The sequence below is a fragment of the Acinetobacter sp. YH12045 genome (assembly GCF_013419925.1).
In the GTDB taxonomy this organism is placed as follows: domain Bacteria; phylum Pseudomonadota; class Gammaproteobacteria; order Pseudomonadales; family Moraxellaceae; genus Acinetobacter; species Acinetobacter amyesii.
Genome location: NZ_VOZE01000001.1, coordinates 573,272 through 630,942 on the forward strand (window position 1 = coordinate 573,272; position 57,671 = coordinate 630,942).

Genomic DNA, 57,671 nt, shown 5'->3' on the forward strand with positions numbered 1-57,671 from the left:
AATCATCCAACGGTTCAAAGTTGCCTGCAGAAAAAACATCACAGCCGCTGACTTTTAACTGCGTCGGAACCGTAGGCGCTTTGAAGGTTAAGCTGCCATGTTCGGCCAAATGCGATGCACAAATGAATGCCTGTCCCCAAAGCGGTTCAACTAAACCGAAAGTTTGGCTTCGGTGTTCAATACATTCACCCACCGCATAAATACTCGGATCAAAAGTTTGCATGGTGTCATTCACCATGACACCGCGGCCGCAGCGCAGTCCTGCACTTTGCGCAAGCTCAATATTCGGACGAATACCCACCGCAAAAACCACAAGATCTGCATCTAAAACAGTACCGTCTTGCAAACGCAGCTGCTTCACATGACCATCTTCACCCATCAACTCTTGGGTATTTGCTGCGGTCATGATTTTTATACCTTTTTGTTCAATCGCATGATTGAGCATTGAGCTGGCTTTTTCATCTAACTGACGGTCCATAATACGATCCATCAAATGCAGTACTGTGACATTCATGCCACGCTGTTTCAGGCCATACGCAGCCTCTAGGCCAAGTAAACCGCCGCCAATCACCACTGCATTTTGCTTAGATTTACAGTAATCCAGCATGCGGTTTACATCATAAATATCACGGAAGCTGAGAACACCTTTTAAGTCAGTTCCCGGTATAGGCGGAATAAATGGCTTAGAACCTGTCGCTAAAATCAGACGGTCATAATCGATGACCAAGCCTTTTTCTGTGTATACCTGCTTGCGCGGACGGTCTATGCGTACCGCCGCATCACCTGCTACAAAACGGATATTTTTGTCTTTATACCAAGCATGTGAATGCAGCATGATATCTTCAATGGTTTTATCACCTGAAAGTACAGGTGAAAGCATAATTCGGTTGTAATTACCCCAAGGTTCTTCACCAATGACCGTAATTTCATAACGCTCTGGCGCCATATCCAGCAGATCTTCTAAGCAACGCATACCTGCTAAGCCATTGCCGACCAAAACAAGTTTCATCAACTCAGACGATGGCGCGTTATTGGTAATATAGGTTTTTTGAGCAGTTGGACTAATCAGCACACGGCCATTTTCAATTTTGCTTGGAAAAACCAAGAGTTTTTGGTCTTTATCTTCTAAGCAGCGTCCAGTAGCAAGGCTGAAATGCTGTTTATAAATGGGTGATGCCACAACACGCTCACCCTGCAAGTCACCAATAATACCGCGGGATATAACATAGGCTTGACTAAACGGATCTTGATTGCTCAGTGCATAAACCCGCTTTTCTTCACCGACACGGAATATCGCAATTTGCTGATTTTCAATCAGTGCGCCCACACCTGTATTTGGCGTAATATCTTCTAATGCACAAACATCAAACCAGTCTAAATCATTCATTTCTTTTAAAATTGTCATATTCTTCATCCTTTTTTAAACTTCTTTTAGTTCACCATCTTTTGTTTCCGCTTTAACGAGAAACCGAATAAGGATGTAAATCAAATAAAAGAAGTTTTAAATTCGTTATTCTCTTAAGCTTCAACCACTGGAATGCGTGTCGTATCGCGTTCAGCTTCTGTTTTGGGTCTGATTTGACCGCGAACGGATGCAAACTGAATATGCGGATCATTTTGCTGTTCTGCTTTTGCATTCACGAAAGTCACAAAGCGTTTACGTACTTCAGGATCTTCTACAGCAGTACGCCATTCATCTTGATATGTACCCACAACATGGCTCATACGGCGTTCAAGTTCAGCAGCTACGCCAAGCGAATCATTCACAACGACATCTTTCAGGTAATCTAAACCGCCTTCCATGTTGTCGCGCCATACAGAAGTACGCTGCAAACGGTCTGCTGTTTGAATGTAGAACATAAAGAAACGGTCAATGTATTTGATCAATGTTTGCGTATCTAAGTCTGATGCCAAAAGCTCTGCGTGACGCGGCTTCATACCGCCGTTGCCGCATACATAAAGGTTCCAGCCTTTTTCAGTCGCAATCACGCCAACATCTTTACTTTGCGCTTCAGCACATTCACGGGTACAGCCTGATACTGCCATTTTCAATTTATGCGGTGAACGCAGGCCTTTGTAGCGGTTTTCTAGGAAAATCGCCAAACCCACAGAGTCGTCTACGCCATAGCGGCACCAAGTACTGCCGACACATGATTTCACTGTACGCAATGATTTACCGTATGCATGACCAGACTCAAAACCTGCAGCAATCAATTTTTCCCAAATTTCAGGCAACTGATGCACTTGTGCACCAAACATATCGACACGCTGACCACCTGTCAGTTTGGTATATAGACCATATTCTTTCGCAATTTGACCTACGGCAATTAATCCATCCGGAGTAACTTCACCGCCTGCCATACGTGGCACGACTGAATAAGAGCCGTCTTTTTGTATGTTGCCTAGGTAGTAGTCATTACTGTCTTGCAAGCCCGCATGGCTTGGTTTAAGTACAAAGTCATTCCAGCATGACGCTAGGATATTGGCTGCCGTCGGTTTACAGATATCACAGCCTAAACCATGGCCATGCTGTTGAATCAGGTCATCAAAGGTTTTGATTTCGTTCACACGTACCAAGTGATAGAGCTCTTGGCGTGAATAAGCAAAGTGTTCACATAAATGGTTATTTACAGTTACACCTTGACGCTGAAGCTCCGATTTAAGTACTTGAGTGACTAATGGCGCACAGCCGCCGCAAGCTGTTGCAGCTTTAGTACATTTTTTCAATGCACCTAAAGAAGTCGATCCGTCAGCAATGGCTGAACAAATATCTGCTTTAGAGACGTTGTTACATGAACAAATCGTTGCGCTGTCTGGCAGCAGATCGACACCGCTTCCGCCCGATTTACCTGCAGATTGTGCATAGCCAGGCATGATTAGGCTTTCTGGGCTTTCTGGAACTTCTAAGCCATTCAGCATCATTTGCAGCAGGTCATTGTATTCTTTAGCACAGCCCACCAATACTGCACCTAGCAGCTTAGTTTTCTCTGCATTCACGACAATTTTTTTATAAACCTGAGCTGCTTCATCTGCATAGAAATAGCTTAAAGAATTTGGTGTCATTGCATGCGCATCGCCTACAGATGCAACATCAACTCCCATCAGTTTCAGCTTGGTGCTCATATCTGCACCAGCGAAAAGCGTGCAGTTTTGTTCCATCACATGCTTTGCTGCAATACGTGCCATGTCATAGCCCGGCGCAACTAGGCCATAAATTTTATTTTGCCAAAGCGCACATTCACCAATGGCATAAATGTCAGGGTTTGAAGTTTGGCAATAATCGTTAATTACAATACCGCCACGCTCACCAATGGCTAAACCACTTTGGCGCGCTAATTCATCGCGTGGGCGGATACCTGCAGAGAATAAGATGATGTCGGTTTCCAGTTCAGAACCATCACTAAACTTCATTACATGCTTCGCATTTGCACCGTCTTCAATGCAAGATGTTGCTTTTTGCGTATGGACTTTAACACCTAGATTTTCAATTTTCGAGCGTAAAACTTTACCGCCTAGATCATCAATCTGAACTGCCATTAAGCGTGGTGCAAATTCAACAACATGGGTTTCTAAGTTTAAATCACGCAGCGCTTTTGCTGCTTCTAAACCCAATAAACCGCCGCCGATCACCACACCTGTTTTAGCATTGAAGCTTGCGGCACGGATGGCATCCAAGTCTTCAATGGTACGGTACACAAAGCAGTTTTCACGCTCATTTCCTGGAATTGGCGGCACAAATGCATATGAACCTGTTGCGAGCACTAGCTTGTCAAAAGAAAGAATATCACCGTGATTGGTCGTGACCGTTTTATTGCACTGATCAATTTCAACTGCTTTGGTGCTCAGGCGTAAATCTATACCGTATGCATCAGCAAAGTCGCTGCGGCACAGGGTTAAGTCTTTCGCTGACTTGCCGCTGAAGTATTCAGTTAAGTGCACACGGTCGTAAGCTAGACGCGGCTCTTCAGCTAAAATGGTTAATTCAACATCATCACCTGCGTGTTCCAGTACAGATTCGATAAACTTGTGGCCAACCATGCCATGTCCAATCATGATGATTTTCATATTCTTTCTCCGCAATATTTTCTTTTGCACAGCCTAAGCCTCTATACGCTTAGGCTGCTATTTGTATTAGTTTTGAACTTCAGCTAGATTTCTTTCATTCACAGCTTGTTCAAATAAGCGCTGTTCTTTTTCTTTATGCTCTACAGAGAAGCGGATCATCAGTACACAGCTGGCTGCAATCACCACCAAACCGCCAAGCACCATTAGCGTGGTTTGAATATCCAACATGCCTTTAAGCAAGAATCCTGCAGCTACCGCACCAACGTTACCGCCTGCGCCGATAATGCCTGCCACGCCGCCTAAAGCATCACGGTCAATGAATGGCACCAAGGCATAGGTTGCGCCGCACGCCATATGGGTGAAGAGCGCAAAGACTGTCATGGCAAGAATGGCGAAGATTGGCGTGCTCATTTGCGAGAACAGTATTAAAAACAGTCCTTCTAGCAGAATCATCGCAAACAGAACTTTGGTACGGCCATCCAAGCCTTTGGTAGTCGCGACTTTGTCTGAAACAATGCCGCCGAGCGCGCGGGCAAACAGTGCCAATAGACCGAAGATCCCTGCTGCCATACCCGCTTCTTTTAATCCAAATTGGAAGTTGTCGACGTAATACAGCGCAATAATGTTGTGAATAAAGATTTCAATGCCAAAGCAAGCTGCATAAGCGCCAAATAAAATCCATACGCGATAGTTACGTGCAGCGTGCATGAGAATGGCTACACCGCCTTTTTTATCTGAACCGACTGCAACGCCTTGTTCACGCAGTTCTTTAAAGTTGCCTTGCGGGCAGTCTTGGGTAAATTTCCAATACAGCGCGCCTACGATCAACATCATCCCACCAGGAACGATTAACGCTATGCGCCAGCCCATCGCTTGCTCTACACCAAACATAACGAGTGCGCCAAGCAATAAAGGCATGAGGGCTTGAGTTGCACCGCCGCCGGCATTACCCCAGCCTGCTGTTGCCGCATTGGCTGTACCCACCACATTAGGCGCAAACATAATGCTAGTGTGGTATTGCGTGATGACAAAGCTTGCGCCGATCGCACCGATCAGCAAGCGGAAGAAAAGAAAAGATTCATAGCTATTCGCAGATGCAACCCCAAAGACTGGGATGCTGCCGACAATTAATAATGCTGTGTAGGTCTTACGCGGGCCATATTTATCACATAAAGGGCCGACAATCAGGCGGACTAAAATCGTGATTGCAACCGCGGCAATATTAATATTGGCAATTTGATCTTTAGTCAGGTGAAATTCGCCTGCAATCACTGGCATCAACGGCGCACAGGCAAACCATGCAAAGAAGCAAACAAAGAATGCGAGCCAACTCATGTGGAAGGCCCGCATTGCTGCTGAAGAAAAATTAAATAGACTTATTTTTGTGGCTTTTTTGGCATTTAAATTTGAAGACATAACCTTCTCCTGACTGAACTGAACGCATGAATTACTCGGTTATGTCGCTAACACATAACAGAGTCGATCAGAACGGACGTCGTTGGCCGTCTAACAAATTTTTAGAGTCTTCATTGACTCAACAAGTATTAAGCACGAGCCATGCCAAGTTTTTATTTTCGACTTCAATTCATCTTTACATTGCGGCTTTGAACGCCGACTTGTCAGAAATTAAGCGAATTAAGGTGAATAGATAGTCAATGTGCCTATAGAGATGCAGCTAAATGTTCAAGCGTGGTTCAGCCCTGCACAAGATCAGTGCATGGAAATGGTTCAATTTAAAAATGCGCACATAACTATGCTCAAACATAGAAGCAGATTTATATTTTGTATTGCCTTTAGATTTGGCATTTAATTTGCTTAGCAAGCTCAATACGTATCTGTTTGGCTCTGTCTGAGTGTTTGCATGCCAAAACTAAAAATAGCCCTGATTGATGATGATCAAGAACGCGCTGAATTTATTCAAGCCTCATTAATTCAGCATGACTTTGATGTGGTCGCCAGTTTTATGATTGATCATTTAAATATGTCATATCTGCAAAATATTCAGGCAGATGTGATTTTATTGGATATGGATCATCCGCATCGCGATGTCATTGAAAGCTGTGTCAGCCAATTTGACTTACCGACTGTTCTATTCACTAAAAATTCGAGTCTCGAAATTATCCGAAGCGCGATTGATGCGGGTGTGACAGCATATATTGTCGATGGTATTGACCCTGCACGTTTGAATAGCATTTTAGAAATTTCGATTGAACAATATAAAAAGCATAAAAAACTACTGAATGATTTGGCTGAAACCAAGTGCAAACTGGCCGATCGAAAAGATATTGAAAAAGCCAAAGTGCTTTTAATACAAATGCATGGTTTAACCGAAGATCAAGCATTTAATTTACTGAGAAAAAATGCCATGAGTCACCGTATGACAATGGGTGAAATGGCGCGTCGGCTGCTTGATGCGCAAGCGTTGTTACAGTCTCAATTTAAGGAATAAACCATGCAAAAGCTTGAAAAAACAGATATTCAATTGGGCTATATTCCTTTACTCGACTGTGTTGCTTTGCTCTGGGCAGAACATCAAGGATATTTTGCTGAACAAGGGTTAAATGTCACACTGACTCAAGAACCGTCTTGGGCAAGTTTACGCGACCGTCTAGCTTTTGGTTTTTTAGATGCTGCCCATTGCTTATCGGCCATGCTGCCTGCGTCTGTGACGGGTAAAGACCATCTCGGCATTCCCTTACAAACCTCTCTTACACTCAGTACTAATTGTGCTTATATTAGTTTGAGTCAAAAGCTGTGCTATGAATTAAATATCCATGCTTTGGATCTACCAAAAAATTCAGCAGAGAAAATTGCATCGGCGATAAAACAGAATCAAACGATTCAGTTGGCGCATGTTTTTCAGCATTCGATTCATCATTATATTCTAAGAGAATGGCTGGCACTTGCCGACACGGAACTCGCTCAAACGCAGACCTTTTCAACTCTTCCACCGCCTTATATAGTGGAAGCAATATCAACGCAACGAATTGATGGATTTTGTGTCGGAGAGCCGTGGAATACACAAGCTGAAATACAAGGCTATAGTCGTATTATCGTCAATAGCCAAGATATTATTGATCATATTCCAGATAAAGTTTTGGCTTTTACCCATGATTGGGCAGAAAAACATCCCAATACCTTAAACGCAATCCATCTTGCCATCCAAAAAGCCCAAAACGATCTGCTTCAACAAACGCATTTTTCTGAAATATTTTCTTTGTTAAAGCAATATCACATCATCCGTTTTGATTGTTCTGAGCAGATTCACGTCGAGGCCTTTCATCGGATCAAAAACATCATTCAAAATTTTGGTAAGACCCAAGCGCCACAAACTTCAGATTTTGAATGGATGATTCAAAAAATGCAGCAATATGATCAATTGAGTATTGAAGATGAAAAGGTTTTTGAAATAGCTCAGTCTTGTATTTATCAGGATGCTTTGGGCTGAAATGATTGATATTCCATAAGACCCTATCATCTGAATAGTGGATCTTGTGTTACATCGACCATGAAACCTTGACTTAGTTATGCATCTGCATCGATGGCGCGCAGATCGATATTTTCTTCAACAAAGACTTCACGAATGCAATCCAGTATCTTTGGAATGTAATTACTATGATCCATATTGCGCACCGACAAAGAGATTGGACTATAGGCTTCCAAATCTAAGATTGGGATATACATCAAATTTTTCATGCCAATATCACTGGCACTTTCAGGGATCAGAGAAATGCCCTCTCCCGACGCCACCAAGCCCAAAGCCATATGAATTTCACGCACTTCGGTTAAATGTTTAGGTACAAGTCCTAATTCGGTAAAAATGGATTGGATGAGGGTGGAAAAATTCGGTTTAGGTGTCGTAGGGTAGGCAAAAATTGGTTCATCTAAAATTTGAGAAAGATAAATGCCTTTGTCTTTAAATTCAGCCAAATGATGATTTTTATGTATAGCTAAACGTAGCGCTTCTTTTCTTAATAAAATACGTTTAATAGACGGATCTGTTAATCGCAGTCGTCCAAAACCAATATCGATTCGACCGGTTTTTAAGGCTTCAATCTGATCGCGTGTACCACATTCTATGAGTTCAACATGAATATCTGGGTTACGTTGTCGAAATAAATAAATAATTTGTGGCAATAATGCGTATAAAAGCGAACTGACATAACCAATGCGGACAGTTTTATCGACGGCATTAATCCGCTGTGCCATGGTTGTGGCCTGGGCGGTATGCGTCAATATCTGCACAGCATGCTCATAAAAGAACATACCTGCTTCTGTGGTTTTCACGGGTCTAGAACCACGCTCAAACAAGGTAATCCCCAGCTCTTCTTCAAGTTTTTGAATTTGGCGGCTCAAAGGTGGCTGAGCAATACATAATTTTTCTGCTGCCTTGGTAATACTTTGCTCTTCAACCACGGTGACAAAGTAACGTAAGTGCCTTAATTCCATTTATATACCTTTTAAGTATCTAAAAATACCAAAATCGCTCTAGTTAAAGATATTACATTAAATTAGGGTATATAAATAGTTGGATAGATAAGAAATACGCAAGATGTATAAGTCGATTGAAACCCTGCTCGTGGAAATCCCAACAATCCGTCCGCACAAGATGGCTGTTGCAACCATGCAAACGCAAACCCTTGTTTTGATTAAAATCACCACCGAAGATGGTTATATCGGTTGGGGTGAAGCGACGACGATTGGCGGTCTAGGCTATGGTGAAGAAAGCCCTGAAAGCATTCGAATCAATATTGAAACTTATTTTAGTCCTTTACTGAAAACTCTCACTGGTTTGAATGTTGCTCAAACCATGCAAGCCATTAAACGTAATATTAACGGCAATCGCTTTGCTAAATGTGCCATTCAAACGGCGCTACTCGATATTTTGGCACAGCGTTTAAATCTGCCTTTGAGTGAATTATTGGGCGGTCGTTTACGTGACAGCTTACCTGTTCTTTGGGTACTTGCATCTGGCAATACGGAAAAAGACATTGCCGAAGCACAAAAGATGATTGCGGCAAAACGACACAATATTTTCAAACTTAAAATCGGTTCACGCCCCGTTGAAGCTGATGTTGAGCATGTTTTAGCCATCAAAAAAGCGTTAGGTTCAGACATTTCTATCCGTGTGGATGTTAACCGTGCATGGTCTGAACTAGATGCCATTAAAGGCATTCAATTGTTACAAGATGGTGGTGTTGATCTGATTGAGCAGCCTTGCGCGATCGATAACATTGACGCGATGCGCCGTTTAACTCGTCGTTTTGATATAGCCATTATGGCAGATGAATCACTGATGGGCCCGCAAACGGCATATCAACTTGCGCGGCACAATTCTGCATCTGTTTTTGCAGTCAAAGTTGCACAGTCTGGCGGTTTAATCGAAGGCTGTGAGGTTTCTAAAATCGCCAAACTTGCGGGTATCGATTTATATGGTGGAACCATGCTTGAAGGCCCTGTGGGCACTATTGCATCGGCACATGCATTTTCTACATTTGACAATTTAGCTTATGGCACAGAGCTTTTTGGTCCATTACTGCTAACTGAAGAAATTTTAAAAACCCCGCTTCAATATCAAGATTTCGAACTCAAGATTCCGACCACAGCGGGTTTAGGGATTGAAATTGATGAAAACAAAATTGATGACTTACGTCGCAAATAACATTTAGCTAGGAGTGAGAAATGCTTTTCCAAGTACGCATGGATGTCAATATTCCATTAGATATGCCAGTCGAAAAAGCCAATGAAATTAAAGCTGTAGAAAAGGCTTATTCACAAGATCTACAACGTCAAGGCAAATGGCGTCATATCTGGCGCATTACTGGTCAATATTCAAATATCAGTATTTTTGATGTTGAAAGCAATGAAGAGTTACACAACATTTTACAAGGGCTTCCCCTTTACCCGTATATGAATATTGAAGTCATGGCTTTAAATCGTCATCCCTCTTCTGTTCGTAGTGATGACAGCTGATGCGATTGGATTCCAATTGTGTAATACATGATTGGAATCCATTGATTTGTATTTTTATTTAAGTTTGTAAATATTTGAAATAAAAGATTATCTGCCTTGTATGACTGAAGTGGTTAGTCAGGTAAATAGTTTTATCGTTCTTGATGAAGGATCGTAGCATGATTGATAAAAGTACCGCTTCCTTAACAGAAGCACTTTCTCAAATTAAGGATGGATCTACCATTATGATTGGCGGCTTCGGTACGGCTGGTCAGCCTGCTGAACTGATTGATGGATTGATAGAACTTGGCATCAAAGATCTCATCATCGTCAACAACAATGCAGGTAATGGTGACTATGGATTGGCTAAATTACTCAAAGCTGGTGCTGTCCGTAAGATGATCTGTTCTTTCCCTCGCCAATCCGACTCTTGGGTGTTCGATGAGCTATACCGTGCAGGAAAGATAGAACTTGAGCTTGTACCGCAAGGTAATTTGGCTTGCCGTATTCAAGCTGCAGGCATGGGTTTGGGTCCAATTTATACACCAACTGGTTTCGGTACGTTGCTGGCAGAAGGCAAACCTACACTCAATTATGAAGGCAAAGATTTTGTCCTCGAAAATCCAATTAAAGCTGATTTTGCTTTAATCAAAGCACATCAGGGCGACCGCTGGGGCAACTTGGTTTACAACAAATCAGCGCGTAACTTTGGCCCCATTATGGCCATGGCGGCAGATGTGACGATTGCTCAAGTCTCAGAAGTGGTTGAACTTGGTGCATTGGACCCAGAGCACATTATTACCCCTGGTATTTTTGTACAACATGTCGTGGCTGTTCAACCTGCACAGCTTGAGCAATCTGCATAAATCACGTGAGGAAAGAACCATGAGCTATACCAAATTAACCCGTGATCAAATTGCAGAACGTGTTGCACAGGATATTCCAGATGGTGCTTATGTCAATTTAGGCATTGGCTTACCCACTAAAATTTCAAATTATTTACCAACAGACAAAGATGTTTTTCTACATTCAGAAAATGGCCTTTTAGCTTTTGGTCCTCCTCCGGCTAAAGGCGAAGAAGACCCTGAATTAATTAATGCAGGAAAAGAGTTTGTTACTATGCAAACGGGCGGCTGCTTTTTTCACCATGGTGACTCTTTTGCCATGATGCGTGGCGGGCATTTAGATATTGCAGTATTAGGCGCTTTTCAGGTTGCCCAAAATGGTGACTTAGCAAATTGGCATACTGGTGCGCCAGATGCAATTCCTGCTGTAGGTGGTGCAATGGATTTGGCTGTTGGGGCGAAAAAAGTCTTTATTACTACAGACCATGTGACCAAAAAAGGTGAACCGAAAATTGTCGCTGAATTGTCATACCCTGCGACAGGCCTGCAATGTGTCGATCGTATTTACACAGATTTGTGCGTGATTGATGTAACAGTTGAAGGCATGAAAGTGATTGAAAAAGTTGAGGGTCTGAGCTTTGACGAATTACAGTCAATGACCGGTGCAAAGCTGATAGATACGACAGCATAAAGCAAAAAGTCCCTCCTTGATTAAAGGAGGGATTTAGGGAGGATTAATTTAAAAAATTAACTTCCTGTAAATCCCTCCCAACCTCCCGTTAAAAGGGAGGAGCTGAGTTTTTAGGATTTATAAAATGAAAAATGCCTATATTATTGATGCAATCCGCACCCCTTTCGGTCGCTATGCGGGCGGTTTGGCAGCAGTACGTACCGATGACCTAGGTGCCTTACCTATCAAGGCACTGATGCAGCGAAATCCAAGTATTGCTTGGGAGTCTGTTGATGACGTGATTTACGGCTGTGCGAACCAAGCCGGTGAAGATAACCGTAATGTTGCACGAATGTCGTCGCTACTCGCAGGTGTACCTTTTCAAGTTCCTGCTACAACTGTGAACCGACTTTGTGGTTCATCACTTGATGCAATTGCGATGGCAGCCCGTGCAATTAAAGCAAATGAAGCAGACTTAATTATTGCTGGCGGTGTTGAAAGTATGTCCCGTGCGCCCTTTGTTATGGGTAAATCGGAAAGTGCTTATGGACGCAGCCAAAAGATAGAAGACACCACCATGGGTTGGCGTTTTATCAATCCAATACTCAAACAAATGTATGGCGTGGAAACCATGCCTCAAACCGCTGAAAATGTGGCAGAACAATTCAATATTAACCGTGAAGATCAAGATGCTTTTGCCTTAGAAAGTCAGCGCCGTACAGCCGCTGCACAAGCCAATGGTTTTTTTGAGAAAGAAATCATCCCTGTCGTCACTCCTCAGCGTAAAGGCGACCCACTGATAGTCGATACAGATGAGCATCCACGCGCATCGACGACAGCAGAAGGTTTGGCAAAACTCAAACCTGTGGTGAAAGCAGATGGGACGGTAACTGCGGGCAATGCTTCAGGGATCAATGATGGTGCGGCTGCACTACTGATTGCTTCAGATGATGCTGTTAACAAATTTAAGTTAAAGCCACGAGCCAAAATTATTGCGGCAACGGTGGTGGGTGTTGAACCCAAAATCATGGGTTTTGGTCCTGCGCCTGCCATCAAAAAGCTATTAGCTCAAACAGGTCTAAGCCTTGAACAAATGGATGTAATCGAGCTGAATGAAGCTTTTGCGGCTCAAGCTTTAGCGGTTACCCGTGAACTTGGTTTGGAAGATGGTGCTAAACATGTCAATCCAAACGGTGGCGCTATTGCTTTGGGGCATCCTTTAGGTGCATCTGGAGCTCGTTTAGTGACGACTGCGTTAAATCAACTTGAGGCAATTTCAGGTCAATATGCCCTCTGTTCGATGTGCATTGGTGTCGGTCAAGGCATCGCTTTGATTATTGAACGTGTTTAATCCTCAATAAAAGTCCTCCTTCTTATAGGGGGATTTAGGGGATTTATAAAATTAAGGATTCAAAACATGCCTACATTTATATCCAATGATGCAACGATTAATTACGCAACTTTTGGTGACCACACACAACCTGCGATTGTCTTTTCTAACTCTTTAGGCACAAAGTTCAGCATGTGGCAGCCTCAGATAGAGGCGCTTCAGCAGGATTATTTTGTCATTTGTTATGATACACGTGGCCATGGTGCATCTTCTTCCCCCCAAGGGCCATATAGCCTTGATCAATTGGGTACAGATGTCATCCATTTATTGGATCATTTAAGTATTCAACAAGCCGCATTTTGTGGAATATCGATGGGTGGTTTAACAGGCCAATGGCTTGCAATACATCATCCTAAACGCTTTAACCATGTCATTATATGCAATACCGCTGCAAAAATTGGGCAAGAATCAGCTTGGAATGAACGTGCGCAGTTAGTCCGTCAACAAGGTCTGAAACCAATTGCAGAAACGGCAGCATCACGATGGTTTACAGAACCCTTTATCCAAAGTAACACTGCAACTGTACAATCTTTGAGTAACGACCTCGGAGCTGGCAGCCCAGAAGGTTATGCAAGTTGTTGTGAAGCTTTGGCTAAAGCGGATTTACGCAATGAAATCTCGTCTATTCACATCCCGGTATTGATTATTGCAGGTCAACAAGACCCCGTAACCACAGTTGCAGATGGTCAATTTATGCAAGAACACATTGCAAATAGCCAATTATTTGAAATTAATGCATCGCATATTTCAAACATTGAACAGCCAGATGCATTTAATCAGGCTTTGCAGAATTTTATACAGCAATAATAAGCAGCTGAACAAATTCAATGTAATGTTATTAAAATAGAGCCTTACCATTGTGCAGGGCTTTATTTCGTTTGAAGACTTATACTCTCGCCAATGGAGGTGGTATCGAGATCTTTCTGTGCAATTAGTAGACTTGAAAAATAGGCATATAAATGCTTATTGCCTGCAGCATTGCGGAAATTGGTTTGTGGATTCCAGAATTTTAAAGTTATAGCTTAAAGAAAAAATATCAAGGCGCAAAAGTATGGACATCTCTTTCATACGAAAAAATAAAGACCGTATTGCAGGCCCAAGCTTTAATGAATAATTATACTTTATCTAGAAAATTAACATTAAAAGCACTCCGTAAATGAATATTGATATTGAAAAAGACCGAAGTATTGGAGTCCTTCGGTCTAAACTTTTAACTCCACTCATTCCACATAGGCGTTTAAGCCCATATATTGAAGAATAGTTTGAAGAATAATCCCATGAAATTTTAAGCTGCAGGATGATTGAGTTGATCAATGATACCTTGTGCAGCCAATTCATTTAATTCAGCTTCAGTTTTAAATTGGGACAAAATTTCGATTGTGTGCTGCCCTAACTGCGGCGGTGCATGACGGTATTCTACAGGCGTATCAGATAATTTCATCGGTGATCCAATCACTTTAAAATCATGATTTAAAGCATGTGGAATATTCACCACCATTTGACGATGTTGAATTTGCGGTTCATTTAATGCGTCTTCTACAGAGTTGATTACACCCACAGGCACTTTTACCGCATGAATCGCATCAACCCAAACTTGAGCATCTTGAGTGAGAAAATAAGCACTCAATAATGGAATTAATTCTTCACGGTGCTTCACTCGATCTTGATTACGTAAATAGTTTGGCTCATCCAACAGTTCTGTATAGCCAATCGCAATACACAAATCTTTAAATTGCTTATCATTACCACAGGCAATAATAAATTCCTTATCTTTGGCTTTAAAGGTTTGATACGGCACAATATTCGGGTGATTATTTCCCATACGCTTGGGTGCTTTACCCGAGGTCAAATAGTTCATACCTTGATTGGCCAAAGCCGCCACCTGTACATCGAGTAATGACATATCAATATATTGACCACGTCCAGTATGTTGCCGTGCTAACAATGCCGCCTGAATTGCAATCGTTGAGTACAGTCCGGTCTGAATGTCGACCACAGCGACTCCCACCTTTTGTGCGCCACCACCGATTACATCATCAGATTCACCAGTAATACTCATCAGACCTGACATGCCTTGAATAATAAAGTCATAGCCTGGTTCTTCCGCACGTGGACCATCCTGACCAAAACCTGTAATTGAGCAATATACGATATTTGGATTTAGCGCACTGAGCGATGCATAATCCAAACCATATTTAGCAAGTGAACCTGCTTTGTAATTTTCAATCACCACATCTGCCGTTTTAGCAATTTCACGGACTAGGGCTTGGCCTTCTTCACTAGCAATATCAATGGCTACAGAATATTTATTGCGGTTCGCACATTGGTAATAACCTGATTCTTTCGTCGCTTGACCTTGCTGATTTGGCATCCAGGGTGGTCCCCACATGCGGGTATCATCCCCGACTTTAGGACGCTCAATTTTGATTACCTCTGCACCTAAATCAGCCAATATTTGACCGCACCAAGGACCTGCCAAAACACGGCTTAAGTCCAATACACGAATTCCTTTTAATGCACCCATAGTTCACTCCAGATGTGCCATAGTATTGAGCTATGGCACAGATATTTTTAATTATTTTACTGTTGCAGTTTTTGCAGATGCTTTTTGTTCTGCATCATCAACATATGTTTCTACACTTGCCAGTTTTTCTTTTTCCGCATCTGAAGAAAGTGATGCTTGCTGGGGATCATATTGACGTTCACGAATGAACAAGCCCGGAATAACACCTGCAATAAAGTACGCAGCACCCATTACAATAAAGGCCATGGTGAATGATCCGCCAGCGGCAATCATACCAATGGTTGCTGGTGCTATGGCTGCGCCTAAACGTCCCATATTGTAAGCACCACCAATGGCTGTTCCGCGTACATCCGTAGAGAAACTTTCTGCCATATAAGTTGCATTTACACCGTATGGAATACCGTATAAGAAACCGAAAGTTACGAGTAAATAGGCGATGTTGGTTGGTGTGTTATAGAAAATGATGATCGGTAAGAATGCTGCCGTAGCTACCGTACCAAACACAAAGGTAATACGACGTCCGAACTTGTCAGCGGCATAGCCTGCTAAAATTTTACCCAGAATCATGGCGGTATATGCGCCTACCATATAGCCTGTCATGGCTTTAAAGTTCATGCTGAGTTCGGTTTCTAGATACGTTGGCATCCAGTTGTTGACACCGTAGTAACCGAATTGTAGAAATGCAGCGGTCGACATCCAAAAGAAGAACATTTTACGATGATTGGTATGCCCAAAAATACGTTTATAAATACTTTCAGAAGGTGCGTTTTGCTTGACTGCAGCATGTTGCTGTACAGGTTCAAGCTTTAATTCACGGCATTTTAGCTGCTCAATTTTTGCTTCCTGCCAAGATTTTGGTTCAGGAACAAAACGCATAAAGATCAGGGCAAAAGCAGCAGGAATAATGGTGACATAAAATAGCATCCGCCAGCCGTGATCTGGAATAATGGCACCCGCCATCAGCGTTGCAACGATATACCCCACGGTTTGACCGGTTTGCAAAGTTCCAAGTACCGTTGTTCGATATTTGGTTGGCACATATTCTGCCATGAGCGTATTACACGCCATGTAAAGAGAACCCAGTCCAAAAGCGCCAATAAAACGTAAAATTAAAAATTGTTCATAGCTTTGGGTAAAGCCTAAAATACAGGTCATGATTGAGAAAAATACTACCGACCAAGCAATAGTTTTCACACGACCGAATTTATCGCACGCCCATCCACCCGAAATACCACCCAGCGCCATCCCTGCTAAAGAAGAACTACCAAGCATTCCGGCTTGAAATGTACTTAAACCAAATTCAGCCTTTAAACTGGTGAGACTGAATGACAGCAACATGATGTCTACACCATCAATCACCAAGGAAATAAAGGCAAAAATAAAAGCCATTTTCCAAGTGTTGCTTGTAATACGATGCATCGTGCCCACGTTAGAAGGCAATTTGAGCGTTCCTGCTCCGTTTTGCATTTCGTTATTCATTTCCTTGTTCCTCATTTTCCCAAATGAGTCATCGGCATTCCTATGTCTGCACATTTGCCTTTTTTATTCTTTTTATTTCATCACTGCTCAGGCTATTGCACAGAGTTACAAGAGTGTTTCACGATGAATCCTTTATTGATTAAGTTTATTTTTGCATAAAAAGTCTCTAAGGCACTCTATGCAGAGCGCCCTATTGATATTGAATTCAATTAGTTACTAAAAGCCGCGATGCCTGTTTGCGCACGACCTAAGATCAGTGCATGTACATCATGCGTTCCTTCATACGTGTTGACGACTTCGAGATTGACCAGATGGCGGGCAACACCAAACTCATCAGAAATGCCGTTACCACCCATCATGTCACGCGCAACACGGGCAATATCTAAAGCCTTGCCACAGTTGTTACGTTTAATGAGTGATGTGCCTTCTACAGCAGCAATGCCTTCATCTTTCATACGTCCAAATCGAAGCGCAGCTTGTAGACCCAAGGCAATCTCAGTTTGCATATCCGCCAATTTCTTTTGAATCAACTGATTCGCAGCTAAAGGTCGGCCAAACTGTTTACGGTCCATAGTATATTGGTGCGCTGTATGCCAGCAGAATTCTGCGGCGCCCATTGCGCCCCAAGCGATACCATAACGAGCACTATTTAGACAGGTAAATGGACCTTTTAAACCACGTACTTCTGGAAAAGCATTCTCTTCAGGGACAAAGACATTGTCCATCACAATTTCACCGGTAATCGATGCACGTAAGCCAACTTTACCGTGAATTGCTGGAGCAGATAGACCGTCCCAGCCTTTTTCCAAAATAAAACCGCGAATGTCACCCACATTACCTTCAGGCGATACTTCTTTCGCCCAAACAACAAACACGTCGGCAATTGGGCTGTTGGTAATCCACATTTTTGCACCCGTGAGACGATAGCCACCTTCGACTTTTTTTGCACGAGTAATCATGCTACCTGGGTCAGAGCCATGATCAGGCTCAGTCAGACCGAAGCAGCCAATGTATTCACCCGTTGCCAGTTTTGGCAGGTATTTTTGTTTTTGCTCTTCAGAGCCAAATTCATTAATTGGCACCATCACCAAAGAACTTTGAACGCTGGCCATTGAGCGGTAGCCAGAATCCACATATTCAATTTCACGTGCAACGAGACCATAACTAACATAGTTTAGACCTGCGCCGCCGTATTGCTCTGGAATCGTTGGGCCAAGTAAGCCAAGTTCGCCCATTTCTCGGAAAATAGATGCATCGGTTTTTTCATGGCGGAATTGTTCGAGTACACGTGGCTGTAAACGCTCTTGACAGTATGCATGCGCAGTATCGCGAATCATGCGTTCTTCTTCAGTTAATTGCTGTTCCAAAAGAAACGGATCTTGCCAGTTAAATTGTACTTTGGTTTTTTTTACATTGACCATTTGATTCATCGCATCCTCTGCTTTTTCGGGCTTTCTTTGTTTTATTTGATGCTATGTGTGAAAAGTGATTCATTCAAACGATTAATTTGCATGTAGATATGCGCCTTTCGCATACCTGAGCTTTGTTCACGGCGTGTTAAGCACTTTAGCCACTGATTTGAACTGCGGATTGCTTTATTTATAGACTATAGTGGTATATGAAAATCATTCTTATATGCCATTTTGTGATACCTATCGATAAAAAGGACTTTATCTATGCGGCGCAATATTCCGTCTTTGCAAAGCTTAATTTGCTTTGAATCTGCTGCAAAACACGCAAGTTATACGCACGCTTCTCAAGAGTTATTTATTACTCAAAGTGCTGTGTCACGCCAAATTCAACAGCTAGAAGAATATCTAGGTGTCACGCTATTTAGCCGAACGCGTCACGGTGTAGATCTCACTGAAGCAGGCAAACAATATGCAAAAAGTATTAAACCCTTTTTGCAAGGTATCGAAAAAAGCACCTCTGATATTATGACGCACAAAGGCTTAGGCGGTACTTTAAAACTGGGCGTTGTGCCAACTTTTGCCACACGTTGGCTGTTGCCAAAATTAAATAAATTAAATGCACAGCATCCTGAAATTACCGTGCATTTGGAAACCAGTACCAAACCTTTTTTATTTAATGAAAATGTCTTTGACGCAGCTATTTTTGCAGGAACGCAACAACAAATTGAGCATTGGCCGGGTATTCAAGCGCATTATTTAATGGATGAAGAAGTGGTTCCCGTCTGCTCCCCCAAATTGATTGAAAACAACTTTCCACTTGCGGAAATGACAGATGATCACAGTTTTAATTTAAGCGATGATGAATTGCTTCAATTGCCCTTATTACAGCAAACCACCCGTCCAAGTATTTGGCAAGAATGGTTTCAAGCCCATCAGCTTCAGCATCCCAAACCATTTGATGGTCAGCGACATGAACTATTTTCTATGCTTTCTGTGGCAGCCAGTCATGGCATGGGTATGGCACTGATTCCACAAATGCTGATCGAAGCAGAACTGAGAAAAAAAGAATTGGTGATTGCATCAAATAAAAAACTGCACGGTAGCAGAAAGTATTATTTGGTCCACTCGAGTCAAGACAGTTCACCGCAAATACAAAAATTTGTCGATTGGGTGCTACAAGAATTGCATCAGCTGAGTTGAAGTAGTCGCTATATTTTGAGTACAGTAAATTCGCTGCATTATTCGTTCAATACATGTAACCGTACCTAATGGAAGCATCAATTAAAATATAAGGCTAGAATCTATGCAAAAAATTGTGGTGTTTTCAGGTGCTGGTATGAGCGCAGAAAGCGGCATCAATACCTTCCGTGACAGTGATGGTCTTTGGGAGCAGCATCGTATTGAAGATGTGGCCACACCTGAAGCTTGGGCACGTGACCCTGCTTTAGTACAGCGTTTTTATAATGAACGCCGTAAACATATTTTAGCCGCAGAGCCAAATGCAGCGCATAAATTGATTGCAGAACTCGATGATTTTTTTGATGTTCAAGTTATTACACAAAATATTGATGATCTACATGAACGTGCAGGCAGTCAAAATGTACTGCATCTGCATGGCAGTATTCGTTACGCAAAAAGCTCTGGCCCTCAGGCGCAATATACGCAGGAATTTTTCCTTATTGAAGGTGCAGATTTAAACTTAGACAGCGACAAATGCCCTGAGGGTTATCCTTTACGGCCACATGTGGTCTGGTTTGGCGAAGCAGTTCCTGCCTATGACGATGCCAGCATAAGCGTACAAAGCGCGGATATTTTTATTGCGATTGGTACGAGTTTAGCGGTCTACCCTGTGGCTGGATTGATTCACCAAATTCGACCGAGCTGCCGTGCATTTTATATTGACCCGAAAGCAGATTATCAGCGTGTACCTGAGCAATATGAACTGATTAAAGCAGGTGCCAGCGAAGGCATGAAAAAGCTATTTGAGCAATTAGTTGCGCCATAAAAGTACATTTTGGCATTGTTCTAGATCCAAAAAATCATTTTGCCTGCTACCTTGGCAGGCTTTTTCAGATATTTAGTCCATTCAACTTTATCAATTGCAGTTAAATCACGGCATACAGGCCTTTGGCATTCTAATTGCTTAACAGTATTACGTTTTATTAAAAAAGTAATATTGGGGCTTGGTCAGTATGGGTTATGTCGCAAGAGAGCTCAGTCCGAAAAGTAAGCTATTGCTCGGCTTCGGATCATTTTTAATTCCTGTGCTTATTTGGTGTGCAGTGAGTTATTTGCCATTTTTATGGCATCCACAGGTGCAAATTACTCAGTCTGGCAGTGTGCCGTATTTGCAAGTCGATAGCCGTGTAGACAAAGCGGTGTTTTATGCCGAAGCGCAATCTGCAGTGAATGCAGGTTTAGCACCACCTCAAGGTAAACTGGTCAATCCGATCTATCTACCTGCACCGCATGAAGTGGCAAAAGCGCTGGTTACAGCCTTCATTACCCCGCCTGCCCAACCTGATGCCCCATGGTTTCATCAAAGCTTATGGCACAGTATTAAAATTGTGTTCAGCGCTTTTTTTATTGCCTCTCTCATCGGTATTCCGCTCGGCATTCTTTGCGGTTTTTCTCAAAAAATATCACAACTGACCGAACCTTTTGTTGAATTTTTTCGCTACTTGCCAGCTCCTGCTTTTGGTGCCTTAGCCGTTGCGATTTTAGGCATTAATGATGCACCTAAAATCGCCATTATCGTGATTGGTACGCTGTTTCAGCAAATTCTAATTATTGCCAATACCACACGGATGGTTGACCGGGGCCTGATCGAAGCAGGTTTTACGCTGGGCACCAATAAATTGAAAAGCTTATTTCATGTGGTGATTCCAGCGGCGCTTCCTGACATTTACCGTGACTTGCGTGTATTGCTGGGCTGGGCTTGGACCTATCTGATCGTATCTGAACTAATCGGCACAACCTCTGGGATTACGTGGTTTATTACTCAACAAGCGCGTTACCAAAACTTTGACAATGTCTATGCCGCGATCCTCATCATTGGGGTGATTGGTTTAGTGTGCGATGTGGTGCTAATGAAACTCGGACAACGTCTATTTAAATGGAAAGCAGGAGCAAAATAATGAACAGCACAGAATTTAATGCCACCACTTATTTCGATGCAATTTATGCGCGCCCTGTCATTTTGGAAGCAAAAAAACTCACACAAAGTTTTAAACACGGCAAGACTGAGCGCACTATTTTAAATCAGTTGGATTTAAAGATTCATAAACGTGAATTTATCTGCGTGATTGGCCCATCGGGTTGCGGTAAATCGACTTTTAGCCGAATTGTGGCTGGGCTTGATCCTTACAGTAGCGGTGAATTGCTGGTCGATGGCCAAGCGATTGAAGGCCCAAGCCCTGAGCGTGGCATGGTGTTTCAAGGCTACACGCTTTTTCCATGGAAAACAGTCAAAGAAAATGTGATGTTCGGCCCTTTAATGAAAGGTGCCAGCAATGCTTCGGCTGAATCCAGCGCCCGCGAATGGATTGATATTATTGGTCTAGAAAAATACCAAGATCAGTACCCGCATGAGCTTTCTGGTGGGATGAAACAGCGCGTTGCCATTGCCCGCGCATTGGTCAATGAACCCAAAATATTATTGATGGATGAGCCGTTTGGCGCGCTTGACCCGCATACCCGCCAAAAAATGCAAAAACATTTAATGGATCTTTGGCAAAACATTGATATCACGATTATTTTTGTGACCCACGATATGGATGAAGCGATTCTATTGGCGGATCGTATTGTGGCGCTCAAAGCCAATCCTGGTGAAATTAAGGAAATTATTGAGGTGAACTTACCACGCCCAAGAAATCCTGAACTCATGCTGAGTCCTGAATTTAAACAACTGCGCGAACGGGTAGATTTCTTGGTGCATGCACAGGAAGACGAGCTCGACCCAGCGATGGAAAACCTACCGAAAATTCCGCGTATGACCCAAGTCAGTACGCAAAAATAACTGGATTAATCCCTCTTCATCTTTAGGACGGCCTAAATGATGTACTACAGCGTTGGACGGCCAACATTATAGGAATTGAAGATGAATGAATCTTATGTTTTGCCACTTGTTGATATTTCAAAAATGCAAAGCACAGTACTGTCAGAACGCTTAGAGGTGGCCTCTGCGTTGGATCAAGCCTGTAAAGATGTTGGTTTTCTTTATTTAAAAGGTGATCAGTTCAATTTTGATTTTGCGACATCACTAATTCAGGTGGCAAAGCGCTATTTCCAACAAGATACCGCCAGTAAAATGCAACACTATATTGGACTGTCGAAAAATCACAGTGGCTATGTACCAATTGGTGAAGAACAGTTTGCAGGCAACAGCTATGACTTAAAAGAAGCCTATGACGTCAATTATGATTACCACGGCGAAGCGACAGCATTTCCTTTGCTTGGCCCTACGTTATGGCCAGATGATGCCACATTTAAAAGTACGGTCAGTGATTATTACCACCATTTACGCAGTATCAGCGAAGAAATTTTTCAGGCCTTTGCTTTAGCATTGAATGTAGATGAGCATTTTTTTGATTGCAAAATTACCCATCCGACCAGCCAGCTGCGTCTAATCCATTATCCGTATAACCCTGAAGTGAAAGATGCCGAAGGTATTGGCGCGCATACAGATTATGAGTGCTTTACACTGCTCTTACCGACTGCACCAGGTTTGCAGGTTTTAAATAAACAAGGTGAATGGATGGATATTCCATTGATTGAAAATACCTTGGTGATGAATATTGGCGACATGATGGAAATTTTGTCGAATGGCAAATATTTGGCCACCAAGCACCGTGTTAAAAAAGTCTCTGAAGAACGCTACTCTTTCCCTCTGTTCTGTACCTGTAATTACGACACAATTATTGAGCCAGTACATTCTACTGAAGCGCCCAAATATCAGCCCTTAATTGGTGGCGAACATTTATTTAATCAAACCGCGCAAACCTTTAGTTATCTCAAAAAGCGTATCGCTTCAGGAGAGCTAAGTCTTAGAAATGCTGTGCCTTTGTCATCATTTGGTATGGATGAAAATACAGAAGTACAAGGAGCAAGCGCATGAATCTATTTCAGGCTTTAGTACAGCTTCCAGCAAGCCAAGAGGTTTCAGGCCCTATTCCAGACTATTTGTATGGTGCTTTTCGCCGTAAAAGCATTAGTTTTTCGAATGGATTAACGGATGAAAAAACCATTGTGTATTGGTTTCAGTCACGTAGTTTTACCATCGATCTACGTTTAAAAAGCCAAGAAAATACGCCAGTGAATGAGCGTCAAGGCTGGATTGGAAATACTCTTTGGGATGCTGAACAGCAATTATTGTCTTGGGATGTTAAAGCACACTCAAATTATCAAAATTATGTGCAATGGCCAGAACCTGCAAAACTACATGCGATTGGCAACTGTATTTTAGAATTCTCTCCAAGCAATGTGTATGTCGAAGACTGGCGTCAGCAAGTTCATGAAGGGCTATTTTTAGGCCTGCGGTTGCAGTCAGCCCTCGATGTAGAAAGTCATGAACCATTGCAGATGGATGGCGGTTTAATTATTTGTGATAAGCATGTGGCCTTCGCACTGAGTCGTTTACCTGCAGATCAGCAAACTGTTGCCAGCATCAACATATCATCTGCACCTACTATGTATGAAACGGTGATTCAAAGCTTTGAAGTATCCATCGCTGTAGATGGTCTGCATAAGCACCTTACAACGACTTCCTCTCAGCAAGATCAATCACTTAATTTTGATCATTTTGAAGTTATTGATGAAACACATTTGATGCAAAACGTCATTATTAATGGTCAAGCAGTACAGCTGATGTTCGAGGTGGATATTTACGTTCCACATTTTGCATTTCAGCATCACACTGATACCACGACAGAAAGTACAGATTGGTTACGAAGTGAAAAACAGCACCTCTTGCACCATGCCGTAGAATGTCTATAGGAAATCAATGTCGTTTATATATTTGCTCATCGCAATCATTGCTGAAGTGATTGCCACGTCCGCCTTAAAAGCCAGCAATGGCTTTACTGAACTAGTACCGATTATTTTTACAGTATTGGGCTATGCCATTGCACTCTTCTTTTTAGGTTTGACCTTTAAATCGATTCCAATGGGATTGGCCTACGCCATGTGGTCTGCTGCAGGCATTGTACTGATTTCTTGTGTGGGCTGGATTGTGTTTAAACAAAATTTAGACCTGCCTGCCATGATTGGTTTGGCCTTTATTTTATTGGGTATTGTGATTATTAATGTTTTTTCTAAAAGCACAGAGCTTTGAAATGTCAGTTTTAAAATGAATTTTTTAAATAATTTTTCTGAAATTTTAAAGACTTAAATAGCTATAGATAAAAATGCTCTAGCTAGCTGTTGCACACTAGAGCATACGTTTCGAATGAATTAACTGTGATCTGTCGGCTTCTATAAAATGCCTTTCACTAGAAAAAAGCATCCAACAATACATAACAGCACAGCAAAACATTTTTTCAGTACTGCTGGTGAAAGCGCATGCGCAGTTTTCGCGCCATATTTAGCCGTAAAGAAACTCATCACACTAATGCCCAAAAAGGCATAGATATGAATAAAGCCAATGGTATTTGGAATTTCAACTTGCTGTTGCACACCAAAAAACATAAAGCCTAATGCACCAGCAATGGCAATGGGTAAACCGCAAGCCGCAGACGTCCCGACCGCTTTTTGCATCACCACGCCATTTGCCGTTAAATACGGTACCGTAATACTGCCGCCGCCAATGCCGAAGATGGCCGATGCCACACCAATGCCCGAACCTGCTGCAATTTGTTTAGCTGTAGATGGTAGTGTTTTATTTGGATCGACTGGCTTTTTTGCACCCATAAACATGGTATAAGCCACCCAAAGTAAAAACACACCGACAATCATTTGCAGATGTAAGCCTGACAGCCAGCCTGCAATCCCTGCGCCTGCAAAACAGCCAATCGCCATAGACGGAGCTAAATTTTTAAATACAGGCCAAATCACAGCACCATTTTTATTGTGCGCCATCAAGGAGCTGATCGATGTCACAACAATCGTAGCCAAAGATGTGCCGAGCGCCAAATGCATAATCACATCGGGACTATAGCCCATTTGGCTAAAAACAATATAGAGCAAAGGCACAATGATAGTACCGCCGCCAACGCCAAACAGCCCCGCAGCAAAACCTGCAAATGCGCCAATAATTAAGAAAGTAATGAGTTCCACGAAATAGATACTTTTAAAGAGATGTATTGAAGAAGTTGACTGGTTTAAGCCAACTCCACTTGACCCACAGCATGATAAGCACGGTTGAAATACACTAAACTTTCTTCCTGCTGACTTTGCTTGATTGCAACCACACGGCACATAAACACACTGTGCGTACCCACTTCTTGAATCTGTTCAATCTGACAGTCAAAACTGACCAAAGCATCTTTTAATATTGGTGAACCTGTTTCTAATGCAGTCCAAGAGCCCAATTTAAACCGCTCTTCAGAGTTTAATTTGCTTGAAGCAAAAGCATTGGAAATTTGTTCATGCTGTGCGCCCAAAACATTGACAGACAGAACTTTATTTTCAAGAAAATGCGCATGAGAACGAGATGATTGATTCATACAAACCAGCAAAGTTGGCGGTGTATCTGTCACACTGCATACTGCTGATGCTGTAAATCCATGCATGCCTGCTTCACCCTCAGTCGTAATCACGTTGACTGCAGTCGTCAATAAAGACATTGCATTTCTAAAATCAGTTGCTTCAATCATCTCTTCAATCTCAATGGTCTATATGGCTTTTCTCTTTCTCAGGTTTGGGCAATAGCAAATTTAATTTCCTTATTGCCCGTACATGAAACCGAGTCAGCTCAAATTTATGCAGTCAATTCTTGGCGAACAATGGCAGCGCCTGCGCTTAGCGCATTTAGTTTGCCTTGCGCCACTTGGCGAGGTAAAGGCGCCATCCCGCAGTTTGTTGAAGGATATAACTTATCTGCATCTACAAACTGAAGTGCTTTGCGTAATGTATTGGCTACTTCTTCTGCTGTTTCAACCTGATTAGTTGCTACATCAATTGCGCCAACCATGACTTTTTTGCCGCGGATGAGTTCAATCAAATCCATAGGTACACGAGAGTTTTGGCATTCTAGCGAGATGATATCGAGCTTCGATTGCTGTAGTTTCGGGAATGATTCTTCGTATTGGCGCCATTCATTACCCAAAGTCTGTTTCCAATCGGTATTGGCTTTAATGCCATAACCATAGCAAATATGAACGGCTGTTTCGCATTTCAAACCTTCAAGCGCACGCTCTAATGTCGCAATACCCCAGTCATTGACTTCATCAAAAAATACGTTAAACGCAGGCTCATCAAATTGAATGATATCTACGCCTGCCGCTTCAAGCTCTAAAGCTTCTTGATTCAGGATTTTAGCAAATTCCCAAGCCAATTTTTCACGGCTCTTGTAGTGACCATCATACAAGGTATCAATCATCGTCATCGGGCCAGGCAGTGCCCATTTGATCGGCTGATTGGTTTGGCTGCGTAAGAATTTTGCATCATCCACAAACACTGCTTTCTTACGCGATACTTCGCCCACCACAGACGGTACACTTGCATCGTAACGATTACGAATACGCATCGTTTCACGCTTTTCGAAATCTACACCTTCAAGATGTTCAATAAACGTGGTCACAAAATGCTGACGGGTTTGTTCACCATCACTGACAATATCAATGCCTGCATGGATTTGTTCATGCAAAGATAATTTCAACGCATCACGTTTTGCATCTAATAATTCTTCGCCTTCAAGTTTCCATGCTGACCACAATTTTTCAGGTTCAGCCAGCCAAGATGGTTTAGGTAAGCTGCCAGCAGTTGAAGTTGGGAGTAAAATGGCCATATTCGATCTTCTATCTCTATATTCTAAATTTTGCAAAAACCAAAAAGTTATCAATTGATTATTAAATTCATATTGAAAGTCCCTTCTCCCTATGGGATGAGGAGCATGCTCCGCAAGAGGATGAGGGAGCATTTCATATAAATCCTCTCCCTAACCCTCTCCTTAAAAAGAGAGGGAAATTTCTTTACGAAATAAATATTGATCACAAATTAACTGATGCATGAAACATATTCTTTAAAACAGCTGCTTTAAATCACAAGTGATTTAAAATTAAGCTGCGGCTGCATTTTCAATACTAAAATTAGCCGCCCACTCATTCAGAATGTCTTTATATGGCTGGATAAAGTTCTCTTCTGTCCATTTGCCCTGTTTAACCGCCAACTGACCACGTTCAACACGGTCATACACAATACGAGTTAATGAGTAATCGCCAAAGCTTAAGCTTGGTTGATACACTAAACCTGCTGTCGCATTGGTATTGTAAATTTCAGGACGGTAGATTTTTTGGAAGCTTTCCATGGTGCTGATCGCGCTGATCAATTCGAAATCTGTATAGTCGCTGAGCAAGTTATTTGCTGAATAAAATGCCAATGGTGCAGTTGCATTTTCAGGTTTAAAGTAACGAACGCTTAAGCCCATTTTTGCAAAATAATCATCGGTACGTGAATAGTCATCATTAGTGTATTCCACACCTAAGATCGGATGCACATTTGCAGTACGGTAATAGGTTTTTGTCGTTGAAACACTTAAACAGATGACAGGTTGTTTCTTAAATTCAGCTTTAAATACGTCAGAATTGATCAAGTGTTGATATAGCTTGCCGTGTAAATCGCCAAAATCTTCAGGTTTTTCATTAAACTTGCAGCCGAGTGCCGGTAATACCACACTGAAGTCATAGTCACGTACATACGATGAAAAACTGTTGCCAATCATGCCTTCAATGCGTTCATTGGTTTTATGGTCGATGATGGTGCTCTTTAAAGTTTCAATAAATGGGAAAGTTTGACCATTGCCTTCCACATCGAGTTCAGCCGAAATGATGTCAATTTCAAGTGAATAACGATCTGCATTTGGGTTGTCACAAGTAGCTAAACTATTGAAACGGTTATTAATCATTGCCAAAGTACGGCGCAGATTCTCTTCACGGTGTTCACCACGTGCCAAATTGGCAAAGTTCGTTGTTAGACGCGTATTGTCAGCTGGTTTATAGTTTTCATCAAAGCGGATACGTTTGATTGAACATGCAAATTTATGACTCATGGAGATTCACTACCCTAAAATTAAAAATAATCAAAATTTCTGTATGGAGTAATTTATACGTGAAACTTAAGATGAATAAAAATGATTTAACCTCAACTCAAAGTGAGATAAATTCATGTTTAAGATTTAAATACAATGAATTTTCTTCAACTATGCATCATTCAACTGGCGATAAAAAAACTGCCACTCAGGTAGCATTTAAATTTTGTTTAATATAAATAAGGGCTTAAAAAAAATTCAATGAAAATTTTTTCATTCAAACACACATCTGAAATGTGTCGAATCGTACAGATTGGCTCAATATCTCCACTCTAAAAATTCAGCGATTTATTCATTCGGGTGAATTTTTCTAACTTTAAAATGAAAAAAGATCAAATCACTAATTGTTTTAATATTGAATCTGTAACACTAATATACTTTTGTCCTGAGCTATAAAGTTCTTAATCCTTGCCATAAATAGATAAACCAAATATGAAATAAGCATATATTCATGTCGTTTCAGCTTTTTAGTAAATATACTGAATATGACTCAACTTTTATACTTAGAAAAAATCAGCATATTCGAACTTTGGTATGTTAAGGAATCGCTAAAATATTCGGTTTATACTTATACCTTCTTAAAATCATGTCTAATAAATTAGAACGTCAGACACTGACTCTCCCAGTAGGTCATGACAAGTTTTTACTCCACTCTTGCTGTTTCACCATGCTCTGGCGAAGTCATGGAAACATTAATTGAATCAGGTATCGATTTTTCAATTTTTTTTACAATCCCAATATTCATCCTGTGAAAGAATATGAAATCCGTAAAGAGGAAAATATCCGCTTTGCCGAGAAACATAACATTCCGTTTATTGACTCTGACTATGACACAGACAATTGGTTTGCTCGCGCTAAAGGTATGAAAATGAGCCTGAAAAAGGCATTCGTTGCACGATGTGTTTTGATATGCGCTTCGAGCGTACTGCACTTTATGCGGCAGAACATGGTTTTAGCTTAATTAGTAGCTCACTGGGAATTTCACGCTGGAAAAATATGAAACAGATTAATGACTGTGGTCATCGCTCCGCTTCACATTATGAAGGCATAAGTTATTAGGACTATAACTGGCATAAAAATGGTGGCGCTGTGCGAATGCTAGAGATCAATAAAAATGAGGAATTTTACCAGCAAGAATATTGTGGGTGCGTATATTCACTGCGTGATACCAACCGCTGGCGTATGAGTCATGGCCGTGACTGTATCAAACTGGGTGTAAAGTTTTACTCAAATGCCATGGATGAAGAAGCTTGAGTTCTGCACTTCATTATTTGCATTGATATTAAATTGATGTTGTTAGCCCTGAAGCATTTATACTATTCAGGGCTTATTTTTATTTATGTTTCAACTTATTTCAGTTCTTCAACCAATGTTGGATAGATTGATCCATCGACATCCATTTCGGTTTTATAAATGCCATTGGCAACATTAAATTTATTCACGTGGTAGCTAGAACCATAAATCGAGTCAAAACCAGTTCCTTTTTTAAAGACTTGTTTGTTAGCAGCTAAATCCAGTAAATGTGTGCCTCCAATAAACTGTTCATACTGTACAGGATTAACGCCAACGCGGTTCGACATGATTTTCACTGCATCGGCATGCGTTGCAGGGTCGTTGATGTACTTAACCGTTTTATCCCAAACTTGAATGATTTTTTTCCATTCTTCTTTGTTGGCAGATAAATGCGTCATATTGACGGTTAACGTGTCGTAAATCAGACCGGGTTTATCTTTCGATGTATAAATGATTTTAGAGCCAGCAACTGCTTTCAGCGCTTGATTTGCAACCGGTTGCCACACGGCAATCGCTGCAATATCAGGACTTGCAAATACTTGTGGCAGCTCGTTGGTCATGGTGTTGACCAACTTTACTTCAGAAGCTTGAATTTTTGCATCATCTAACGCCGTCGTCAAAAGCAAATGATCAACCAAGCCTTTTTCTGTCGCGACACTTTTTCCTTTTAAATCAGTTAAACTATTGATGCCATCTTTAGCAATGATGACATCATTACCCGCAGAATAGTCCGTCGCCATAATCATGACGCCTTTCGTGCCGCCAGAACCCGTGACTAAGTTGTCACCATTGGTGACTAGAACAGCATCCAACTGATTTGCCGCAAATGCAGATAGTGAAGATGAATAATCAAACCATTTAAAGTCTACATTGACGCCGGCTTCTTTCAACCAGCCTTTTTCAATAGCAACTTGCCATGCGACAAAACCAGGCCAGTCGCTATAGCCGATCGTGATGGCTTTTGTATTGACTGTGCCTTCTGCTTGCGCGTTTGGTTCAGGTGTTTTGGCTGTATTGTCACACCCCCCCAGTAAGATAGCGGTCACAACGGATGCAGATAAGCAGGCTTTTTTGATCATAGTTCGATTTCCCCGATGGCATTACAGTTAAATTTGGTATTGGTGTTCAAAAACGATGGTGTATTCGGATTACTGACAGATTGAGCATTACGCTTTGCACGATTTGGTCTATGGTTGGCTGCATTAGCATGTGCTTGCTTTTGGTTTGTGATTTGGTCTTTAAACTGACCTTGTGAACGGTATAATTGGCCCATTTTAAAACTCCTTAATTCTTTGCATTTTGCGGAATTGGCGGCATTACAGCGTCCATCAACTCCAAATGTCCTTTAATCACACCTTTAAGTGCTGAAAAATGCTGACTGATAACTTTGAGCTTTGAACTGACGCCTTGCAGAATCATGACTTCTAAAATTTTGTGGTCATCGAGTTGAATATGCAGCGAACTCACCACTTGTTCTAAAAACTGCTGCTGTAAATCTAAAAGCTGAATACGTAGCGCCGTACTACTTGCGTCATAAAGTAAGGTAAATGTGCCAACCATCACTTCGTTGCGCTGCTCCTGATCGGCAATCAGATGCTTATTGATCATGTCGACAATGGCCTGAGAACGGCTTTCATAATGCTGATCGACAATTTTTTGATCCAAAGCATCGACTGTTTTTTCAGGCACGGTAATACTGATACGCGCCAGCTTTTGTTTAGGCACTGTTTTTCCTTATTTTTTTTGCTGAATATAGAAACCCGCACGGGCGCTCAGTAACTCAATAAAAAATTGCTTTAATTGATGCAGAAATGTTGCAGATTGATGGCGGTTCATATGCATCTCCTGTTTGAGTAATACAAAATATTTATTTCGTAATATCGATAGAAATGCAGAATCTGTGCCAAGTGAGAAATACAAAAAATGATCGATTATTTTGTTCTTTTAACTTTCTTTTAAATTTTACTGTTCATGATTTGTGCAATAAATGCACTCATCGAGACCCCTTTGCACTATTGCTGCGATGTATTATTTGATGAAAGACTATTTCTAAAGGTCGTTGTTCTTAAACAAGAGCATTGACCGGCATGTAACAAACTTGAAGTTCAATTTATTTCATCAACATTGAACATCATTTATACTGATTAATCTTACTATTAATCACTCAACGCCTATGAAGTATTTCAGCTGCGCGGTCTGTTCTAACCAAATCTTTTTTGCCAATTCACACTGTGTCAATTGTCAGACTGCGCTGGGTTATATTGCCTCTGAAAAGCAAATGGGCTGTTTTGAAAAGCACAGCAGTACGTTATGGCTTGCGTTAAATCCTGAAATAAAGGGAAAACGCTTTAAACCTTGTCATAATTATCAACATCATCAGGTTTGCAACTGGATGGTACCTGCCGACAGTGAGGAAATTTATTGTGAATCTTGCTTGCTCACGCACACCATCCCCAACCTAGATAATCCAGACCATATTGTGTACTGGGCGCGTTTGGAACATGCCAAACGGCGTTTTTTGTATTTAATGCAGCAACTGAATACCATGCCGCGCCCTAAACGCAGTCAAGATGACCGTTTTGGCCTGCGTTTCGACTTTCTCATGCCCACGGAAGATGCGCCGGTGATGACCGGTCATGCAAATGGCATTATTACCTTAAATGCCAGTGAAGCAGATGTGATTTACCGCGAAACAACGCGTATAAAAATGGGGGAAAACTACCGTACACTTCTAGGTCATTTTAGACATGAAAGCGGTCATTATTATTTTGATTTGATTAAACATTTATACCCTGAACTGATTGAGGAATTTCGAGAACTGTTTGGTGATGAACGACAAGATTATAGTGAAGCTTTGAAACGGCATTATAATGATGGTGCGCCGCAAAATTGGGCGGATTACTATGTCAGTTCATATGCCAGTACGCATCCGTGGGAAGATTGGGCGGAAACATGGGCGCATTATTTGCATATGATGGACACCCTAGAAACAGCCTACTATGCAGGATTAGTGGTCAAAACCAATAAGTCGGATTTGAATAATTTAGAACTGAAAGAAAACCCGATTGGCGCTCAGGATTTTGACCTACTACTGCAACACTGGATGACCTTGACCTTTAATTTAAATGCGTTGAACCGCAGCATGGGCTTAGATGATGCATATCCGTTTACGCTGTCGAATCCAGTATTGGATAAATTGCGGTTTATTCACCACAAACTGCTCAACATGACCTTAAAAAACCAGCAGCACAATTAGATTAAATTTAACACGCGACAGTGTTTGAATCTCAAATCAACTTTTCGGTATCACAGTATTCGTACATTAGCTTAGTTTGAAAGGATGTATACGTAGTAATTTTCTTGGATTGAGCACTGTAACACCTGCCCTATTTTTACTATTTTATAAAGGTTAAAATAACAAAAAATAGATGCCTGTGACCTTTCCAATGATGCCTTTCACGCATTTACCCGCTCGTTTCATGTGTATCATCAGCCTGAGTTTGCTTAGTGGATGCCAATTGGTCAAATTACAAGAAAATCAACTCAGTGCGTCACTAAATAATAAAACAGATAGCATATTAACCCATCAGAAGCTCAGTACATTTAGCCGTCAAATCCTGTTAATGGTGAATGAAAGCGACCAATCTTGTTTAAATGCGCTTGAAAGCTGTATTCACAAAATGCGTAATAATGAAACTTTAGATATTGCTCAAGTCTATGCAGCAGCAAGTGAGCTGTACATGGCACGTGCTTTAAGAGCCGATCAAAATCCACAATGCAAAAAAAGCTTAAAACAACACAGCGGAAAATTAGCTTCAAGCAAAATAAAAATGTGTATGGATCAGCAGCTTGCAGACTTTGATTTTAGTCTGCGCTACAGCTATGTCTATCTATTTAAATCCGCTCAAGCCCCAGAGGAACGCTTATTTGATTTGCGTCAGGGACAAGTCCGTACCTTTTATAATGTGGCTTTATCACGTTTAATTACCTCATCATTCAGCCGTTTTGACTATCAGCAAATGCCTGAAAGTTTAATGTTGGGTTCTTCGCTTTATCATTTTAACTATGAGCATTATCCAGAAATCAAAAATGCGGACATTGATAAATTACTGTCGAGCTATAATTTTAATTTTTCAGGCTTAAAAACCATTAACCGTCAGGAAGGCATTGGTTCTGAATTTGTCTTAGTCAAAAAAGCTACGGATCTGTCTGCTGCGCAGTCTTTTATACTAGATCCTGAACAATATTATTCAAATAAATCCAACCCCAATATCCATACAGCACGCTATTTATCTGTCAGTGCGATCGCAGAGCCTGCCAAGACCAATAGCAGCATTAGTGAAATTTTGTCGCCGCAATCACACTTTAAGGTTGAATTATTTAATCCCTATCAATTTAAAAAGGCAAAAATTGAATCTCAGTCCTATACCCTAACGGCCAATTATTCTGTACCTTATGGACTTTGGTTAGCCGAAAATAAATTAGGACAATCTGGCTATTGGACACTCCTGAATAAAGAAGAACATTTGCGCATGCCACATGTGTTTATGTTAGAGCCGTATCAACCCAATAAAAAAATTATTGTTATGGTTCACGGTTTAGCCAGCAGTCCTGAAACTTGGATTGGTTTGACCAATAACATCATGGGTGATCAAAAACTGCGTGATCATTACCAAGTTTGGCAAGTGTTTTACTCAACCAATATGCCAATATTTGAGAGTCGTTTTCAAATCAATGCTTTACTCAAACAGGCATTTGCAACTGTTCAGCCCAATACGCCATCGGCTCAGGATGCTGTCATTATCGGACATAGTATGGGCGGTATCATCAGTCGTTTATTGGTTAGCGATGCTGATATTTCCGCTCAAGCTATTCCACTCATGAACTATGAACAAAACACACAGTTACAACGTCATCCAATTATCCGCGATCGTTTTGTCTTTAAACCATTGAAGCCAGTTAGTCGTGCAATTTTCATTGCCGCACCGCATCATGGTACTGACTATGCAGACCGCTGGTTTACCAATTTGGCGAAAAAAATCGTGGTATTGCCTTTAAGTTTTTTAAATGATGTCAATGTTGAAATCCCGAATGCAAAAAATTCAACGATGGGCCTGATTAAGTCTGGGCCAGCAGATTTAAGTCAAAAATCACGTTTTATGCTGTTGTCTGCTGACATCATGCCAAATAAAGATATTCCTTATCATTCTATTATGGGAAATCAGACGCAAAGTACTGAACCGAGCAAAATGTCGGATGGCATTGTTCCCTATACAAGTTCTCATTTAGATGGTGCGGTGTCTGAAAAGATTTTCTATGGTGGACATTCAATCCATGAATCTGCGGATGCCATTTTAGAGTTACGACGCATTTTGAGAGAGCATTTGGATAATTAATAGAAATTTTTAAAGCGTGGTTTTTATGAACTTGATCTTGTAGATCGTCTAAAGTGATTTTTCCAGCTTTCTCACTTTTGTTTCTTCTGCTAGTTATGTTAATTTAAATACCTTTAATAAATGTCCAATAATAGGACTTTTACAAAATCACTACATACCAGTTTTAATAACATTATATTTCGGTTTAAGCCTTGAAATTAGAAATACCTCTAAAGCATTAGCAATATAAGCATATTCTTGCTCAAAACCGATAGTCACAATTGCTCCTGCTTCTTTTAATCTGTCATCAATTGGACCATAAATATTGTTAGATTTATCAATCCAACGACAGTATTTCATAACTCTAGCACTTAATCCATTGCCGCGATATAGACCGCCACCACGTGATGTGCCAGCACCAATATATGTAATCTCATTACCATGTACGAAAGCATAAACCCCTTGTTTATCGTAATTAGGGATTTTTCGGAAGTCTGTGTGTACTGCTGACCAACTAGGAGGTAAACCTAATTTTTTTCCATTCCAATGATTTTGGAAAAAAACTTCTGTGCATACTATTAAGTTTTCTAATCCAGCTTTATGTGCAGTCATTTTTTTGCTGGAACTCCACCTAAATATTGAGGTAAAACTTCCGTAACACCTACCATATCCAATATAAAAACTGTTTCTATTAGAATCATTAAACTAGGTAAAAGAAAAGGGAAAAAAACCAGAGCAATGCTTTAATTTTTAGGAATAGTCTCTTCAAACCCGTAATATTAAAATCATCTTTCTTTTCTAACATCACTTTTAAATAATCTAGTTGACTATGATTTTCAGAGTCTCTTAAAACATCTTTATATTTATCTTGTATTTCACTAAAATCATCACAATCCATAGGCAAATTTCTTAGTGATCTAATTAGATTTTTTACTCTGTCACCACAGTCATTTAATGCTATCGCTCTTGCATCGTATCTTGCAGTTGCATTTATAGTCGAATAAACAAGTACTGCTACAGCCAAGAAAACTTGCATTAAATTTAAAACCTTCGCGTGAAAATTCAAAGCTATATCAGTATTTTGAATTAATGGTATTAAGATTAATCCCAATGATAAATATGTAGCAGTGAATAATGAAAAGTTATTTAAATATTTTAAACGCTCTGAAGCTTTAAATCGACAATTAGCTGTTGTACGCATACTATCATGTAACATGTCGCGCTTTGTTATATTAGGATTAGGGGTTTCTAATGGATAAAGGCTAAAAATCCATTTCCATAAAGACACAATATGACTAACAATTTTTTTCCAACAAAGATGCCTTTGAGTACAATCTTCTTTCTGTTGCATACAGTTTTTAATTATCTAAATAATTTTTAGACACACTAACAATTTTATTATTTATTTTCAATCAGAAACCGCCCATGCAGACGATCTTATTTAACTCGCTAACAACAAGCCACAGGCGCTAACGTAAACAACACCTGCCCTGTTTTCACCGTTTGCCCACTTTCAATTGTAATTTCTAAAACCACCATAAATTAGGCGCAATAATCGCAATCTCAATTTTAATGGCTTCAATCACGGCTAAACCTGCCTAAGAAGGTTTTTATTTATAATCGAGTATTCATTAAATTTCATTAAAGACTCCATATTGGATGGTTTTCCCAATGATTTGGAAAACCCATTGCCATACGCCAATTTTCATCCCTTAAAATCGGTTTGAGTATAGTATTCATTTGACTACACCACTCTGCGTCAAAACCTGTTGGGCGTAACATCGTTTTTAATATGAGCAATACATAAAAAATGCGTTTATTGGTTGGTGTGATGGGTGACTGCCAATTTTCATCTTTATCCAACTTCGCTTTAATGGCTAACTCTCTATTCCAAAGTCGCCCATGATGGGCACATACATTTCGCACATAAGTTAATATATGTAGCCAATCGGCTAATTTCTCGTGATGAATATTAAAATGCTGTGAAATGGCTTTTTTATCTTCTTTATTTAATTTTTGGTTATTTTCCAGTCCATGATATAAAAATGATAAAGAACCTAAGCTTAAAACTTCGGTCAGCATCCATATTGGAATGTGTGGATAGCCCTTATAATTCTGTTCAAAATGCTGAATAAACGTATCTTTAGATCGTTCAACCTCTTTGTCACAATTTTTAATAAATACCTTATGGTTAAATTTTGGATGAAAATTTTCCTCACAATATATGCCAAATGCACCATATTGATGAGCCATAAAATAAGTGATTTTTGTACGTAAGAACGTTTCTATGACTTCAATTGCACTAAAAATATGTAATCTTAATTCTGTATCAAACTCATAAATTTGAACAATTTTTTCTAAATAAGTTCCTGACCTAAAATGATCGGTAATTTGACCATCGATATAAATTCGATATGGATGCCAATATGCACTCAATCGATAATAACCATATTTCGAAAGTACAGTTTCAGCCCAAGCATGATTATGAATAATCATTCCCTTGGCTTTCAGGTGATTTACCTGTTCCGTATAAGATAGTGGATTTTTATTATAGGTTTTCAGCATAATTCATTATATTTAAGCATAAAAAACCGCCAAGGTTGCGCGGACTTCCAAAGAAGAACTAAGCGTGGCGGCTGTATTAAATTTATCATATCGACAATTGTCGTTATAAGCAAGCACTAATCAAAAACCGCCCTTACGGACGGTCTTAAATTCCCCTCCTTTTTTCAAAGGAAGGTTAAGGAAGATTTTTTATGCCACAGGCGACAACGTAAACAACACCTGCCCCGTTTTCACAGTCTGCCCTTTTTCAATGGTAATTTCAGAAACCTTCATCCGCTCAGGCGCAATAATTGGAATCTCAATTTTCATCGCTTCAATCACAGCAAGCGTTGCACCTTCTTCCACAATATCACCTGACTTGCATTCAATTTTCCAAATACTTCCCGGCATGTGCGATTCCACCGCACAACCACCTTCAGGAATTTGAATATCGCTATCATCGGTCACAGCATCTAAGCTTTCAGACACATACTCTGCAAGCCCAGCTTCATGCCAGCGACGACGTTCTGCATCAAAGTTGGCTTGTTGCACAGACTTAAATGCCGAAATCGATTCTTGGTTTTCAGTTAAGAAGTCATTGTATTCTTTTAGGTTCAGTACACCTTCTTCTACACGGAGTTTTAAGCGACCTGCTTTAAAGTCCTCACGCATTTGCATGAGTTTCTCTTCAGACACTTCATAAAACTTAATTTGGTCAAAGAAGCGGAGTAACCACGGCATACCTTGCTCAAAGTCAGGGTTTTTACGATAACGAGACCACATTTGCGTAGTACGACCCACGAACTGATAGCCTCCCGGACCTTCCATACCATAGACACACATATATGCACCGCCAATACCGACAGCATTTTCAGGTGTCCATGTCCGTGCAGGGTTGTATTTAGTCGTCACTAAACGCTGGCGAGGATCAAGCGGTGTTGCCACAGGTGCACCTAAATACACATCGCCCAAACCCATGACCAAATAACTCGCGTCATATACCACATCTTTGACCGCTTGTTTGTCTTTTAAACCATTAATACGACGGATAAACTCAATATTGTCAGGACACCATGGCGCATCTGGACGTACGGTTTGCATATAGCGTTCCATTGCCAATTGCGTTTGCGAATCTTCCCAAGCGAGTGGCAGATATACGGTACGTGATGGGACTTGCATCTCGGTCACATCAGGCAATTCAGCTTCAGCAACTTGTAATAAACGCAGTAAATCAATTTGATCAAGCTTGATCGAATCAAAATGGATTTGTAGCGAACGAATCCCCGGTGTGAGATCAATTATCCCTGTGATATTTTGCTTTTGAACCCATTGCATGAGCGCATGGATACGGAAACGTAAGTTTAGATCAAGTACTAACTCACCATATTCCACCAACATGTAGTTGTTGCCCGCAGGACGATACACCACATCCGGCAATCCATGCTGACCTTGTAATGTATCAAGCACCGCATTTTTTAAGGTGGAAAGTTCAGGATAGAACGACTCCTCAAAATCCACAGCTTGCGTATCAAATGCTTCTAATTGCGCATGATATTTTTCATTTAAAAGTTTCGCTTGATGATAACTCACAGGTATAAATCTGACTTTGTCTCCTGCTTTCAATTGACCGAGTTTCCAAAGCTCAGAATTAATCACCACGGCAGGACAAACAAAGCCTCCTAAACTTGGACCATCTGGACCCAATATAATCGGCATATCACCAGTGAAATCAATCGCACCAATGGCATAAGCATTGTCATGAATATTTGATGGATGCAGACCTGCTTCACCACCATCCTCACGTGCCCATTCTGGTTTTGGACCAATGAGACGAATACCGGTACGGCTTGAGTTAAAGTGAATCTCAAAGGTATTGGAAAAGAAAGTATCAATATCATTTTTGGTGAAGAAATCAGGCGCACCATGTGGGCCGTACATCACCGCAATTTCCCACTCATGACTAAACGTTGGCACTTGTTCAGGCGCAAGCGCTGTCACTTGTTCAGATGTAAATGCAGTGATTGGCAACATATCGCCAATCAATAAATTACGACCAGCATGACCGCCAAACTGACCTAAGGTAAAGGTCGCTTGTGAACCTAAATATTCAGGTACATTCAGACCACCTTTAATCCCGATATAAGTACGACAACCTGTGGCGATTTTTCCACATTTTAAAATCTGACCTTTACGCACATTCACGGTTTGCCACATTGGTACAGCCACACCATCAAGGGTTGATGGCATATCGCCCCCGGCAAGCACGATTTGGCTATCACAGTGGAATTTTAAGCTTGGTCCTTGCAAAGTGCATTCAAGCCCTGCCGTGTTATATGCATTGCCTAACAATTGATTCGCAACATTAAGTGACAGTGGATCAATGGCACCTGATGGTGGTACACCCACATCCCAATAGCCCAAACGACCTGTGACATCTTGCACAGAAGTTTGAATGCCTGATTGCAACACTTCAATTTTTTGGGTTTTCCACTCAAATGTATTTAAGAATCGTGTGGTTTGCGTACCGGCTTTAAATACATCACAGTCGATAATGTTTTGTAGATATTCAAGATTGGTTTCGATACCTGCAACCGATGTTTTGCCGAGAGTTTCGGTCATTGCAGCAATTGCCAAGTCTCGATCATCCGCTGTCACAATGATTTTCGCAATCATCGGGTCATAAAATGACGATACATTGGAACCTGTTTCCACCCAAGTTTCATTACGGGCATTACTATCAAACTCAACATGCGTCAGTAAACCAGCACTGGGTTGGAAGTTCTTGATCGGGTCTTCGGCATATAAACGCACTTGAATTGAATGACCTTTCGATTCAAGTTGTTCTGTTGGTGTAATCCAATCACCACTGCCTAAAGTCACCATCCATTCCACAAGATCGACACCAAACACTTGCTCTGTCACACCGTGTTCAACTTGCAGGCGTGTATTCACTTCTAAGAAATAGAATTCCTGTGTGTCGGTATCCATGACAAATTCAACCGTACCCGCAGAACGGTACTTCACCGACTGCATCAATTGAATTGCGACATTTTGGATATAAGCACGTTGTTCATCATTGATATGCGGTGCCGGGGTTTCCTCAATTACTTTTTGGTTACGGCGCTGTACCGAACAATCACGCTCACCCAGTGCAATCACTTGACCTTTGCCATCACCAAAAATTTGTACTTCGATGTGACGGGCATTTTGCACGAATTTTTCGAGGTACAAGCCTGCATCTTTAAAGTTGGCTTGGGCAAGATATGAAACCGTAGAATAAGCATCTTTCAGCTCTTCTTCATTCCACACCAAACGCATACCAATACCGCCACCGCCTGCGGTACTTTTCAGCATCACAGGATAACCAATACGTTTAGCTTCCGTTAAGGCTTCGGCTTCATCTGCCAAAAGCTGACTGCCCGGAAGAAGTGGTACATTGGCTTGAATTGCAACTTCACGTGCAATATGTTTTAAGCCAAATGATTTCATTTGTGCCGAATTTGGCCCTAAAAATACTATGCCTTGAGCTTCACAGAGATCACAAAATTCTGCATTTTCAGACAAGAAACCATAGCCCGGATGAATCGCTTCTGCACCTGTTTGCTTTGCGACTTCTAAAATTTTATCGACATTTAAATAGCTTTGGCTGGCAGGACTATTACCAATAAATACAACTTCATCGGCTAAGGTCACATGCAAAGAATCACGGTCTGCTTCGGAATACACAGCAACAGATTGAATGCCTAATTTTTTGAGTGTACGGATCACACGGCAAGCGATTGCACCACGGTTGGCAATGAGGACTTTATTAAACATGGTATTACTCCTCACCTTCACGGACGATCAGTTGAATTTTTGTAGGGTTATAAGCATTACATGGGTTGTTTAGTTGTGGGCAATTAGAAATGAGGACAATTAAATCCATTTCGGCTTTAATCTCTACATATTTTCCAGGCGCAGAAATACCATCATCAAATTTAAGATGACCTTCCGCAGTCACAGGCACATTCATAAAGAAGTTAATGTTTGGGCCGATGTGACGTACGTTTAAGCCATGTTTTTTGGCAATTGGATGCTGAGACAATGCAATCATGAAATTGTTACGGCAACTGTGCATTGGATATTTGTCATGTGCATAACGAACGGTGTTACTTTCACATGAACATGCACCGCCTAAAGTATCGTGACGACCGCAATTATCATCATGAATGCTGGCAATTTTGTTGCCAAAGTTGGTGTATAGAGCTGTGCCTTTTTCTAAATAGATTTGTTGATTAATCGCTAAGGTATCAGTGGCGCTATAACGCTCTTCAGGGTTTGATGCCGAGATAAAGAGCGTATCGACCGCTTGGTTGCCCTCTAAATCCACGATACGGAAGTATTGCCCTTTTTGGACTTCGCACATCCATGCTTCACCGGCAGAACATACTTCGCTAAGGACCGTTTTTTCTAAGCTGTTTTGTAAATTAGCTAAAGCTGTCATGATTATTCTCCCCAATTAAGCGCTGAGTGCGTAGTAACGATTATTGTTTTGAAATGCTCTCTGATTTTGCGGGCATGAATTACGGCATACATCACTGTCGCCTAAAGGAAGTGCTTTATATAAAGACAATTGAACATCCGCAGGTGCATATTCCGTGCTGTTATCTAAAGCGTGTGGTGCAGCAGATAAAAAGACCAAACAATCCAATTCAAAGCGAAGTGCAATCACTTGATCTGTATTGTCCGAAGCAACATAACTTAAGTTGCCATTGTCATCAGGTTGAACTTTAGAGAATAAATTTAAAGTACTGCTCAGGTCTGTTGCAGATAAACCAAACTTGGTCATTTCAAGCAATAAGCTATCTTTGCCGTTGCGGTACATATCATTACGGGCATCTTGGAAAGTTTTACTGCCAAATTGGTTTTCAATTTGTGATGCGGTACTTGGTGCACAAAACGCATCATTCCAAGCGTGATCATCTTTGACTATCGAGATCATGGCACGTCCTAAATCCGACGCCAAAATATGACCTGTACTTAAATACGCCGTGTGTTGCCCTTTAAGGCTATCTGGCATGTTATAGCGTTCAAGCTTATCTTCACTATTTACACAGTACAGTGCCACATTGGCATTTTGCCCTAGCGATTTAAGCTGTAATACTGCCCCACGCTGAATACGCGCTGACCAGTGGTGTCCACCCGGTAAAAGTTCAGTCCATAGTTCTTTATCATCATGATAATGTGTTGTGCTCATTGCAGCCTCTGCCTAATTCTTAACTATTTACCTCCCGGGCTTTTATCCCTCCGTGCAGCTTTGCTTTGAATTAAAACGAAGCCGTGAACTCTCGGTCGCAGTCATACATAGAAATGTATCGGAACCCTAGATCACTTTATGATGTAAGTAGAAAAGCAAAGGCTATGCCAATTTAGTATTACGGTTTTAAAAAATAGTAATACCGATCTTTTGACTGTATAGCGCTGCATGTAAATTCTTGGGCTAACACTTTTTTGCTCTATTATTGAACCTATGTGCATTTGAACGATGCATCATCCTTGTGCATTAACTGAATATTTTTGGGCTGTTTCTAAAAATTTATCTTTCAAAAAAGTAAAAGCCCAATATGGGCATTGGGCTTTTGCTGATTATTCAGGACTTTTTATTGCATTAACTGACTGCTTTATAAAATGATACCGAGCCATTCACAGTTGCACGATGCATAATGCGGTGCGCATCACCATAGTCAACAGCGCTTTGTGCTGCGTGCAGCGGTTGTCCCAAATAGCGACATCACCTTCTTGCCATTTCCAGCGCAAGTGAAATTCTTCCTTCACTGCATGTTCAAACAAGAATGTCAGCAATGCATCGCTCTCTTGTGCATTTAATTCATTAATTTGTGTTGTAAATCCCTCATTCACAAACAACACTTCAGCACCAGTTTCGGGGTGTGTACGTACGACCGGATGCACTACTGGCGGATTTTTACGGAAACTATTTTCAAGCCTTTCACGGTCTGCTGCTGTTGTGCCAAAGCGCTCTAATGGAAAAGATTTACGTATATCATGTGTTGCTGTTAAACCGCGTAGTTGCTGTTTTAAATCTTTACTGAGTGCATTAAAAGCAGCTGTACCGCTGGCCCAGAGCGTATCCCCACCAAACTCAGGGATTTTAATCGCTTGCAGCACACAGCCCAACGGTGGTGTCTGACTAAAGGTCACATCAGTATGCCAAAGATCATTGTCTCTTAAATCTTGTCTGTGGCTATCCAGTACAATCACTTCCGGGGCATCATCCATCGCAGGGTAAATCGGATGAATATGCAAAGTACCAAAGGTTTTTGCCAACCTCACTTGCGACTGTGCGCTAAGCGCTTGCTTTCTAAAAAAGATCACTTGATGCTGCAATAGGGCTTGTTTTATTTCCAGCAGCACCGGTGTATCGGCATGGTTTAAATCGATACCCTCAATAACGGCGCCAATGTTTGGGTTAATTTGCTTCGCTTGCAATGACATAATCAAATCTTCTTCAATCTCTAAATCTGTTTACAGCTGTTGGCCATACCAAGGCGCCAACTGCTTTTGCAGCCAACGTAAAAATAACTCAAAACTTACTGCGACAATCGCGATCACAATAATCCCAAGAATCACGATATCAGTAATTAGGAACTGAGCCGCAGACTGCACCATAAAACCAATACCGCGATCAGCAGCAACCAACTCTGCTGCCACCAGTGTTGACCAGCCCACGCCCAAGCCAATGCGCACACCCGTTAATATGTGCGGCAAAGCTGTAGGTAAAATCACATATTGCAAAACCTGCAAGCGCGTTGCGCCTAAAGATAATGCTGCGCGTTCACGGTTTTTTTGGTGGCTGATCACACCATGAGCACTCCTGATAATAATTGGCGCCAAAATAGAAAAGAAAATCAGCAGTACTTTGGTGGTTTCACCAATACCAAACCAAATCACCAATAGCGGTAAGTATGCAAGCGGTGGAATGGGACGGAGTAGCTCCACTAGTGGATCAAATACAGCACGTACCCATTTGTTCAGTCCCATCCATAAACCTAAAGGCACACCAATCACAATAGCACCAATGAGTGCGCTAAACACACGGCCAATACTTTCAGCCAAATGCTGCCAAAGCGTGGCTTTCATAAAACCTTGCTGGCTGACTTCAATAAACTTCTGCCATACCGCTGCTGGACTTGGTAAAAACAGCTCAGGAATAATTTTCAAAGTGGTTACGACAAACCAAAGCACCAGCAAGCTCAGCACGCTGCCGATGCTCACAATAAGTGGCAAATTTTTTCTAAATATAGAAATAGATGAACTTCTGTTTAATGTTGCTGCTTCTGCACGATTTTCGCTTAGATGAGCCTTATTTAATTTTTGAATTTGCGTATTCATATTAAGACTCCACCGCATGTAATTTTTGCGCTTTTAAGCGTTCAAACAACATTTCACGTAGCTGAATAAACTGCGGATCAGATTTAATTGCACGTATAGATTCACCGTTTCTATAGCGCTCAGCAAAATCTAGCTTGAGCGTTTCAACAATCGTCCCCGGGCGCGCTGTCATCAGTACCAATTGATTGCTTAATAAAAGCGCCTCTTCAATATCATGGGTAATGAGGAAGAAACCTTTTTTCTCTTTAATCCATAAATTGAGCACAAACTCCTGCATGCTTTCTCGGGTAAATGCATCGAGTGCTGCAAAGGGTTCATCCAGCAAAATAAATGGTGCATGACTAATCAAGGCACGTGCAATACCGACGCGCTGTTTCATACCGCCTGAAAGTTCCCCAATATTGGCATTTGCCACATGCGACAGCCCTACGGTATTTAAAATAGATGCAACTTGTGACTTTATCTCCGTACTTTTTAAGCCTTTTAATTTCAAGGAAAATGCCACGTTATCTGACACATTGAGCCAAGGCAGTAAGGCATGTTCTTGGAAGACCACAGCACGTCTTGCATCTGGGCCAGTTAAAACTTCATCATCGATTTTGACGTGGCCAGCGCTCACCGGTTGAAAACCCGCCAGAATATTTAAAAGCGTCGTTTTGCCGCAGCCAGACTCGCCAAGTACAACCGTTAAAGTCGATTCAGGCACGTCCAAATTGATATTTTTTAGTACAGCCACCTCATGTTCAGGATAGGTCAGGCTAATATTTTCCGCTTTTAAGATACTCATTTTCACATCCTTAAGGCTGAACAAATAAGGCTGTTACATTGTCCTTGTAATCAGCTTTAACTTTATCTACTTTGCCTTGGGCTTTTAAAAAGGTCGCTGTATCTAAAATATTCGTGGCAAAATCTGTGCTGAAACTTTGAGCTTGCTGCTGCTGGTTCAAATAAATATTGCCAGATAGCAGCAATGGAATATCTTTCGCATCAGAACCGGTTAATTGCGCAATGCTATTGATATAAGCAGTATTCGCTTCAAACGCTTTCGGATCTTGATTGTATTCATCTATTTTCTTTAAAGAAGTTTGAACGAAAGATTTTAAAAACTCTGGATTTTTCTCTGCAAAGTCTTTACGAACCACCCAGACATCAAAGGTTGGTGCGCCCCATTCTGCAACTTGCTTAGAATCGGTCAGAACTTTACCTGTGGCACTCGCCTTGCTTAAAGCAGGTTCCCATACATAAGTCGCGTCAATATCGCCACGTTCCCACGCCGCAGAAATTTCAGGCGGGCGTAAGTTAATAATTTTGACGTCAGACTCTGACAGATTCCAATGCTTCAATGCAGAAAGCAGGCTGTAATGTGCTGTAGAAACAAAAGGGACAGCAATGGTTTTGCCCTTTAAGTCTTCAGGTTTTTCAATGCCTGATTTATTGCTCACCACTAAGGCTTCTGAAGCACCAAGTTTGGCTGCCACAAAAAATACTTCAATAGGTAAATCACGGCTGGCAGCAGCAGCTAAAGGACTGGTACCAATATTGCCAATACTGACATCACCTGATGCCAAAGCATTTACAACGTCTGCGCCAGCATCAAATTTTTTCCATTCTATGGGCTGTTGGCTGTCTTTTTCATAATCGCCATTGGCCTGCGCCACTTTGCTCGGATCAACACCAGTTTGATAGGCAATAACTACCGCTTTCTGATCTTTTTGCGCAATTGCAGCCGTTGAAGTGTCAGGAGTAGATTTTTTAGCTTGGAAATATACGAAAGCAGCGATCACCACAATGACGATCGCCGTAATAATTAAAGGTTTAGATTTGCCGCTCATATTTTTTTCATAAAAAGTGATAACTAATTCACATGCTAATCAGTCAGCTTTATGATGAAAAATAAGTTAATTGACAATATTTATCACAAAATTGCATTTATCGATTAGTGGAATACTTATGCTTTTATTCACTAAACGTCTAGCAATCAATTTTCTGCATGAGATCTTTTAATGGTATTTTTTTACTTCACTAAGATTTCATGGAACATATGACGTAGCCATTGATGGCTGGTTTTATGATGGCAGGACATATGCCAATATTGCTTCACGCCATAGGTTGGAAATGCAATCGGTGCGTCAAATATTTTTAAGTTGCCGCGCGAAAGCAATACTTCACTCAAGTAGTACGGCACAGTAGCAATCGCATCAGTGTCTTGCACAACCAAGCCCACACCTAGATAACTAGGTAATCGCATCAAAATATCACGTTTTAAATCAAGGTTAAGCAACTCATTTTCAATATGGTAGTGCCCCATCCCAGCATCAATATCAATATGCGACTCTGATAAATATTGCTCAGTTGTAATGGTGTCACCCGTTAATCGTGGATGATCCTTAGCTGCAATCACCACATAATATTGCTCAAACAGTTTTTGTTGATAAAAACCGCTTTCCAAATGCGGTAAAAACCCCAATGCTAAATCAATTTCACCATTCGCCATTTGATAACTGGTTTCAGTGGTAATCGGGCGTACATTCAGACGTATTTGTGGCGCGTGTTTTTTTAGATATTGGCTGATTTTAGGCAATAAAACCAAATGCGAAACATCGGTCATGGCCAAAGTAAATTGTTGATCTGAAATGGCTTGATCAAAATTAATCGTAAAATTATTAATGGCTTCGACTTTACTCAAGGCTTCGCTAACTAAAGGAAATAATTGACGCGATAACTCCGTAGGCACCATTTCATTGCCGATACGTAAAAATAAGGGGTCGTTATAATGCTGTCGTATTTTATTTAAAATATTACTGACTGTAGGCTGACTCATCTGCAAGTGCTCGGCAGCTTGCGACACATTTTTGTACTTATAAACATGAAAAAAAATGCTAAGAAGTTTACAGTCCAATTCAAACACGAAAGATTTAGTCCCTAATTAAATAATGCAAGTTATGCTGTGCATCATCTGCTGAATTATACAAAAAGCCAATAACGAAATATTACTTTTATTGCAGATGAAACGCCAGTTTAGCCTGCTCAGTTGCAATCAGCTTTTCAACACTCCAATCAGTCCGCATAATAGACACAGCTCGAATTTGGATATCAACATGCTTCAAGGAAAAAAACTGGTTTGTTTTGATTTAGATGGCACACTTATCGATTCTGTTGGTGTGTGGAATCAGGTCGATGCAGATTTGATTCAACAGTTAACTGGACAAACTATCCAACTCGGTTTAATTCAACGTGAACGTGACATTCAGCTGCAATTATTTAAAAACACACCAGACCCTTACTTAATGTACTGTAACTATCTAAAAGATACTTATAAGATTGAACAACACACAGCAGATCAAATCAAACAGCAACGATATGCCATTTCACAGCATTTTTTAGAACATATCATCTTGCTTAAACCACATGCAGCGTTATTTGTTCAACAGCTTATTCAGCAAGGCATTCAGGTGGCAATTACCACCACGACCAGCCTACAAAATATTTATCGATATCAAAAAAATATTAACATTTATCCAAAGCTGCATTTTGAAAATAGCTTTGATCTGATCCTGACCCGTGAAAGTGTCAAAAATATTAAGCCTCATCCTGAAGTCTATTTACAGGCGATTGAACATTTTGCAGTAAAACCTGAAGAATGTTTAATTTTTGAAGATTCACTCATTGGTGTAGAAGCCGCAAATGCTGCGGGTATTGAAGTGGTTGCGCTGTATGACGCATATTCAGAGCACGAAATTGAGCAAATCAAAAATAAAGCGGATTATTTTATCCATGATTTCTCTTTGGCTCTGAACTGAGTTAAAGCAAATAAACATTCGCTTTAAAGTTAAAAAAGCAGCCCAATTTAGAGGCTGCTTTTGATATTTTTGCAGCTATAGATAATTGATCTATTTTACTTTTTTATAAATGGATCCAGACCCGACTAAATTTCCCGTTTTTTCGTCAATCGCAAATTCAACAGCACCTGTACCAGAGTTTACAGCGAGTAGACCAGATTCAGCAACAGATGCAGGTACAGGATTTTTCTTTTCAGATTTACCACTTTGTTTATCTTTTAAAGTATTGGTAATGAAATAGTTTTCACCATTTTTACTAATAATCAGCGCATTTTCAAGTTGCGGATCTACTGCGGTATTTTGCCATGTTCCAGCATAATCAGGCGCTGGACTTTGTTTACATGCAGTGAGGAGAACTGCGAACAACATCGCAGAAAATAATTGAATCTTTTTCAAAATACTGACCTTCTTTGTCAATGAGTTTTGCATTATAGAAAGCCTTGAAGAGAACTTAAGACCGTTCATGTTGTGCAAAAGTTTCAAACTAAGTGGCGTTGTTTTTCTTTTGTCATGTTTTGAAACATTTGTAGTCTTTCATAATAAATAAGCCCACTTGATTGTGGGCTTATTTAAATATTTTCAATCTTTAGATTTATACGATTTGACGCATTGAACCGGTTTCTTCAAAAGTGGCATGCCAAGACAAAGCCTCTTTTAAAATATGCGGCGTTTGACCACCAAGCTCACATGCGCGTTCAAAGTAGCTCAACAATGCTGCGCGATAATCTGGATGTGCACAGATTTCAATGACTTTACGTGCACGCTCACGTGGTGAAAGACCACGTAAATCTGCCAAGCCCTGCTCTGTAACCACGATGTCAACGTCGTGGTCAGTATGGTCGGTATGACTCACCATTGGCACCACAGATGAAATCGCACCACCTTTTGCAATCGACTTGGTTACGAAAATGGCAATGTGCGCATGACGAGTAAAGTCTCCTGAACCACCGATACCGTTCATCATTTTCGTACCCGTCACATGGGTCGAATTTACGTTTCCGTAAATATCAAACTCAAGCGCCGTATTAATCGCGATAATGCCTAAACGTCGAATGATTTCAGGGTTATTGGATAGCTCTTGTGGACGTAACACAATTTTGTCTTTGTACTGATCAAAATTGTTCATCACGTGCTGTGCACAAGGCTCAGACAATGTCATTGAACAGCCTGAGGCAAATTTCATTTTTCCAGAATCAATTAGCTGGAAAGTACAGTCTTGTAGTACTTCTGAATACATTTCCAAATCATGAAAATTCGAATGCTCAAAACCTGCGAATACAGCATTGGCAATCGAACCCACACCTGACTGTAGCGGGCCTAAATTTTCAGGCAAACGCCCTGCTGCCACTTCACCTTCAAAGAAATCAATCAGGTGCTGAGCAATCGCTAGGGTTTCAGCATCAGGTTCATCCATTTTAAACTGGGTATCTGGCAGATCATTCAACACAATAGCTGAAATCTTATCGGGGCTGACATTGATCCCAATCGTACCAATACGTTCACCGACCTGAGTCAGTGGAATTGGCCCACGGTTTGGTCGCGCTTTCGGCACATAAATATCATGTACACCTTCTAGCACTGGGTTAATCGTATTATCAATTTCAATAATCACATGATCTGCCATTTCAATGAAATTGGCTGAGTTACCACATGAACCTGTCGGAATAACTTGACCATCTTCTGTAATTGCAGTCGCTGCAATAACGGCCACATTAATGCGCGGTAAATTATGATGACGAATATTATCGGCCATTTCAGACAAGTGTTGGTCAATATACATGACCTCGCCAGCGTTAATGGCTTTACGTAAACCAGGATCTGCCTGATATGGATAACGACGTTCTATCGCATGCGCCGCATTGAGGCGACCATCGATACTATTTCCTAAACTAGCACCCGTTGCCAACGTGATACGAAGAGGATGTGAAACTGCATGATCTGCAAGTGCCAATGGAACCGTCTTTGCCTCACCTGCACCACCAAAACCACTTAAACCAACCACTGAACCATCTTGAATTAACTCAATCGCTTTTTCAGCAGACATTACTTTGTCGCGAAGGGAGAGTAAGCGAATGCGATCTAAACCATTCATAATTAAATCTCAAAAAATAAATATCTCAAAATAAACATCTTTTTTCGCCATCCCAGCGAACTGAGATAGCGTTTGTTATTGCTTATCTAAAAACGTACTTATCTAAAAGCTTACTTATATAAATTGAGGCAAATTAAATCAGTTCAACCGCAATTGCAGTTGCTTCACCGCCACCAATACACAGTGCTGCGACACCTTTTTTACCGCCAGTGCGTTTTAAGGCATGAATCAGCGTCACAATAATACGTGAACCTGATGAACCTAGTGGGTGACCAAGTGAGCAAGCACCACCATGAATGTTCACTTTTGCTTCATCTAAGTTAAATCCATCAATCGCCAGCATTGTAACCATGGCAAATGCTTCATTGACTTCCCACAGGTCAACTTCTTGTGCATCCCAACCGGCTTGTGCAAGTACTTTCTCAATAGCACCGACTGGAGCAATCGTGAACTCTGACGGATGCTGTGAATTTGTAGCATAAGCAACGACTTTTGCTAGTGGTTTTAAACCACGTGCTTGAGCCGTTTCTTCTGATGTAACCACCAAAGCAGATGCACCGTCAGAAATTGAGCTGGCATTGGCAGCTGTGATCGTGCCGTCTTTTTTGAATGCAGGACGCAGTGTAGGGATTTTTTCAGGCTTAGCACTTAAAGGCTGTTCATCTGTGTCAACAACGACGTCACCTTTACGGCTTTTAACGGTAACCGGCACGATTTCATTTTTAAAGAAACCACCTTGAATCGCTGCAACGGCTTTATTGAGTGAGTTGATGGCAAAAGCATCTTGCTGTTCACGGGTATAGCCTTTTTTATCTGCCATATCTTGTGCAAGGATGCCCATCGACAAACCTGTCTCAGCATCTTCTAAGCCTTCTTGAAACATGTGGTCTGTGGTTTTACCATGACCCATACGATAGCCTGAACGCGCTTTTTCAAGTAAATATGGCGCATTTGACATCGACTCCATACCACCAGCAACCACAATATTAGCAGAACCGGCTTTAATCGCATCAGCTGCTTGCATCACTGCCTTCATGCCTGAACCACAAATTTTATTAATCGTGGTGGCACCCGTTGTATCTGGTAAGCCTGCTTGACGCATCGCTTGGCGTGCAGGACCTTGTTTAAGACCAGCCGGTAATACACAGCCAAAAATAACTTCGTCAATATCTGTAGGTTCTAAACCTGCACGTGCAACAACAGCCTGAATCGCTGCAGCACCTAAGTCTGGGGCTGTACAAGATGAAAGTGAACCCTGAAAACCACCCATCGCTGTACGTACGCCATCTACAATTACAATCATTTCTTATTTCATCCTGTTTTAAATCTTTTAACCCCAAGGAACCATGACTGGTTCCTCAGATTTTCCATCTTAATGTTTTTCACAGTGGTTTCGATGAAACTTTAAGATTGAGCGGTGAAGTATTCTTCAGATAGCTGCATGATAAGTTCAGAACCTGCTTTAATGCGTTGAGCACGGGCAGCAAGGTCAGGTAGAACTTTCTCAACATAGAAATCTGCGAGTACCAGTTTGTTTTGGAAGAAGCTCTCTGGTTTTGCAGCCGCAGCTTTGCTAATACGTGCAAACATATAAACAAAGCTGAGTAAACCAACTGCATGCAGATAATCGACTGCAACCGAACTGCTAAAGTCTGGTGTAGTTTTAGATTGTTCAATAATGAATTGCGTTAATGCTTCAACTTCGTCAGAAACTTGCAATGCTGCAGATTTAACTTTTGAATCTGCCATGGTTGCAGCAAAATCACGAATTTCAGTAATGTATTCGGCAATAAATGCACCATTACATTTCGTGGTTTTACGTCCAATTAAATCAATCGCTTGTACGCCATTTGTGCCTTCGTAAATCTGTGAAATACGTAAGTCACGAATGCATTGCTCCATACCCCATTCACGGATATAGCCATGACCACCAAAACACATTTGCGCTTCTAAAGTAGCTTGTAGGGCTGTATCTGTTAGGTAGGCTTTTGCAATAGGTGTCAATAAAGCCACGCGGTCATTGGCTTTTTTCACAGCAGCTTCGTCAGTTGAATATTTTGTAATATCCAGTTGCTGACCAACATACACAGCAAATGCACGAGATGCTTCGTTGTTGGCGCGTACATTCAACAACATACGACGTACATCACCATGTACTAAAATAGAGTCTGCTGGTTTTTCAGGAGATTTCACACCTGTCGCAGAACGACCTTGTAGACGATCAGCCGCATACTGTGCAGCATTTTGGTAAGCAAATTCTGCTGCGCCAATCCCTTGGATACCCATCGATAAACGTTCGTAGTTCATCATGACAAACATCGCCGCAAGACCTTCGTTTTCTTTACCAACGATATAACCTTTGGCACCATCAAAGTTCATAACACACGTTGCAGAACCTTTAATACCCATCTTGTGTTCAATTGAACCCGCTGAAACAGCATTACGTTCACCGACTGAGCCATCGGCATTGACATGGAATTTTGGAACGATAAACAATGAAATGCCACGTGAGCCCGCAGGTGCATTTGGCGTTTTTGCTAACACAAGATGGATGATGTTTTCACACAGATCATGTTCACCACTGGTGATGAAAATTTTAGTGCCTGTAATGTTAAATGAACCATCTTCATTCGGCTCTGCTTTGGTTTTAATGATCCCCAAATCAGTCCCTGAATGTGGTTCAGTTAAACACATAGTGCCTGACCATTCACCCGTATAAAATTTTGGAAGATAGGTTTCTTTTTGCTCTTGCGAAGCACGGTCATTAATCGCCATACCTGCACCCACAGTCAGTAGTGGATACAACATAAATGATGGATTGGTACTCCAAATCATTTCGTCAGCAAGTACCGTCAACATTTTCGGCATGTTTTGGCCGCCCCATTCTTCAGAAGCGCCTAAACCAACCCAACCACCTTCGGCGAATTGTTTAAAAGCGTCTTTAAACCCTGTAGGCGTAGTAACAACACCATTACTAAACTGCGCGCCACCTTCTTCATCTGCAGTACGGTTCAAGTCTAGAATAACGTTTTTAGAAAACTTAGCCATTTCTTCTAAAATGGCATTTGCAGTCGCCATATCAATATGAGCTAAGTTTTCATTTGACTGCCAGAACTCATCTGCATTGAATACATCATTTAAGATGAAGTCCATGTCCTTTAACGGCGCATTGTATATTGGCATTGTACTTTCCTTTTCTACAGGCTTTGTCAGCGTCTTTGACAAAGTACTTTTTTAAAGTTGCACGCTCCCGCACAAAATCATCAAATCAATTTTGTGTGGATTTTTTAAAGATCTGTTTTTTCAGATAGATATCTAAAATGGATATAGATAATGTGTTTTTACCGACAAGTGGAAAATAACCACCTGATATTTTGAGCAGCATTATTTTATTACAATTAAATAAATTTATTGAATTGAATAAATTTATAATTGGTAATTGATTAAAACCAAACATAATAGTACCTATAATCATGTTTAATTTAGGGTGTATTAATAACATAACAACCAAGACCGTTTTGTTAAATGCTGCTTTTGTTGTAAAAGCGAAAAGACAATAAATTAAAAAAAATAAAAATGGAATTTTATTTCAAAAAAATGACCTCAAGGGTTCAGTTTTATTGACATTAATTTTATGCTATGAATTCTATATGTTTTACGCACTCTACTAATGTGTTTATTTTTAAACCAATTTATGTAATATTTGAGACCATAGTGGAATGTAAGATTCACAAGATTTAGCTTAAGCTAGGCTTGTTCACCCTCAAGATGTTTATGGAACAGTTATCATGAGTTCAGTACGCCAACAAAATTTTATCCTTCGCAAGGAAAAAATTTTAGCCATGGCAGAAACCCTGCTATTAGATAATAATCAAGACATCACCTTAAGTGAGTTAGCTTGTGAACTAGATATTGCCAAAGGCACGATTTATAAACATTTTAAAAGTAAAAACCAATTATATTTAGAACTGATTATCTTAAATGAAAAACGATTATTAGAAATTTCAAAAAAATATAATCATGATATTAAAACTTATGTTTCACAATATATGCTTTATAATATGTTGAATTCTAATAGAACTATATTATTACATGTCATTGAAGAACGCTTAACCAATAATGAACGTAAATTAAAAGAGTTATTTGAAGAGCTCTATCGTGTTCGTGAAGAACGTATTATTGAAATTAAGGATATGACCAGTGATTATCTAAAATCACTTGAAAGCGCAATGTCGATACGTGATTATTTATCTTATATTTGGACGGTCACTTATGGTGCATCCCTACTCCTCAATTCAACGCATTATCAAAAATCAATCGGTTCACGTGAACGCTTAATCAAGCTATATATTAATCAGGCGCTGATGACGCCAGATAAAATTTCAGCCGTATAGAATTGATTTATAAATAAAAAAGCCGAACAATTGTTCGGCTTTTTTTTCATTAAACAATATCTAGGTTATGCAATCACAGGTGGGAAGCCATCTTCGGTTAAAGCGCTAATCAATTGCTCTGCACTGGCACTAGATTCAACGTCAACTAATTTTGTAGCTACATCAATAGTGACCGTTGCATTTTCGTCTAAGTCTTTAATCGTTGCTGTTACGCTACGGGCACAACCACCGCATGTCATATTATCAATACGAAATTTCATGATATTCATCCTTCTTTTCTAATAACAACACTATAAACCTTGCCACGATTGTAAGGTCAAGCGGATTTAAATCTTTGCTGTATGGCAGCACTCAGCCATGCCCGTTTCGATTTGATTTAAAATCGTACAATCGGCTTGATCATTACCGGCACAGCCATCGACAGACTGTTGCAAGATCTCAACCATGGCCTGTAAGTCTGCGATTTTTTGATTTAAGGTCTGGATATGTTTTAACGCCAATGCTTTAACTTCTACACTTTGCCGACTTTGATTTTTCCAAAGCCCAAGTAAATCTTTCATTTGTTCAGAAGAAAAACCTAAATCACGCGCATGTCTTAAGAAACTCAAGGTTTTAATATCGGCTTCCGAGTAAACTCGATAGCCGGCATCGGTGCGCTGCGCATTATTTAACAGCCCAATCGATTCATAATAGCGGATCATTTTTGCAGAAATGCCCGATGCTTTCGCTGCTTGTCCAATATTCATCTCAAGACTCCTGAAAAACTGGCCCTTTAAATGCTTTTAAACGTAAGGCATTTGACACAACAAACACCGATGAAAGTGCCATTGCACCTGCGGCGAACATAGGTGAAAGCAATATGCCAAAGAATGGATATAACACACCTGCAGCGACAGGAATCAATGCTGCATTGTAAATAAATGCCCAAAATAGGTTTTGGCGAATATTATTCATCGTCGCAGTACTCAGTGCGATCGCTGTCGGCACCATTTGTAAATTACCCGACATAAGCACAACGTCCGCGGCCTCTATCGCCACATCTGTCCCTGTACCAATCGCCATGCCCACATCTGCTTGAGCAAGTGCAGGCGCATCATTAATACCATCGCCCACAAAACAAACAACACCATGTTCTTTTTTCAACTGTTGTACAGATTGCACTTTTTGGTCTGGCATTACTTCAGCGATCACATGATCAATCTTCAACTGTCGTGCTATGGCAGTGGCAGTATGTCGGTTATCACCTGTAATCATGGCCACTTTCAGCCCTAAATCATGCAAAGCTTGAATGGCTGTAAAGGTTGTAGCTTTGATCGGGTCGGCTACAGCAACAATGCCAGCAAGCTGTTGATCAATCGATACATAGAGCGGGGTTTTCCCTTCATTGCCCATGCGTTCCGCCAGTGATGAAAAGATTTGTGTATCTAAACCAAGTTTATGCATCAAATGATCTGCACCGATAAAAATGCTTTGTCCTTCAACAACGGCCTGAATCCCAGCACCAGTCACGGAATCAAAATGCTCAACCTCTAAAAGTTGCACTTGCATCTCTTTCGCAGCTTGAACAATGGCATAGGCAATCGGATGCTCAGATTTCTGCTCTACAGAGGCCAATAACTGAAATACGCGATCTTTATCAAAAGCTTCAGTGACTTCAAAATCAGTCAGTTTAGGTTTACCTTCCGTCAATGTCCCTGTTTTATCAACTGCAACCACTTGTGTATTTTTGAGTTGTTGTAAGGCTTCACCTTTACGGAACAATACTCCAAGCTCTGCACCTCGCCCTGTACCGACCATAATAGACGTTGGTGTTGCCAAACCCATTGCACATGGACATGCGATGATCAGTACTGCTACAGCATTGACTAAGGCATAGGTTAAACTCGGTTCAGGTCCAACTACATACCAAACTAAAAAGGTTATCAACGCCAACGCCATTACCACCGGTACAAACCATAACGTGACTTTATCCACCAAAGCTTGAATCGGTAATTTTGAACCCTGAGCCTGTTCAACCATATGAATAATTTGTGCCAAAACAGAATCTTGACCTACCGCAGTGGCTAGTATTTTCAATACCCCATTTTGGTTAATCGTACCACCGACAACTTGATCACCGGCTTTTTTCTCGACAGGAATCGGCTCTCCACTGATCATGGATTCAT

Annotated in this window: 50 protein-coding genes, 3 pseudogenes and 1 riboswitch (2 of these 54 running past the window's edge); of the genes and pseudogenes, 20 read left to right on the forward strand and 33 right to left on the reverse strand. The window is 40.9% G+C overall.

What is annotated here, in order from left to right:
• From nirD to FTU02_RS02915, 3 genes are all read right to left on the reverse strand, one after another.
• On the reverse strand, positions 1 to 1,405 hold the 5' portion of the coding sequence (gene nirD / locus FTU02_RS02905; RefSeq protein WP_180155701.1) for a nitrite reductase small subunit NirD. The gene continues 206 nt to the left of window position 1, outside the view; only the first 1,405 of its 1,611 coding nucleotides appear in the window; the start codon lies at positions 1,403 to 1,405; its stop codon lies beyond the left edge, outside the window.
• Between the two features lie 113 nt (positions 1,406 to 1,518).
• The gene (nirB, locus tag FTU02_RS02910; RefSeq protein WP_218956146.1) at positions 1,519 to 4,065 is read right to left on the reverse strand and encodes a nitrite reductase large subunit NirB; all 2,547 of its coding nucleotides are present in this window, start codon (positions 4,063 to 4,065) and stop codon (positions 1,519 to 1,521) included.
• 66 nt (positions 4,066 to 4,131) lie between these two features.
• On the reverse strand, positions 4,132 to 5,481 hold the full coding sequence (locus tag FTU02_RS02915; RefSeq protein ID WP_180155702.1) for an MFS transporter: 1,350 nt from the start codon (positions 5,479 to 5,481) through the stop codon (positions 4,132 to 4,134).
• Positions 5,482 to 5,926: 445 nt separating this feature from the next.
• Here FTU02_RS02915 and FTU02_RS02920 point away from each other — a divergent pair, with 445 nt between their 5' ends.
• Both FTU02_RS02920 and FTU02_RS02925 read left to right on the forward strand, forming a co-directional pair.
• Positions 5,927 to 6,514, forward strand: a complete 588-nt coding sequence (locus FTU02_RS02920; protein ID WP_078190882.1) for an ANTAR domain-containing response regulator — start codon at positions 5,927 to 5,929, stop codon at positions 6,512 to 6,514.
• A gap of 3 nt (positions 6,515 to 6,517) precedes the next feature.
• Complete coding sequence (locus FTU02_RS02925) at positions 6,518 to 7,513, forward strand: ABC transporter substrate-binding protein (protein ID WP_180155704.1); 996 nt, start codon at positions 6,518 to 6,520, stop codon at positions 7,511 to 7,513.
• 77 nt (positions 7,514 to 7,590) lie between these two features.
• Here FTU02_RS02925 and catM read toward each other — a convergent pair whose 3' ends face one another.
• The gene (gene catM, locus FTU02_RS02930; protein ID WP_078193763.1) at positions 7,591 to 8,514 is read right to left on the reverse strand and encodes a cis,cis-muconate-binding transcription regulator CatM; all 924 of its coding nucleotides are present in this window, start codon (positions 8,512 to 8,514) and stop codon (positions 7,591 to 7,593) included.
• 103 nt (positions 8,515 to 8,617) lie between these two features.
• Here catM and FTU02_RS02935 point away from each other — a divergent pair, with 103 nt between their 5' ends.
• From FTU02_RS02935 to pcaD, 6 genes are all read left to right on the forward strand, one after another.
• Positions 8,618 to 9,727, forward strand: coding sequence for a muconate/chloromuconate family cycloisomerase (locus FTU02_RS02935; RefSeq protein ID WP_180107046.1), 1,110 nt, complete (start codon positions 8,618 to 8,620; stop codon positions 9,725 to 9,727).
• A 20-nt stretch (positions 9,728 to 9,747) separates the two neighbouring features.
• Positions 9,748 to 10,038: a muconolactone Delta-isomerase gene (catC, locus tag FTU02_RS02940; RefSeq protein ID WP_078190886.1), complete on the forward strand. Its 291-nt coding sequence runs from the start codon at positions 9,748 to 9,750 to the stop codon at positions 10,036 to 10,038.
• Between the two features lie 158 nt (positions 10,039 to 10,196).
• A complete protein-coding gene (locus FTU02_RS02945) occupies positions 10,197 to 10,883 on the forward strand; it encodes a 3-oxoacid CoA-transferase subunit A (protein ID WP_078193765.1) in 687 nt (228 codons plus the stop codon).
• A gap of 19 nt (positions 10,884 to 10,902) precedes the next feature.
• Positions 10,903 to 11,553 carry a 3-oxoacid CoA-transferase subunit B gene (locus FTU02_RS02950; RefSeq protein WP_078193766.1) on the forward strand — a complete coding sequence of 217 codons (651 nt, stop codon included), beginning with the start codon at positions 10,903 to 10,905 and terminating at the stop codon, positions 11,551 to 11,553.
• A gap of 124 nt (positions 11,554 to 11,677) precedes the next feature.
• Positions 11,678 to 12,883 carry a 3-oxoadipyl-CoA thiolase gene (gene pcaF, locus FTU02_RS02955; RefSeq protein ID WP_180155706.1) on the forward strand — a complete coding sequence of 402 codons (1,206 nt, stop codon included), beginning with the start codon at positions 11,678 to 11,680 and terminating at the stop codon, positions 12,881 to 12,883.
• 66 nt (positions 12,884 to 12,949) lie between these two features.
• On the forward strand, positions 12,950 to 13,729 hold the full coding sequence (gene pcaD / locus FTU02_RS02960; protein WP_180155708.1) for a 3-oxoadipate enol-lactonase: 780 nt from the start codon (positions 12,950 to 12,952) through the stop codon (positions 13,727 to 13,729).
• Positions 13,730 to 14,207: 478 nt separating this feature from the next.
• On the opposite strand, the gene FTU02_RS02965 is transcribed toward pcaD, so the two are convergent.
• The 3 genes from FTU02_RS02965 to FTU02_RS02975 form a co-directional block, all read right to left on the reverse strand.
• On the reverse strand, positions 14,208 to 15,446 hold the full coding sequence (locus FTU02_RS02965; RefSeq protein WP_180155710.1) for a CaiB/BaiF CoA-transferase family protein: 1,239 nt from the start codon (positions 15,444 to 15,446) through the stop codon (positions 14,208 to 14,210).
• Between the two features lie 51 nt (positions 15,447 to 15,497).
• Positions 15,498 to 16,925: an MFS transporter gene (locus FTU02_RS02970; protein WP_180155712.1), complete on the reverse strand. Its 1,428-nt coding sequence runs from the start codon at positions 16,923 to 16,925 to the stop codon at positions 15,498 to 15,500.
• Positions 16,926 to 17,134: 209 nt separating this feature from the next.
• Entirely contained in the window at positions 17,135 to 18,355 is a 1,221-nt protein-coding gene (locus tag FTU02_RS02975; RefSeq protein ID WP_180155714.1) for an acyl-CoA dehydrogenase, read from the reverse strand.
• Positions 18,356 to 18,601: 246 nt separating this feature from the next.
• Between FTU02_RS02975 and FTU02_RS02980 the strand changes: the two genes are divergently transcribed.
• From FTU02_RS02980 to FTU02_RS03010, 7 genes are all read left to right on the forward strand, one after another.
• Positions 18,602 to 19,537 carry a LysR substrate-binding domain-containing protein gene (locus FTU02_RS02980; RefSeq protein WP_180155716.1) on the forward strand — a complete coding sequence of 312 codons (936 nt, stop codon included), beginning with the start codon at positions 18,602 to 18,604 and terminating at the stop codon, positions 19,535 to 19,537.
• 103 nt (positions 19,538 to 19,640) lie between these two features.
• Complete coding sequence (locus tag FTU02_RS02985; RefSeq protein WP_180155718.1) at positions 19,641 to 20,342, forward strand: Sir2 family NAD-dependent protein deacetylase; 702 nt, start codon at positions 19,641 to 19,643, stop codon at positions 20,340 to 20,342.
• A 187-nt stretch (positions 20,343 to 20,529) separates the two neighbouring features.
• Complete coding sequence (locus FTU02_RS02990) at positions 20,530 to 21,474, forward strand: ABC transporter permease (protein ID WP_180155720.1); 945 nt, start codon at positions 20,530 to 20,532, stop codon at positions 21,472 to 21,474.
• Positions 21,474 to 22,355, forward strand: a complete 882-nt coding sequence (locus FTU02_RS02995; protein WP_180084999.1) for an ABC transporter ATP-binding protein — start codon at positions 21,474 to 21,476, stop codon at positions 22,353 to 22,355. Before FTU02_RS02990 ends, FTU02_RS02995 begins: the two co-directional genes overlap by 1 nt.
• Before the next feature lie 81 nt (positions 22,356 to 22,436).
• A complete protein-coding gene (locus FTU02_RS03000) occupies positions 22,437 to 23,453 on the forward strand; it encodes an isopenicillin N synthase family oxygenase (protein ID WP_180155723.1) in 1,017 nt (338 codons plus the stop codon).
• Positions 23,450 to 24,331: a hypothetical protein gene (locus tag FTU02_RS03005; protein WP_180155725.1), complete on the forward strand. Its 882-nt coding sequence runs from the start codon at positions 23,450 to 23,452 to the stop codon at positions 24,329 to 24,331. The genes FTU02_RS03000 and FTU02_RS03005 overlap by 4 nt, the downstream gene beginning before the upstream one ends.
• 7 nt (positions 24,332 to 24,338) lie before the next feature.
• Positions 24,339 to 24,668 (forward strand): multidrug efflux SMR transporter, encoded by a 330-nt coding sequence (locus tag FTU02_RS03010; RefSeq protein ID WP_168377505.1) that lies wholly within the window; start codon positions 24,339 to 24,341, stop codon positions 24,666 to 24,668.
• 140 nt (positions 24,669 to 24,808) lie between these two features.
• Here FTU02_RS03010 and FTU02_RS03015 read toward each other — a convergent pair whose 3' ends face one another.
• From FTU02_RS03015 to FTU02_RS03030, 4 genes are all read right to left on the reverse strand, one after another.
• Positions 24,809 to 25,609 (reverse strand): sulfite exporter TauE/SafE family protein, encoded by an 801-nt coding sequence (locus FTU02_RS03015; protein WP_180155727.1) that lies wholly within the window; start codon positions 25,607 to 25,609, stop codon positions 24,809 to 24,811.
• A gap of 44 nt (positions 25,610 to 25,653) precedes the next feature.
• Positions 25,654 to 26,148: a flavin reductase gene (locus FTU02_RS03020; RefSeq protein WP_180155729.1), complete on the reverse strand. Its 495-nt coding sequence runs from the start codon at positions 26,146 to 26,148 to the stop codon at positions 25,654 to 25,656.
• 104 nt (positions 26,149 to 26,252) lie between these two features.
• A complete protein-coding gene (locus tag FTU02_RS03025; protein WP_180065402.1) occupies positions 26,253 to 27,281 on the reverse strand; it encodes a methionine synthase in 1,029 nt (342 codons plus the stop codon).
• A 270-nt stretch (positions 27,282 to 27,551) separates the two neighbouring features.
• Positions 27,552 to 28,541, reverse strand: a complete 990-nt coding sequence (locus FTU02_RS03030; RefSeq protein WP_180129743.1) for a putative oxygenase MesX — start codon at positions 28,539 to 28,541, stop codon at positions 27,552 to 27,554.
• Between the two features lie 625 nt (positions 28,542 to 29,166).
• Between FTU02_RS03030 and FTU02_RS03035 the strand changes: the two are divergent.
• A pseudogene (locus FTU02_RS03035) lies at positions 29,167 to 29,834 on the forward strand (epoxyqueuosine reductase QueH).
• A gap of 95 nt (positions 29,835 to 29,929) precedes the next feature.
• Here the strand turns inward: FTU02_RS03035 and FTU02_RS03040 are convergent.
• The 3 genes from FTU02_RS03040 to FTU02_RS03050 are packed head-to-tail and all read right to left on the reverse strand — an operon-like array spanning position 29,930 to position 31,598.
• Complete coding sequence (locus tag FTU02_RS03040; protein WP_180155731.1) at positions 29,930 to 30,952, reverse strand: ABC transporter substrate-binding protein; 1,023 nt, start codon at positions 30,950 to 30,952, stop codon at positions 29,930 to 29,932.
• The gene (locus tag FTU02_RS03045; RefSeq protein WP_180023649.1) at positions 30,949 to 31,146 is read right to left on the reverse strand and encodes a hypothetical protein; all 198 of its coding nucleotides are present in this window, start codon (positions 31,144 to 31,146) and stop codon (positions 30,949 to 30,951) included. The genes FTU02_RS03040 and FTU02_RS03045 overlap by 4 nt, the downstream gene beginning before the upstream one ends.
• Before the next feature lie 11 nt (positions 31,147 to 31,157).
• Positions 31,158 to 31,598, reverse strand: coding sequence for a ribbon-helix-helix protein, CopG family (locus tag FTU02_RS03050; protein WP_180155733.1), 441 nt, complete (start codon positions 31,596 to 31,598; stop codon positions 31,158 to 31,160).
• Positions 31,599 to 32,046: 448 nt separating this feature from the next.
• Here FTU02_RS03050 and FTU02_RS03055 point away from each other — a divergent pair, with 448 nt between their 5' ends.
• Both FTU02_RS03055 and FTU02_RS03060 read left to right on the forward strand, forming a co-directional pair.
• Positions 32,047 to 33,129: a putative zinc-binding metallopeptidase gene (locus FTU02_RS03055; protein WP_180155735.1), complete on the forward strand. Its 1,083-nt coding sequence runs from the start codon at positions 32,047 to 32,049 to the stop codon at positions 33,127 to 33,129.
• A 190-nt stretch (positions 33,130 to 33,319) separates the two neighbouring features.
• Positions 33,320 to 35,269: a triacylglycerol lipase gene (locus tag FTU02_RS03060; RefSeq protein ID WP_180155737.1), complete on the forward strand. Its 1,950-nt coding sequence runs from the start codon at positions 33,320 to 33,322 to the stop codon at positions 35,267 to 35,269.
• A 150-nt stretch (positions 35,270 to 35,419) separates the two neighbouring features.
• Here the strand turns inward: FTU02_RS03060 and FTU02_RS03065 are convergent, their stop codons facing one another.
• The 12 genes and pseudogenes from FTU02_RS03065 to FTU02_RS03120 all read right to left on the reverse strand — a co-directional run bounded on the left by FTU02_RS03065 (position 35,420) and on the right by FTU02_RS03120 (position 48,089).
• Positions 35,420 to 35,860, reverse strand: coding sequence for a GIY-YIG nuclease family protein (locus tag FTU02_RS03065; protein ID WP_180078832.1), 441 nt, complete (start codon positions 35,858 to 35,860; stop codon positions 35,420 to 35,422).
• Positions 35,861 to 35,948: 88 nt separating this feature from the next.
• Positions 35,949 to 36,599 (reverse strand): SLATT domain-containing protein, encoded by a 651-nt coding sequence (locus FTU02_RS03070; protein ID WP_180155740.1) that lies wholly within the window; start codon positions 36,597 to 36,599, stop codon positions 35,949 to 35,951.
• A gap of 98 nt (positions 36,600 to 36,697) precedes the next feature.
• Positions 36,698 to 36,846 (reverse strand): annotated as a pseudogene (locus tag FTU02_RS16485) (biotin/lipoyl-containing protein); the annotation flags it as partial.
• Positions 36,847 to 36,889: 43 nt separating this feature from the next.
• Entirely contained in the window at positions 36,890 to 37,813 is a 924-nt protein-coding gene (locus FTU02_RS03080; RefSeq protein WP_180078838.1) for an Abi family protein, read from the reverse strand.
• 189 nt (positions 37,814 to 38,002) lie between these two features.
• A complete protein-coding gene (gene uca / locus FTU02_RS03085) occupies positions 38,003 to 41,608 on the reverse strand; it encodes an urea carboxylase (protein ID WP_180155742.1) in 3,606 nt (1,201 codons plus the stop codon).
• A gap of 4 nt (positions 41,609 to 41,612) precedes the next feature.
• A complete protein-coding gene (locus tag FTU02_RS03090; protein ID WP_180155744.1) occupies positions 41,613 to 42,275 on the reverse strand; it encodes an urea amidolyase associated protein UAAP2 in 663 nt (220 codons plus the stop codon).
• 15 nt (positions 42,276 to 42,290) lie between these two features.
• Entirely contained in the window at positions 42,291 to 43,028 is a 738-nt protein-coding gene (locus FTU02_RS03095; protein ID WP_180155746.1) for an urea amidolyase associated protein UAAP1, read from the reverse strand.
• A 29-nt stretch (positions 43,029 to 43,057) separates the two neighbouring features.
• Positions 43,058 to 43,169: riboswitch (guanidine-I (ykkC/yxkD leader) on the reverse strand.
• A gap of 270 nt (positions 43,170 to 43,439) precedes the next feature.
• A pseudogene (gene tauD / locus FTU02_RS03100) lies at positions 43,440 to 44,284 on the reverse strand (taurine dioxygenase).
• A gap of 30 nt (positions 44,285 to 44,314) precedes the next feature.
• Positions 44,315 to 45,181: a taurine ABC transporter permease TauC gene (gene tauC, locus FTU02_RS03105; RefSeq protein WP_180155748.1), complete on the reverse strand. Its 867-nt coding sequence runs from the start codon at positions 45,179 to 45,181 to the stop codon at positions 44,315 to 44,317.
• A 1-nt stretch (position 45,182) separates the two neighbouring features.
• Positions 45,183 to 45,968 carry a taurine ABC transporter ATP-binding protein gene (locus FTU02_RS03110; RefSeq protein WP_180120204.1) on the reverse strand — a complete coding sequence of 262 codons (786 nt, stop codon included), beginning with the start codon at positions 45,966 to 45,968 and terminating at the stop codon, positions 45,183 to 45,185.
• Between the two features lie 10 nt (positions 45,969 to 45,978).
• Positions 45,979 to 47,013, reverse strand: coding sequence for a taurine ABC transporter substrate-binding protein (gene tauA / locus FTU02_RS03115; RefSeq protein WP_180120206.1), 1,035 nt, complete (start codon positions 47,011 to 47,013; stop codon positions 45,979 to 45,981).
• A 182-nt stretch (positions 47,014 to 47,195) separates the two neighbouring features.
• Complete coding sequence (locus FTU02_RS03120; protein WP_078190935.1) at positions 47,196 to 48,089, reverse strand: LysR substrate-binding domain-containing protein; 894 nt, start codon at positions 48,087 to 48,089, stop codon at positions 47,196 to 47,198.
• A 190-nt stretch (positions 48,090 to 48,279) separates the two neighbouring features.
• Between FTU02_RS03120 and FTU02_RS03125 the strand changes: the two genes are divergently transcribed.
• Positions 48,280 to 48,981, forward strand: coding sequence for an HAD family phosphatase (locus FTU02_RS03125; RefSeq protein WP_180155750.1), 702 nt, complete (start codon positions 48,280 to 48,282; stop codon positions 48,979 to 48,981).
• Positions 48,982 to 49,071: 90 nt separating this feature from the next.
• Here FTU02_RS03125 and FTU02_RS03130 read toward each other — a convergent pair whose 3' ends face one another.
• The 4 genes from FTU02_RS03130 to FTU02_RS03145 form a co-directional block, all read right to left on the reverse strand.
• Complete coding sequence (locus tag FTU02_RS03130; protein WP_111884393.1) at positions 49,072 to 49,389, reverse strand: hypothetical protein; 318 nt, start codon at positions 49,387 to 49,389, stop codon at positions 49,072 to 49,074.
• A gap of 223 nt (positions 49,390 to 49,612) precedes the next feature.
• On the reverse strand, positions 49,613 to 51,112 hold the full coding sequence (locus FTU02_RS03135) for a succinate CoA transferase (protein ID WP_171319206.1): 1,500 nt from the start codon (positions 51,110 to 51,112) through the stop codon (positions 49,613 to 49,615).
• Positions 51,113 to 51,245: 133 nt separating this feature from the next.
• Positions 51,246 to 52,415 carry a thiolase family protein gene (locus tag FTU02_RS03140; protein ID WP_180008861.1) on the reverse strand — a complete coding sequence of 390 codons (1,170 nt, stop codon included), beginning with the start codon at positions 52,413 to 52,415 and terminating at the stop codon, positions 51,246 to 51,248.
• 101 nt (positions 52,416 to 52,516) lie between these two features.
• Positions 52,517 to 54,295 (reverse strand): acyl-CoA dehydrogenase C-terminal domain-containing protein, encoded by a 1,779-nt coding sequence (locus FTU02_RS03145; protein ID WP_180155752.1) that lies wholly within the window; start codon positions 54,293 to 54,295, stop codon positions 52,517 to 52,519.
• Positions 54,296 to 54,900: 605 nt separating this feature from the next.
• Here FTU02_RS03145 and FTU02_RS03150 point away from each other — a divergent pair.
• A complete protein-coding gene (locus FTU02_RS03150) occupies positions 54,901 to 55,506 on the forward strand; it encodes a TetR/AcrR family transcriptional regulator (RefSeq protein WP_078190941.1) in 606 nt (201 codons plus the stop codon).
• Between the two features lie 65 nt (positions 55,507 to 55,571).
• On the opposite strand, the gene FTU02_RS03155 is transcribed toward FTU02_RS03150, so the two are convergent.
• From FTU02_RS03155 to FTU02_RS03165, 3 genes are all read right to left on the reverse strand, one after another.
• Entirely contained in the window at positions 55,572 to 55,766 is a 195-nt protein-coding gene (locus FTU02_RS03155) for a heavy-metal-associated domain-containing protein (RefSeq protein WP_078190942.1), read from the reverse strand.
• A 66-nt stretch (positions 55,767 to 55,832) separates the two neighbouring features.
• A complete protein-coding gene (gene cueR, locus FTU02_RS03160) occupies positions 55,833 to 56,252 on the reverse strand; it encodes a Cu(I)-responsive transcriptional regulator (protein ID WP_111884371.1) in 420 nt (139 codons plus the stop codon).
• Between the two features lies 1 nt (position 56,253).
• Positions 56,254 to 57,671 carry the 3' portion of a copper-translocating P-type ATPase gene (locus FTU02_RS03165; RefSeq protein WP_373684199.1) on the reverse strand. The gene runs 1,066 nt beyond the window's last position, so the window shows 1,418 of its 2,484 coding nt (coding positions 1,067-2,484); the start codon falls outside the window, past its right edge; the stop codon is at positions 56,254 to 56,256.

Excerpts from the sequence above, each read along its gene's own strand:
- cueR (WP_111884371.1), bottom strand. The coding sequence starts at position 56,252 with ATGAATATTGGACAAGCAGCGAAAGCATCGGGCATTTCTGCAAAAATG.
- catM (WP_078193763.1), bottom strand. The coding sequence starts at position 8,514 with ATGGAATTAAGGCACTTACGTTACTTTGTCACCGTGGTTGAAGAGCAA.
- uca (WP_180155742.1), bottom strand. The coding sequence starts at position 41,608 with ATGTTTAATAAAGTCCTCATTGCCAACCGTGGTGCAATCGCTTGCCGT.
- FTU02_RS02985 (WP_180155718.1), top strand. The coding sequence starts at position 19,641 with ATGCAAAAAATTGTGGTGTTTTCAGGTGCTGGTATGAGCGCAGAAAGC.
- FTU02_RS03125 (WP_180155750.1), top strand. The coding sequence starts at position 48,280 with ATGCTTCAAGGAAAAAAACTGGTTTGTTTTGATTTAGATGGCACACTT.
- pcaF (WP_180155706.1), top strand. The coding sequence starts at position 11,678 with ATGAAAAATGCCTATATTATTGATGCAATCCGCACCCCTTTCGGTCGC.
- FTU02_RS03110 (WP_180120204.1), bottom strand. The coding sequence starts at position 45,968 with ATGAGTATCTTAAAAGCGGAAAATATTAGCCTGACCTATCCTGAACAT.
- FTU02_RS03030 (WP_180129743.1), bottom strand. The coding sequence starts at position 28,541 with ATGAGTCATAAATTTGCATGTTCAATCAAACGTATCCGCTTTGATGAA.
- FTU02_RS02945 (WP_078193765.1), top strand. The coding sequence starts at position 10,197 with ATGATTGATAAAAGTACCGCTTCCTTAACAGAAGCACTTTCTCAAATT.
- catC (WP_078190886.1), top strand. The coding sequence starts at position 9,748 with ATGCTTTTCCAAGTACGCATGGATGTCAATATTCCATTAGATATGCCA.
- nirB (WP_218956146.1), bottom strand. The coding sequence starts at position 4,065 with ATGAAAATCATCATGATTGGACATGGCATGGTTGGCCACAAGTTTATC.
- FTU02_RS03005 (WP_180155725.1), top strand. The coding sequence starts at position 23,450 with ATGAATCTATTTCAGGCTTTAGTACAGCTTCCAGCAAGCCAAGAGGTT.
- FTU02_RS03020 (WP_180155729.1), bottom strand. The coding sequence starts at position 26,148 with ATGATTGAAGCAACTGATTTTAGAAATGCAATGTCTTTATTGACGACT.
- FTU02_RS03140 (WP_180008861.1), bottom strand. The coding sequence starts at position 52,415 with ATGATTGTAATTGTAGATGGCGTACGTACAGCGATGGGTGGTTTTCAG.
- FTU02_RS02990 (WP_180155720.1), top strand. The coding sequence starts at position 20,530 with ATGGGTTATGTCGCAAGAGAGCTCAGTCCGAAAAGTAAGCTATTGCTC.
- FTU02_RS02980 (WP_180155716.1), top strand. The coding sequence starts at position 18,602 with ATGCGGCGCAATATTCCGTCTTTGCAAAGCTTAATTTGCTTTGAATCT.
- tauC (WP_180155748.1), bottom strand. The coding sequence starts at position 45,181 with ATGAATACGCAAATTCAAAAATTAAATAAGGCTCATCTAAGCGAAAAT.
- FTU02_RS02995 (WP_180084999.1), top strand. The coding sequence starts at position 21,474 with ATGAACAGCACAGAATTTAATGCCACCACTTATTTCGATGCAATTTAT.
- FTU02_RS03145 (WP_180155752.1), bottom strand. The coding sequence starts at position 54,295 with ATGCCAATATACAATGCGCCGTTAAAGGACATGGACTTCATCTTAAAT.
- FTU02_RS03065 (WP_180078832.1), bottom strand. The coding sequence starts at position 35,860 with ATGACTGCACATAAAGCTGGATTAGAAAACTTAATAGTATGCACAGAA.
- FTU02_RS02965 (WP_180155710.1), bottom strand. The coding sequence starts at position 15,446 with ATGGGTGCATTAAAAGGAATTCGTGTATTGGACTTAAGCCGTGTTTTG.
- FTU02_RS03055 (WP_180155735.1), top strand. The coding sequence starts at position 32,047 with ATGAAGTATTTCAGCTGCGCGGTCTGTTCTAACCAAATCTTTTTTGCC.
- FTU02_RS02970 (WP_180155712.1), bottom strand. The coding sequence starts at position 16,925 with ATGAATAACGAAATGCAAAACGGAGCAGGAACGCTCAAATTGCCTTCT.
- FTU02_RS02920 (WP_078190882.1), top strand. The coding sequence starts at position 5,927 with ATGCCAAAACTAAAAATAGCCCTGATTGATGATGATCAAGAACGCGCT.
- FTU02_RS03000 (WP_180155723.1), top strand. The coding sequence starts at position 22,437 with ATGAATGAATCTTATGTTTTGCCACTTGTTGATATTTCAAAAATGCAA.
- FTU02_RS02935 (WP_180107046.1), top strand. The coding sequence starts at position 8,618 with ATGTATAAGTCGATTGAAACCCTGCTCGTGGAAATCCCAACAATCCGT.
- FTU02_RS03060 (WP_180155737.1), top strand. The coding sequence starts at position 33,320 with ATGATGCCTTTCACGCATTTACCCGCTCGTTTCATGTGTATCATCAGC.
- FTU02_RS03150 (WP_078190941.1), top strand. The coding sequence starts at position 54,901 with ATGAGTTCAGTACGCCAACAAAATTTTATCCTTCGCAAGGAAAAAATT.
- FTU02_RS03070 (WP_180155740.1), bottom strand. The coding sequence starts at position 36,599 with ATGCAACAGAAAGAAGATTGTACTCAAAGGCATCTTTGTTGGAAAAAA.
- FTU02_RS03095 (WP_180155746.1), bottom strand. The coding sequence starts at position 43,028 with ATGAGCACAACACATTATCATGATGATAAAGAACTATGGACTGAACTT.
- FTU02_RS03135 (WP_171319206.1), bottom strand. The coding sequence starts at position 51,112 with ATGAATGGTTTAGATCGCATTCGCTTACTCTCCCTTCGCGACAAAGTA.
- FTU02_RS03045 (WP_180023649.1), bottom strand. The coding sequence starts at position 31,146 with ATGGGCCAATTATACCGTTCACAAGGTCAGTTTAAAGACCAAATCACA.
- FTU02_RS03025 (WP_180065402.1), bottom strand. The coding sequence starts at position 27,281 with ATGGCCATTTTACTCCCAACTTCAACTGCTGGCAGCTTACCTAAACCA.
- FTU02_RS02915 (WP_180155702.1), bottom strand. The coding sequence starts at position 5,481 with ATGTCTTCAAATTTAAATGCCAAAAAAGCCACAAAAATAAGTCTATTT.
- FTU02_RS03010 (WP_168377505.1), top strand. The coding sequence starts at position 24,339 with ATGTCGTTTATATATTTGCTCATCGCAATCATTGCTGAAGTGATTGCC.
- FTU02_RS03040 (WP_180155731.1), bottom strand. The coding sequence starts at position 30,952 with ATGATCAAAAAAGCCTGCTTATCTGCATCCGTTGTGACCGCTATCTTA.
- FTU02_RS02975 (WP_180155714.1), bottom strand. The coding sequence starts at position 18,355 with ATGAATCAAATGGTCAATGTAAAAAAAACCAAAGTACAATTTAACTGG.
- FTU02_RS03080 (WP_180078838.1), bottom strand. The coding sequence starts at position 37,813 with ATGCTGAAAACCTATAATAAAAATCCACTATCTTATACGGAACAGGTA.
- FTU02_RS03090 (WP_180155744.1), bottom strand. The coding sequence starts at position 42,275 with ATGACAGCTTTAGCTAATTTACAAAACAGCTTAGAAAAAACGGTCCTT.
- FTU02_RS02925 (WP_180155704.1), top strand. The coding sequence starts at position 6,518 with ATGCAAAAGCTTGAAAAAACAGATATTCAATTGGGCTATATTCCTTTA.
- FTU02_RS03155 (WP_078190942.1), bottom strand. The coding sequence starts at position 55,766 with ATGAAATTTCGTATTGATAATATGACATGCGGTGGTTGTGCCCGTAGC.
- FTU02_RS03130 (WP_111884393.1), bottom strand. The coding sequence starts at position 49,389 with ATGTTGTTCGCAGTTCTCCTCACTGCATGTAAACAAAGTCCAGCGCCT.
- pcaD (WP_180155708.1), top strand. The coding sequence starts at position 12,950 with ATGCCTACATTTATATCCAATGATGCAACGATTAATTACGCAACTTTT.
- tauA (WP_180120206.1), bottom strand. The coding sequence starts at position 47,013 with ATGAGCGGCAAATCTAAACCTTTAATTATTACGGCGATCGTCATTGTG.
- FTU02_RS02950 (WP_078193766.1), top strand. The coding sequence starts at position 10,903 with ATGAGCTATACCAAATTAACCCGTGATCAAATTGCAGAACGTGTTGCA.